Origin of the sequence: uncultured Corynebacterium sp. (assembly GCF_946998835.1) — a bacterium.
Lineage (GTDB): Bacteria > Actinomycetota > Actinomycetes > Mycobacteriales > Mycobacteriaceae > Corynebacterium.
Genome location: NZ_CAMQAZ010000018.1, coordinates 1 through 49,752, shown reverse-complemented (window position 1 = coordinate 49,752; position 49,752 = coordinate 1). Strand labels below are relative to the sequence as shown.

46 protein-coding genes and 1 pseudogene are annotated in these 49,752 nt (G+C 59.2%); 35 read left to right on the top strand and 12 right to left on the bottom strand.

Annotated features, from left to right (window positions below):
- Positions 1–501, top strand: a pseudogene (locus Q0U90_RS07530) (acetyl-CoA C-acyltransferase); the annotation flags it as partial.
- 148 nt (positions 502–649) lie between these two features.
- A complete protein-coding gene (locus tag Q0U90_RS07525) occupies positions 650–1,513 on the top strand; it encodes a CoA ester lyase (protein ID WP_297453128.1) in 864 nt (287 codons plus the stop codon).
- On the opposite strand, the gene hypD is transcribed toward Q0U90_RS07525, so the two are convergent.
- Both hypD and Q0U90_RS07515 read right to left on the bottom strand, forming a co-directional pair.
- Entirely contained in the window at positions 1,514–2,665 is a 1,152-nt protein-coding gene (gene hypD, locus Q0U90_RS07520; RefSeq protein ID WP_297453126.1) for a hydrogenase formation protein HypD, read from the bottom strand. It lies immediately after the preceding gene.
- A gap of 15 nt (positions 2,666–2,680) precedes the next feature.
- Positions 2,681–2,950, bottom strand: a complete 270-nt coding sequence (locus Q0U90_RS07515) for a HypC/HybG/HupF family hydrogenase formation chaperone (RefSeq protein WP_297453134.1) — start codon at positions 2,948–2,950, stop codon at positions 2,681–2,683.
- A 125-nt stretch (positions 2,951–3,075) separates the two neighbouring features.
- Here Q0U90_RS07515 and hypE point away from each other — a divergent pair, with 125 nt between their 5' ends.
- The gene (gene hypE, locus Q0U90_RS07510) at positions 3,076–4,218 is read left to right on the top strand and encodes a hydrogenase expression/formation protein HypE (protein ID WP_297453124.1); all 1,143 of its coding nucleotides are present in this window, start codon (positions 3,076–3,078) and stop codon (positions 4,216–4,218) included.
- Here the strand turns inward: hypE and hypF are convergent.
- Positions 4,215–6,605, bottom strand: a complete 2,391-nt coding sequence (gene hypF, locus Q0U90_RS07505) for a carbamoyltransferase HypF (protein WP_297453122.1) — start codon at positions 6,603–6,605, stop codon at positions 4,215–4,217. The two genes, hypE and hypF, sit on opposite strands and share 4 nt — an antisense overlap.
- Positions 6,606–6,707: 102 nt before the next feature.
- Here hypF and Q0U90_RS07500 point away from each other — a divergent pair, with 102 nt between their 5' ends.
- The 6 genes from Q0U90_RS07500 (at position 6,708) to Q0U90_RS07475 (ending at position 13,036) form a co-directional block, all read left to right on the top strand.
- Positions 6,708–7,025 (top strand): hydrogenase maturation nickel metallochaperone HypA, encoded by a 318-nt coding sequence (locus Q0U90_RS07500; protein WP_297453120.1) that lies wholly within the window; start codon positions 6,708–6,710, stop codon positions 7,023–7,025.
- Positions 7,026–7,041: 16 nt separating this feature from the next.
- Positions 7,042–7,866 (top strand): hydrogenase nickel incorporation protein HypB, encoded by an 825-nt coding sequence (hypB, locus tag Q0U90_RS07495; RefSeq protein ID WP_297453118.1) that lies wholly within the window; start codon positions 7,042–7,044, stop codon positions 7,864–7,866.
- Between the two features lie 271 nt (positions 7,867–8,137).
- Positions 8,138–9,376: a hydrogenase small subunit gene (locus Q0U90_RS07490; protein ID WP_297453117.1), complete on the top strand. Its 1,239-nt coding sequence runs from the start codon at positions 8,138–8,140 to the stop codon at positions 9,374–9,376.
- Between the two features lie 12 nt (positions 9,377–9,388).
- Complete coding sequence (locus Q0U90_RS07485) at positions 9,389–11,137, top strand: nickel-dependent hydrogenase large subunit (RefSeq protein WP_297453115.1); 1,749 nt, start codon at positions 9,389–9,391, stop codon at positions 11,135–11,137.
- On the top strand, positions 11,134–12,402 hold the full coding sequence (cybH, locus tag Q0U90_RS07480) for a Ni/Fe-hydrogenase, b-type cytochrome subunit (RefSeq protein ID WP_297453113.1): 1,269 nt from the start codon (positions 11,134–11,136) through the stop codon (positions 12,400–12,402). Before Q0U90_RS07485 ends, cybH begins: the two co-directional genes overlap by 4 nt.
- Positions 12,403–12,457: 55 nt before the next feature.
- A complete protein-coding gene (locus tag Q0U90_RS07475; protein WP_366516644.1) occupies positions 12,458–13,036 on the top strand; it encodes a hydrogenase maturation protease in 579 nt (192 codons plus the stop codon).
- Here Q0U90_RS07475 and Q0U90_RS07470 read toward each other — a convergent pair.
- Positions 13,033–13,401, bottom strand: a complete 369-nt coding sequence (locus Q0U90_RS07470; protein WP_297453109.1) for a hydrogenase maturation nickel metallochaperone HypA — start codon at positions 13,399–13,401, stop codon at positions 13,033–13,035. The two genes, Q0U90_RS07475 and Q0U90_RS07470, sit on opposite strands and share 4 nt — an antisense overlap.
- 41 nt (positions 13,402–13,442) lie before the next feature.
- Here Q0U90_RS07470 and Q0U90_RS07465 point away from each other — a divergent pair, with 41 nt between their 5' ends.
- Both Q0U90_RS07465 and Q0U90_RS07460 read left to right on the top strand, forming a co-directional pair.
- A complete protein-coding gene (locus Q0U90_RS07465; RefSeq protein WP_297453107.1) occupies positions 13,443–14,801 on the top strand; it encodes a nickel-dependent hydrogenase large subunit in 1,359 nt (452 codons plus the stop codon).
- A gap of 7 nt (positions 14,802–14,808) precedes the next feature.
- Positions 14,809–15,069 carry a HypC/HybG/HupF family hydrogenase formation chaperone gene (locus Q0U90_RS07460; RefSeq protein ID WP_297453105.1) on the top strand — a complete coding sequence of 87 codons (261 nt, stop codon included), beginning with the start codon at positions 14,809–14,811 and terminating at the stop codon, positions 15,067–15,069.
- On the opposite strand, the gene Q0U90_RS07455 is transcribed toward Q0U90_RS07460, so the two are convergent.
- Positions 15,066–16,562, bottom strand: a complete 1,497-nt coding sequence (locus Q0U90_RS07455; protein ID WP_297453103.1) for an LCP family protein — start codon at positions 16,560–16,562, stop codon at positions 15,066–15,068. The genes Q0U90_RS07460 and Q0U90_RS07455 overlap by 4 nt on opposite strands.
- A gap of 273 nt (positions 16,563–16,835) precedes the next feature.
- Between Q0U90_RS07455 and rfbD the strand changes: the two genes are divergently transcribed.
- From rfbD to Q0U90_RS07435, 4 genes are all read left to right on the top strand, one after another.
- The gene (gene rfbD / locus Q0U90_RS07450; RefSeq protein WP_297453101.1) at positions 16,836–17,810 is read left to right on the top strand and encodes a dTDP-4-dehydrorhamnose reductase; all 975 of its coding nucleotides are present in this window, start codon (positions 16,836–16,838) and stop codon (positions 17,808–17,810) included.
- Between the two features lie 11 nt (positions 17,811–17,821).
- Complete coding sequence (locus tag Q0U90_RS07445; protein ID WP_297453098.1) at positions 17,822–18,745, top strand: glycosyltransferase family 2 protein; 924 nt, start codon at positions 17,822–17,824, stop codon at positions 18,743–18,745.
- 41 nt (positions 18,746–18,786) lie between these two features.
- The gene (locus Q0U90_RS07440; RefSeq protein ID WP_297453096.1) at positions 18,787–19,944 is read left to right on the top strand and encodes an NDP-sugar synthase; all 1,158 of its coding nucleotides are present in this window, start codon (positions 18,787–18,789) and stop codon (positions 19,942–19,944) included.
- Positions 19,945–20,280: 336 nt separating this feature from the next.
- Positions 20,281–20,649, top strand: a complete 369-nt coding sequence (locus tag Q0U90_RS07435) for a WhiB family transcriptional regulator (RefSeq protein WP_297453095.1) — start codon at positions 20,281–20,283, stop codon at positions 20,647–20,649.
- A gap of 121 nt (positions 20,650–20,770) precedes the next feature.
- Here the strand turns inward: Q0U90_RS07435 and Q0U90_RS07430 are convergent, their stop codons facing one another.
- Positions 20,771–21,253, bottom strand: coding sequence for a metallopeptidase family protein (locus Q0U90_RS07430; protein ID WP_297453093.1), 483 nt, complete (start codon positions 21,251–21,253; stop codon positions 20,771–20,773).
- 167 nt (positions 21,254–21,420) lie between these two features.
- Here Q0U90_RS07430 and Q0U90_RS07425 point away from each other — a divergent pair, with 167 nt between their 5' ends.
- From Q0U90_RS07425 to manA, 4 genes are all read left to right on the top strand, one after another.
- Complete coding sequence (locus tag Q0U90_RS07425; protein WP_297453091.1) at positions 21,421–21,828, top strand: DUF3499 domain-containing protein; 408 nt, start codon at positions 21,421–21,423, stop codon at positions 21,826–21,828.
- A 127-nt stretch (positions 21,829–21,955) separates the two neighbouring features.
- On the top strand, positions 21,956–23,335 hold the full coding sequence (locus tag Q0U90_RS07420) for a phosphomannomutase/phosphoglucomutase (protein ID WP_297453089.1): 1,380 nt from the start codon (positions 21,956–21,958) through the stop codon (positions 23,333–23,335).
- Positions 23,336–23,397: 62 nt separating this feature from the next.
- Positions 23,398–24,414 carry a hypothetical protein gene (locus tag Q0U90_RS07415; protein ID WP_297453087.1) on the top strand — a complete coding sequence of 339 codons (1,017 nt, stop codon included), beginning with the start codon at positions 23,398–23,400 and terminating at the stop codon, positions 24,412–24,414.
- An 87-nt stretch (positions 24,415–24,501) separates the two neighbouring features.
- Positions 24,502–25,704: a mannose-6-phosphate isomerase, class I gene (manA, locus tag Q0U90_RS07410; RefSeq protein ID WP_297453085.1), complete on the top strand. Its 1,203-nt coding sequence runs from the start codon at positions 24,502–24,504 to the stop codon at positions 25,702–25,704.
- Here manA and Q0U90_RS07405 read toward each other — a convergent pair.
- Positions 25,701–26,420 (bottom strand): hypothetical protein, encoded by a 720-nt coding sequence (locus tag Q0U90_RS07405; protein ID WP_297453083.1) that lies wholly within the window; start codon positions 26,418–26,420, stop codon positions 25,701–25,703. The genes manA and Q0U90_RS07405 overlap by 4 nt on opposite strands.
- A 321-nt stretch (positions 26,421–26,741) precedes the next feature.
- Here Q0U90_RS07405 and Q0U90_RS07400 point away from each other — a divergent pair, with 321 nt between their 5' ends.
- From Q0U90_RS07400 to secA, 9 genes are all read left to right on the top strand, one after another.
- On the top strand, positions 26,742–27,116 hold the full coding sequence (locus Q0U90_RS07400; protein WP_297453082.1) for a DUF4259 domain-containing protein: 375 nt from the start codon (positions 26,742–26,744) through the stop codon (positions 27,114–27,116).
- Positions 27,117–27,184: 68 nt separating this feature from the next.
- On the top strand, positions 27,185–28,639 hold the full coding sequence (gene ahcY / locus Q0U90_RS07395; RefSeq protein WP_297453080.1) for an adenosylhomocysteinase: 1,455 nt from the start codon (positions 27,185–27,187) through the stop codon (positions 28,637–28,639).
- Between the two features lie 104 nt (positions 28,640–28,743).
- Positions 28,744–29,373, top strand: a complete 630-nt coding sequence (locus Q0U90_RS07390) for a dTMP kinase (RefSeq protein WP_297453078.1) — start codon at positions 28,744–28,746, stop codon at positions 29,371–29,373.
- A 66-nt stretch (positions 29,374–29,439) separates the two neighbouring features.
- A complete protein-coding gene (gene mtrA / locus Q0U90_RS07385) occupies positions 29,440–30,114 on the top strand; it encodes an MtrAB system response regulator MtrA (RefSeq protein WP_297453076.1) in 675 nt (224 codons plus the stop codon).
- 78 nt (positions 30,115–30,192) lie between these two features.
- Positions 30,193–31,887: an MtrAB system histidine kinase MtrB gene (mtrB, locus tag Q0U90_RS07380; RefSeq protein WP_297453132.1), complete on the top strand. Its 1,695-nt coding sequence runs from the start codon at positions 30,193–30,195 to the stop codon at positions 31,885–31,887.
- Between the two features lie 48 nt (positions 31,888–31,935).
- A complete protein-coding gene (locus tag Q0U90_RS07375; RefSeq protein ID WP_297453074.1) occupies positions 31,936–33,729 on the top strand; it encodes an LpqB family beta-propeller domain-containing protein in 1,794 nt (597 codons plus the stop codon).
- A gap of 436 nt (positions 33,730–34,165) precedes the next feature.
- Positions 34,166–34,483 carry a hypothetical protein gene (locus tag Q0U90_RS07370; RefSeq protein ID WP_297453072.1) on the top strand — a complete coding sequence of 106 codons (318 nt, stop codon included), beginning with the start codon at positions 34,166–34,168 and terminating at the stop codon, positions 34,481–34,483.
- 161 nt (positions 34,484–34,644) lie between these two features.
- The gene (gene raiA / locus Q0U90_RS07365; protein WP_297453070.1) at positions 34,645–35,301 is read left to right on the top strand and encodes a ribosome-associated translation inhibitor RaiA; all 657 of its coding nucleotides are present in this window, start codon (positions 34,645–34,647) and stop codon (positions 35,299–35,301) included.
- A gap of 163 nt (positions 35,302–35,464) precedes the next feature.
- On the top strand, positions 35,465–38,167 hold the full coding sequence (secA, locus tag Q0U90_RS07360) for a preprotein translocase subunit SecA (protein WP_297453068.1): 2,703 nt from the start codon (positions 35,465–35,467) through the stop codon (positions 38,165–38,167).
- Positions 38,168–38,170: 3 nt separating this feature from the next.
- Here secA and Q0U90_RS07355 read toward each other — a convergent pair whose 3' ends face one another.
- The gene (locus Q0U90_RS07355; RefSeq protein WP_297453067.1) at positions 38,171–38,890 is read right to left on the bottom strand and encodes a hypothetical protein; all 720 of its coding nucleotides are present in this window, start codon (positions 38,888–38,890) and stop codon (positions 38,171–38,173) included.
- A 360-nt stretch (positions 38,891–39,250) separates the two neighbouring features.
- Between Q0U90_RS07355 and Q0U90_RS07350 the strand changes: the two genes are divergently transcribed.
- The 4 genes from Q0U90_RS07350 (at position 39,251) to Q0U90_RS07335 (ending at position 43,319) form a co-directional block, all read left to right on the top strand.
- Positions 39,251–39,661: an HAD-IA family hydrolase gene (locus tag Q0U90_RS07350; protein ID WP_038627918.1), complete on the top strand. Its 411-nt coding sequence runs from the start codon at positions 39,251–39,253 to the stop codon at positions 39,659–39,661.
- Positions 39,661–40,152, top strand: a complete 492-nt coding sequence (locus Q0U90_RS07345) for a hypothetical protein (protein ID WP_297453062.1) — start codon at positions 39,661–39,663, stop codon at positions 40,150–40,152. The genes Q0U90_RS07350 and Q0U90_RS07345 overlap by 1 nt, the downstream gene beginning before the upstream one ends.
- 718 nt (positions 40,153–40,870) lie before the next feature.
- Positions 40,871–41,908 (top strand): iron-sulfur cluster-binding domain-containing protein, encoded by a 1,038-nt coding sequence (locus tag Q0U90_RS07340; protein WP_297453060.1) that lies wholly within the window; start codon positions 40,871–40,873, stop codon positions 41,906–41,908.
- Positions 41,909–41,978: 70 nt separating this feature from the next.
- Positions 41,979–43,319 (top strand): acyl-CoA desaturase, encoded by a 1,341-nt coding sequence (locus tag Q0U90_RS07335; protein ID WP_297453058.1) that lies wholly within the window; start codon positions 41,979–41,981, stop codon positions 43,317–43,319.
- Here the strand turns inward: Q0U90_RS07335 and Q0U90_RS07330 are convergent.
- The 3 genes from Q0U90_RS07330 to aroA are packed head-to-tail and all read right to left on the bottom strand — an operon-like array spanning position 43,316 to position 47,215.
- Positions 43,316–44,701 carry a chloride channel protein gene (locus tag Q0U90_RS07330; protein WP_297453056.1) on the bottom strand — a complete coding sequence of 462 codons (1,386 nt, stop codon included), beginning with the start codon at positions 44,699–44,701 and terminating at the stop codon, positions 43,316–43,318. The genes Q0U90_RS07335 and Q0U90_RS07330 overlap by 4 nt on opposite strands.
- Positions 44,688–45,734 (bottom strand): ribosome small subunit-dependent GTPase A, encoded by a 1,047-nt coding sequence (rsgA, locus tag Q0U90_RS07325; protein ID WP_297453054.1) that lies wholly within the window; start codon positions 45,732–45,734, stop codon positions 44,688–44,690. The genes Q0U90_RS07330 and rsgA overlap by 14 nt, the downstream gene beginning before the upstream one ends.
- A 2-nt stretch (positions 45,735–45,736) precedes the next feature.
- Positions 45,737–47,215: a 3-phosphoshikimate 1-carboxyvinyltransferase gene (gene aroA, locus Q0U90_RS07320; protein WP_297453052.1), complete on the bottom strand. Its 1,479-nt coding sequence runs from the start codon at positions 47,213–47,215 to the stop codon at positions 45,737–45,739.
- Positions 47,216–47,285: 70 nt separating this feature from the next.
- On the opposite strand from aroA, the gene Q0U90_RS07315 reads away from it, so the two are divergent.
- Positions 47,286–47,981, top strand: coding sequence for an SOS response-associated peptidase (locus Q0U90_RS07315; RefSeq protein ID WP_297453049.1), 696 nt, complete (start codon positions 47,286–47,288; stop codon positions 47,979–47,981).
- 72 nt (positions 47,982–48,053) lie between these two features.
- Here the strand turns inward: Q0U90_RS07315 and ybaK are convergent, their stop codons facing one another.
- Positions 48,054–48,566 (bottom strand): Cys-tRNA(Pro) deacylase, encoded by a 513-nt coding sequence (gene ybaK / locus Q0U90_RS07310; protein WP_297453047.1) that lies wholly within the window; start codon positions 48,564–48,566, stop codon positions 48,054–48,056.
- A gap of 98 nt (positions 48,567–48,664) precedes the next feature.
- Between ybaK and Q0U90_RS07305 the strand changes: the two genes are divergently transcribed.
- Together Q0U90_RS07305 and rsrA are read left to right on the top strand one after the other, a co-directional pair.
- Entirely contained in the window at positions 48,665–49,294 is a 630-nt protein-coding gene (locus tag Q0U90_RS07305; RefSeq protein ID WP_297453130.1) for a sigma-70 family RNA polymerase sigma factor, read from the top strand.
- On the top strand, positions 49,291–49,599 hold the full coding sequence (rsrA, locus tag Q0U90_RS07300; RefSeq protein WP_048760898.1) for a mycothiol system anti-sigma-R factor: 309 nt from the start codon (positions 49,291–49,293) through the stop codon (positions 49,597–49,599). Before Q0U90_RS07305 ends, rsrA begins: the two co-directional genes overlap by 4 nt.
- The last annotated feature ends 153 nt before the right edge of the window (positions 49,600–49,752 follow it).

The window sequence follows — 49,752 nt, the reverse complement described above, 5'->3', positions numbered from 1 at the left end:
CTGGCTAAGCTGCGCCCGGTCTTCCTGAAGGAAAACGGCACCATCACTGCCGGTAACTCCTCGCCAATCTCCGACGGTGCTGCAGCTGTGGTGCTGGCATCGCGTGCTTACGCAGAGAAGCACGGCTTGGACTACCTCGCAGTGGTGGGCAAGGCAGGTCAGACCGCAGGTCCGGATAACTCCCTGCACGCACAGCCATCGGACTCCCTGAAGGAGGCCCTGCGTCGCGCCGAGTGGGACGCGCAGGAGCTCGACTTCATTGAGATTAACGAGGCCTTTGGCGCAGTGGCTGTTAAGTCCCTGCGTGAGCTGGACTACCCGCTGGAGAAGACCAACATTCACGGTGGCGCGATTGCTCTGGGTCACCCGATTGGCTGCTCCGGTGCCCGCCTGACTCTGACCGCTGCGATGGAGCTGAACCGTCGTGGTTCGGGTCGCGCTGGAGTGTCCCTGTGTGGTGGCGGCGGTCAGGGTGACGCGCTGCTGCTCTACCGCGACTAATCGCATAAGTTAAAACTCAGCAAACCCGCGCTGTAGGGCTTTCCCATCTGGTTTAAGCCCACAGCGCGGGTTTGTTGTCTCCCCCGTGTTGTCTCCCGGGGAGCCCCTGCATCAAGGTTCTTCGGGGTTTTCAATTAGGTTAGGAACTATGACAGGCTTTAGCTCCCTCGATGGTGAACAGACCTTCCCTTGGCTTCCCGCTGGCCCGGCGCTACTCTTTGCCCCGGCTGACCGCCCCGAACGCTTCCAGAAAGCCGCCGAACGATCCGACATGGTCATCATTGACTTGGAGGACGGTGCAGCTGTTGATAATCACGAGCAGGCACGTGAAAACATCATCAACAATCCGCTTGACCCGGCGACGACTATCCTTCGCATCACCGGGCCGGGAACTCCGACTTTCGCAGAAGATGTCGCCTTTGCCCGCGCATGTGACTATGACCTCGTCATGGTGCCCAAAATTCGAGACTCGATTCCTGCAGAGCTCGAAGGGCTGAAGATTATCGCGATGATTGAAACCCCACAGGCCCTGATTAATATCCAGCAGATTGCCACGCACCCAGACGTTGTGGGTCTGTTCTGGGGTGCCGAAGACCTCACCGCCGAATTGGGTGGCGTGTCGTCTCGCCAGAGCGTGGATGAAAATCCGCGTCGCCACTACCGCGATCCGCAGCGCCTGGCCCGCGCGCTCGTTCAGGTACATGCGGCTGCGGCGGGTATTGCCGCCATCGATGCCGTTCATACCGACTTCCGCGATGAGCGTGGCCAGTACCTTGAGGCCCTCGATGCGGTGGGCTGTGGTTTCCTAGCTACCGCCTGCATTCACCCGGCGATGGTGCCGCCGGTGCGCAAGGCATACAAGCCGTCGGAAGCAACGCTCGCGCGTGCCCGGAAAATCGTTGATCTCGCAGGCACGCACACTGGCGCCTTTCAGCTCGATGGCGAGATGATTGACGCGCCCGTCGTCAAGCAGGCGGTGGCATCGCTCGCGCGTGCGGGAATTACGGAGTAATTACCGGCGGGATTTCGCCAGGTTCTCGGTGACTTTCCGGTCGATGCGGCCGAAGTTGTAGTACGCCGCGCAGGCGCCCTCGGGGGAGACCATGCAGGTGCCGATAGGAGTCGCCGGGGTGCAGGCGGTGCCGAAGACCGCGCATTGCCACGGCTTGATGTGGCCGGTGAGCACAGATCCGCATTCGCAGGTCACGGGGTCTGGGATACGGCGCCCCGGCACCTGGAAACGGCGCTCGGCGTCGAATGCTGCGTATTCCTCAGAGATGCCGAGGCCGGAGTTTTCAATCCAGCCGAGACCGCGCCACTCGAATGTGTCGCGGAGGGAAAAGACGCGGTCCATAAGTTTCTGCGCGGTGGTGTTGCCGGAGGATCGCACAACGCGCGCGTACTGGTTGTCCACGCGCGACTTGCCGGCGGCAACGTCGCCGCTGACGAATTGATCCAGCAGCATGACGACGGCCTGGAGCACATCCAATGGTTCAAAACCGGTGACCGCCACGGGCAGATTGAACTCGCGCGGCAGGAACTCGAAGGCGTCCGTGCCGGTGGTGGTGGCCACGTGACCGGGGCCGATAAACCCATCGACCTTGGTTTCGCCGCCGTTGACAATGGCGCGCAGCGGTGGCTCAATGAGCACGTGGTTGGAGAAGACGGAGAAGTTTTCCACTCTCTGCCGGCGCGCAGCCTCAATGGTCACGGCAGTCGACGGGGCGGTTGTCTCGAACCCGACGGCGAAGAAAACAACCTGCTTATCGGGGTTGTCGGTGGCAATCTTCAGGGCGTCGAGAGGCGAGTAGACAAAGCGTACATCGGCGCCGCGCGCACGCGCCTGCATCAGCGAGGTCTCGGAACCCGGCACACGCATCATGTCGCCAAAGGTGGTGAAAATGACATCGTCCTGCTGGGCCAGCCAAATGGCGTCGTCTACGCGGCCCATGGGGATGACACAGACGGGGCAGCCGGGGCCGTGAATGAGCTCGATGTTCTCCGGCAGGAGATTCTCCAGCCCGTAGCGGTAAATGGTGTGGGTGTGCCCGCCGCAGACCTCCATCAGTGCGATGGGCTTATCCAACTTGGTGGCCTCGTGCTCAATGCGTGCAAGCAGTTTCTTCGCAGCGGCGGGATCGCGGAATTCGTCAACGTATTTCATAGTGCTTCAAAGCCCTCAGTTGATTTGTGACGATGAGAAGGACTCCAGCTCGTCTTCGTAAGTATCGCCGCCCAGTTGTTTGATCTGCTGGAGCGAGAGTTTGGCCTCTTCCTCGTCGATTTTGCTCATGGCGAAGCCAACATGGACGAGGACCCAATCGCCTTGAGTGAGGTTTTCATCAACGAGCAGATCGGTGGAAATCATGCGTGCGACGCCACCGATTTCGACGGTTGCGCGGGCAGCATCGTGGACTTCTGTGATGACTGCAGGGACACCAAGACACATACGCTTCTCCTCGATTGCAATACTTTTCGAGACTACCATCAAGGGAAGTGCGACTCGTTTACGGAGTACGAGTAACGCGATGAGTATTTGCCCGCCTCGCAGCGGTGAAGTTAGGGAATGTGAGTATGCAGCCGAAGAATCGTCTGAACACCAATGAAGCCAAGGTCAACACCAATATCGGTCGTGTCCGAGCGCGTCCATTCAGGCTTCTCGACGATTACATCACCCTGCAACACGGCTCCGGCGGCAAGGCCTCCGCAGCATTGGTCGAGCAGGTATTTTTTGACGCCTACGGCAACGAGATTCTGGGGCAGGGCGGTGACTCCGGGCTTTTCGGCGCCGATGCCGTCGTCGAAGCTGCGACGGCTTCGGCACATGGTGGAGCGCGGCTGGCAATGTCCACCGACTCCTATGTGGTCAACCCTATTGAGTTCCCGGGCGGCAACATCGGCGATTTGGCCGTCAACGGGACGGTCAACGACCTGGCGGTAGCAGGTGCGAAGCCGCTGGCGCTGACCGCATCATTCATTCTGGAAGAGGGGCTGGAAATCGCGACTCTGCGTCGCATCGTGGCCAGCATGCGTGCCGCAGCTGATGCCGCAGGGGTCAGCATCGTCGCCGGGGATACGAAGGTGGTGCCGAAGGGCGCCGGTGACCAGGTCTACATCACCACGGCCGGTGTAGGCGTGGTGCGCGGCGACTACGCTGGGGCCGCCACGGAAGGTTCGGTCTACGCAAACATCAAGTCCGGCGACCGCATCCTTGTCTCCGGTCCGATCGCCGATCATGGCATGGCGGTTATGCTCGCCCGTGGCGACCTGGCTCTGGCGGCACCTATCGAGTCCGATACCCGCGCCGTCAATGGGCTGGTCGAAGCTCTGCTGGAAGCTGCGCCCGGCACCCGCTGGATGCGCGATGCCACCCGCGGCGGCCTCGGTACCGTCGCCAACGAGCTCGCTCGTGGCACAAATCTCGGCGTCGTGCTTGACGACGAATCCATTGCGGTCCGCGACATGACCCGCGGTGCCTGTGACATGCTCGGCATCGACCCTCTCTACGTCGCCAATGAAGGTACCTTTGTCGCAGTTGTGCCCGCTGAGCAGGCGGATGCGGCCCTTACCGCTCTACACGCAGCCGGAGCTCCCGAGGCATGTGGCATTGGTTCCATCGAGGACGAACCTGCCGCATCCGTGGTGCTGGTGACCGGATTCGGCGGCACCCGCATGGTGGACATGTTGGTCGGTGACCCGTTGCCGCGCATTTGCTAGCTGTTCTTGCCGGCTGCCACCAACAGGCGCCCGGCCACCGCCTGGCCGAGGCTCAAGCCGCCATCGCCCGGCGGCACAACCTGGTGCTGCAACAACGTCAAGCCTGCGGCTGCCACTTCGCGACGCAGCAGTTCCATCAACAGCGCATTATTCGCGCACCCGCCGCTGACGCCGACAATGTCAGTGCCAGCTTCCTCCGCCGCCTGCACCAATCGCTTGCCGACGACCCCCGCGACCCCACAATGAAACATGAAAGCGGCCTGCTCGGTATCCGGCAATGCAAGCGCTTCTCGGATGACATCTTGGAGGTGGTCCGCCGTTGCCGCTGATCGCGGCACATTGAGAGCTTCCGCATGTGACCTCACGTAGCGGTTGGCCGCTGCTTCCAGCTCCATAGCGGCCTGCGCCTCGTAGCTAATGGCCGCACCACCTCGCCAACGAGGAAGCAGCAGAGCTGCAGCGGCATCGAAGATACGGCCGAGAGAAGTAGTCGGCACTGTGCCGATTCCCGTGGACAATTGACTGGTCACTAGGGCTACCTCTTGCTCGTTGGGGAGATCGCGCAGGAGGCGACCGTCGTCAAGCGCCCACGCGTGAGTGAGGCCGAGGGCAAGCCGCCACGGATGAGTCACAGCACGGTCCCCGCCGACCAGCGGGAAAGAGGGGCAGTGCCAGGAGCGTTCCCAGTCTGCGGAACTACGGCTGAGTGTGAGGACCTCGCCGCCCCAGATGGTGCCGTCGGTGCCGTAGCCGGTGCCGTCGAGAGTGGCGACAACTGCACGACCCGCATTGGGGGAGAGGAGGCGGTGTTCGGCAAGCAGGGAGAGCGCGTGTGCGAAGTGGTGCTGAACTGCGAGGATCTCGATGTCGTGCTCGGCGGCAAAGCGCTCGGCGAAGGCGGTGGTGGCATAGCCCGGGTGAAGATCGCAGACGATAAGCTCCGGGATAGCGTCGCGCATGGAAAGGAGCTGGTCAACAGCCCTCTGGTAGGCCTTTTGGCTAGCCCACGAACTCATATCGCCAATGTGGGTGGAGACATGAACGAGGTCACCGTGCGTGAGCGCGAAAGTATTCTTCAGCTCACCACCGGTCGCGAAAACAGTGGTCTGGGGTGTGCTTTGAGTGTCGGTGTGGGCTGCGGCGGGGGAACTTTTGTGTGGGCCAGGGGACGTGATCGGGACTGGAATGGGAGCGAAGCCGCGGGACCTGCGGGATGGGGCGGTGCCGATGAAGACGGAATCCTCAACGGGGATATGGATGTCGCGGTCGTGGAGGATGAAAGCATCGGCGATATGACCGAGCTTCTTCAGCGCGTCGTCGTTGTCGGTACACACGGGTTCGCCGCTGAGGTTGCCGCTGGTGACCACGAGGGGACGGTCGCACAGCAGCAAGTGAATGCCTGAGTACGGAACCATGATGCCGAAGCTGTCGAGGCCGGGTGCGATGAGCTCGGACAGGGGCCCCGCTTGTTGCTTCGGCGCAATCACAATTGGTGCTTCCGGGGAGTCGAGGAAGCGCTTCTTCTGCTCAGTTAACTCAACCAGTTGGGCAGCGGTATCAACATCCGGGGCCATGACCGCCAACGGTTTATCGGGCCGGCGTTTACGCGCGCGCAGTTTCTCGCAGGCGGCATCATTGGTGGCATCACAGACCAGGTGAAAACCACCAATACCTTTGACGGCGAGCACGGCGCCGTCGTCAAGCAGTGCGTGGGCGCGGCCGAAGAGTGCGAAGACCTCTTCGCGAGTGCCAGCGGTGGTGGTGCCGCCTGCATCGTGCCAGCTCAGACGAGGGCCGCAATCGAAGCAACTGATGGGTTGGGCGTGATAGCGGCGGTCGGCGGGGTCGGTGTATTCGCGCTTGCACGGGGTACACATGGGGAATTCCGCCATGGTGGTGCGGGGGCGGTCGTAGGGCAGCTCGGTGATGATGGACAGACGCGGTCCGCAGTTAGTGCAGGAAATGAAGGGGTAGAGGTAGCGCGGGTTGGCAGGATCGAAGAACTCGCGACGGCAATCGGGACACAGTGCGGTGTCGGGAGGTAGCAGCGCGCGACCGGTGTCGTTGTGGCGAGAGGGCACGATGACGAACTCGCGCTCAGTGCCCCGCACTGCGATGGGTTCGGCGGAGTGAGTGATGATGCGAGCAAGTGCGGGCAGTTCAGTGAAAAGCTGATTGTGGAAATCAGTGAGAGCGTTTGGCCTGCCTTCTACCTCGATGAATACGCCCCGCTCATCATTGCCGCAGAAACCGACGAGCCCCGCGCGCCGGGCGATGGTGGCGACAAAAGGTCGGAATCCGACGCCCTGGACAATGCCCTCGATACGCCAGCGAATGCGCTGGATGCTCAAATCCAACCCCATCTCATTCGCGTCTTCCTTTCTCATGCGTTCAACTCTACGTAAGCGCCTCAGCCACAACCCCCAGCCTCGGCCCTAGCCCCAGTTCGCGCTGCTACGTTGGAGGATGTGCACGAAGTAGCGTTGAGCATGCAGTTGGCGAAGGTTGTCACTAGGGCGGCCGAGGGGCGAACTGTACGTACCGTGCACCTCCGGATAGGCGCCCTTCGACAGGTTGTTCCAGAGACCCTGTCATACGCGTGGGATTTTGTCAGTCGTGACACCGGTTTGGGGGACGCGAAGTTGGACATCGACTGGATCCCCGCCGTTGTCGAATGCGCGCAGGGGCATCGCGAACAAGTGGGGCCACTCGACGGCCTGTTATGTCCCACCTGCGGAAAGCCAGGGCGCGTAATCTCTGGGGAAGAGTTCACAATCGTCGACATCGACGTCGACGCGCACAAGTAGGAAAGACGGTTTTATCATGGGACGTTTCCACCGGCACGACGGCGATGACGCACACCACCACCATCACCACGACCATGACCACCATCACGGTCATGATCACGATCACCACCACGACCACGTTCACCTCGCCGACCCGAATGACACCAGCCACGGTGACCACTCGGGTTACGAAACCGGAGTGGAGCGCGTGACCATCCTCGAAGACATCTTCAGCGAAAATGATCACCGCGCCGAGCACAATCGCGAGCTGCTGGCTGAGCATGGCGTTGAGGCCATCAATCTGATGAGCTCCCCGGGTTCGGGCAAGACCGCGCTGCTGGAAAAGACGTTGGCGGCCGCGCAGGGCAAGCTACGCGTCGGCATCATTGAGGGCGACATCGAGACTGCCCTCGACGCCGACCGGCTGGAGGGCTATGGCGCTCAGATTTCGCTGCTCAATACCGGCAACGGTTTCGGTGGCGAGTGTCACCTGGATGCCCCGATGGTCTCCCGCGCGCTGGAAGGGCTGGATTTGTCCACGCTCGATCTGGTCATGATTGAAAATGTGGGCAATCTCGTCTGCCCGGCTGAATTCGAGGTCGGTGAGACTCGCAAGGCAATGGTCTACTCCATTACCGAGGGAGAGGATAAGCCGGTCAAGTATCCGGTGATGTTCCGCTCCGTGCAGGTAGTGGTCATCAACAAGATGGATCTCGCCCCGTACCTCGACTTCGACATGGAGCTCTTCCGCGCCAACCTGGAAAAGGTCAATCCAGGGGTGAAGGTGATTGAGGTCTCAGCGAAGACTGGCGAAGGCATTGACGAATGGCTCCGCTGGGTTAACTCGGCGCTGGTTGGTTAAGGGCGCTGGGGGGCCGTCGTCAAGCGAGGGGAGTTCGGCATGCCTAACGACGACCCCCGATACCCCCCTGCGTCACTCCAACCCAGTAGCGGGGAACAACATTTACGCAACATTTTTTATTGCATATTAAATAGTTATAACTGCACTGCAGCGCCGTTATTCAGGTTCTTATTAGGTCGCTATACTGGTTATGTATGCGGCATTGGGCCTTAGTACTTGAAAACCTTGAACCCAATAACCCTAATAACTAAGCAGAAGGCGCAGCGGAAAAATGATCAGTGGCGCGAATTGGCAAGAAGGGACCCTCGGCGACAACCTCGCACGAGCTGGTGTCTCACGGCGCAGTTTCATGAAGTTTTGTGGCACCATGGCGGCAATCTTCGCCGCCGGAACCCCCAATGTCGGTGAGGCTGCGGCACAGTCGCTGACCCCATCGGCGGAGGAGATTGCAGACAAGCTCTCGGCTGTTAAGAAGCCGAAGGTGGCATGGCTGCAGTTGCAGGAATGCACCGGATGTATGGAATCAGTCTTGCGTTCTGGTGGCACTACGGCGGAAGACGTGGTGCTGAACTTGGTCTCGATGGATTACAACGAGCTGCTCATGGCGCCGTCGGGCCATGCGGCTGAAAAAGCCCTGGACGACATGAATGCCGAAGACCATATTCTGGTGGTCAATGGCTCTATCCCGATGGGCGAACATGGTGCGTACTGCACCATTGGCGGCAAGTCCGCAGAACAGGTGCTGCTGGAGGCGGCTGAGAAGGCCACCGCAATTCTGGCCGTCGGTGCTTGCGCTGTCTGGGGTTCAGTACAGGCAGCAAAGCCGAATCCGACCGACGCTAAGGGCGTCGATGAGATTATCAAGGACAAGCCAGTGATTAACGTCTCTGGCTGCCCGCCAATCGGTGAAGTCATCACGGCAACCCTGACGTACGTGCTCACTTACGGCAAGGCGCCGGAAGTCGACGCTGAAGGGCGGCCAAAGTTTGCCTACGATCAGCGTATTCACGACTCCTGCCCACGCCGTGCACACTACGATGCCGGTCAGTTTGTGAAAACCTTCGACGACGAGGGCGCCCGTAACGGCTGGTGCCTTTACGAGGTCGGCTGTAAGGGGCCATCCACGTTTAGCCCCTGCCCAATCGTGCAGTGGAACTTGAAGTCCGGCTGGCCAATTGGTGCTGGTCACCCATGTATTGGCTGTACTGAGAAGGATTTCTTTGACCAGTTCACCCCGTTCTACGACAAGCTGCCGGGAATTCCGGGCATTGGTGTGGAGTCCAGCGTGAACAAGGTCGGTGTTGGCTTGCTGGCCGCCACCGCCGCAGGTGCCGCTGTTCACGGCGGTCTCACCGTGGTGAAGGAAATGAAGATTAAGCGCTCCAACGGCGAAGAAAAGGTGCTCGCCGCGTTTGGCGGGGTGGAGGGCAAGGAGCCTCCGATGGTCGACCTTCCTCCGAACTCGTCCGATGCGCAGGGCGAAACAGCAACCGATTCGAAGGACAGCTAAGGGCAAAAGGACATGGCTACGGAAAAAGTTGTAATTGACCCGATTACCCGCATTGAGGGGCATCTTCGTATTGAGCTGGAGCGCGAGGGCGACAAGATTAAGACCGCCTGGAGCGAGACCACTCAGTTCCGCGGTATCGAGACCATTGTGAAAAACCGAGATCCTCGCGATGTCTGGGCATTCGTGGGCCGTATCTGTGGTGTGTGCACTGGTACTCACTCAGTGGCATCCATCGCTGCAGTTGAGGATGCTATTGGTTCCACGCCGCCGCCGCAGGCACGTCGTATTCGTGACCTGGTGATTGGCTCGCAGGAGATTCACGATCACGTCGTGCACTTCTACCACCTGCATGGCTTGGACTGGATTGATGTCACGAAGGCACTTGAGGCGGACCCGAAGAAGACCGTTGAGTTCGCACAGTCGATTGGCTCGACGTGGAAGGGCAATAACGAAGAGACGTTCGCACGAGTCAAAGAGACTGTTCAGGGCATCGTCGATTCCGGTCAGCTGTCCATCTTCACCGGCGGTTATTGGGGTCACGAGGACTACCGCCTGCCACCTGAAGCCAACTTGATGGCAGTGTCGCACTATCTCGACGCGTTGGCGTTCCAGCGCTCTATCATCCGTATCAACACCGTGTTCGGCGGTAAGAACCCGCACCCGAACTTCCTCGTTGGCGGTATGGCATGCTCCATCGACCCAGATCGCTCAGAGACGGTCAACCAGGTTGGCATTGATCAGATTAAGTCCTGGATTGACGAGATTGTGGAGTTCGTCAATGACTGCTTCTACCCAGATGCAGTAGCCATCATGAGCGTCTACAAGGACTACTTCGACATTGGCCGCTCCTCTGACACTTTCCTGGCCGTGGGTATGGCTGGAGCCACCTATTCCGGCGACCCGGCTAAGTCCCGTGTGAAGACCGTGCATCCAAACATCAAGCCCGGTGTCATTCTCGACGGTGACTACACCAAGCTTCACCCATTCCAGCCGGAAAAAATTGAAGAGTTCATCAACTCTGCCTGGTACACACAGGAAGCCGGCGACGATGTCGGTCTCAAGCCGTACGACGGCGAGACCACCGTCAACTACACCGGCCCGAAGCCTCCGTACGAGTGGCTGTCGGACAATGAAAAGTACACCTGGTCGAAGGCGCCGCGTTACGACGGTCGCGCTGTCCAGGTCGGCCCTGTCGCCCGTGTGCTATTGGCATACCTGCAGAAAGAGCCGGAGACAGTGCGCCTTGTCGACGAGGTTATGAAGAAGCTCGACCTGCGCATTGAGCAGATGAACTCCACTGCCGGGCGCACTTACGCACGTGCTGTGGAATCTGTGACCACCGCTAACTACCTGGCGGATCACATTTTCCCGGAGTTCGTCGAGGCGCTGAAAAACGGTGACATCGATGTCTTCGATAACAGCCGTTGGGAGCCGTCTTCGTGGCCGGAGAAGTGCCAAGGAGTGGGCTTCATCGAGGTCGCCCGCGGCATGCTCAGCCACTGGGTAAAGATTGAAAACGGCAAGGTGACTAACTACCAGGCCGTGGTTCCTACCACGTGGCTGGCCGGTGGCCGTGACCCGAAGGGCCAGCTTGGCCCGTACGAGCACGCACTGGCTGGCGACGGCACGCATCCGCTAGTTGATCCTGAGCAGCCGCTCGAACCGCTTCGCACAATTCATTCCTTCGATCCATGTATGGCCTGCGCAGTCCACGTTTTGGATCCGTCGGGCCAAGAAATGTTTAAGGTGACGACGGCATGACACCCTCAGTGAGTGAAAATCCGGAACTGCAACTTAAAGACTCCAAGGGCAACCCCCTGGTAATCGCGGTCATTGATGCCCACACCAGCCACTGGCTGTCGCCCTCTGAGGTCATTCAGGCCGCAGCAATCGTTCCGGACGATTCTCGCGACCCCGTTGACCTCGCACTCAAAGTCAGCTTGCGTCGCCGCCGTGATGATCTTTTCCATCTCGACGGCCAGCCGATGATGAAACTGGTCCCGGATTCCTATGACCCGGCAACACCGGATCGCCGTTACTCCATCGCTAAGGTGCACGGTCTCAATATCGCCGATCAAACGGTCGATGTCGCAATCATGCGCGGTGAGCTGGATTCGGTGGTAGCGGCATCCACGATGTCCCGCGAGGAAGGCGTTCTGCTTCGTCGTAACGCGAACATGCACCATGGGCGTGGGCACCGCAATATGGGTGTGGCACTCGCCCCCATTGACAAAGACGGAAACATCACCGGAGATTTCATCTTCGAAGGTTTCGTGGCAATGGGGCTTCGGAAACTCGACGAGGCCATTGAAGAGAATAAAAAGGGCTCCGGTTCGTGGGTCGAGGTTCACCTATGGGGATGGGCGCTGCGCGTTCAACACTGGTTGAACCTGGCGCTGATGCTGGTGATGACCTTCACCGGCTGGTACATCATGCAGCCCTATCTGACAGAGCGCACCTACGACGGCTCGGCCGCGGGCTTTGCCATGGGATATGTCCGATTCGCGCACTTCTTAGCCGGGTTCCTCTGGATTGCAGTGGGGTTGTGGCGCTTCATCCTGTTGTTCATCACCCACGACCGACAAACACGATGGCGTGCACTGTGGCCGATTTATAACAAGCAGGATGTCAAAGACCTCTGGCACACGATGCAGTACTACCTATTCCTGCGCAAGGAAGGTCCCTTCTACTTCGCCCACAACCCGCTGCAGCAGCTGGCATACACCGGCATTTACGCGATGTGCTTTATCCAGATGCTCACGGGACTGTCTCTGTACGCGATGATGGATCAGTCCAACTGGTTCTTCCAGCTGCTGGCAATGCCAACGCACTGGATTGGAATCGGCTATTTCCGCCTGATTCACACAATCATCATGTACCTGATTTGGATCTTTGCCATCATTCACGTCTACTTGGTTATCCGCTCCGATGCGGTGCACAACCACGGTGGCCTGTCGTCGATGATTGGCGGCTCGGTCTGGCTACCGCGAGGTACCCAGCCGGTTGACTCTCCGCGCATTGGATAGGGGCGCATTGAGCAGCGACAAGACAACCTACGCGAGCGCCGATGCCGTCACCCCGTTGGTGACGGTGCTCGGCATCGGCAACCCCGTCATGGGCGACGATGGTATCGGTCTGGAACTGCTGCGCCGGCTCGCCCCAGAACTGGAATCCGCAGGGATGGGGAAGGCAACGCAGATTGGCGATTCCGCTCATCTGGTCTGGTCGCCTTCGAGCCTCGATAATCCCGCGAACACCGCTGGGCGCGGAGACGAATGGGCAAGCGCGGTTGCCTACATCGATGGCGGCACCTGCGGCATGGAGCTGCTGCCGATTGTGCAGGAAGCCAAGAATCTTTTGCTGCTCGACGCTCTCGCCGGGCCTGGGGATCCCGGGACCGTCGTCAAGCTCGTTGGTGACCAGATTCCTCGGTTGCTGGCGGCAAAGCTGTCCGCGCACCAGGTCGGTCTGCTGGATTTGCTCACTGCGGCGCGCCTGCTGGGGCAGGAACCCGAGCGCGTCGGGGTGGTGGGAGTGGTCTATGAGTCCGCGGACATGGTGGTAGGGCTCAGCGACACGGCACTTGGCGGCATTGAGGAGGCGACCGACGTCGCGCGCGAACTCATCGACAGCTGGCTTGCCGAGGAACGTGACGCTTAACTCCCAGCTTCCGCATCCCCAGCCTCGACCTCGATGCTGGAGATTTCAAACTCGCGGCCATGCCGTAAATCCGCGGTCGGTGTGCCGCAGACCGGACAGGTTAGAGCGTAGAACTCATCGATTTCATGCTCGGCTGCGCAGGCGGGGCAGTAGACCGTTGAGACAATGAGCGCGGCGTCGAACTCGGCGCCTTCACATTGCGTTGCAGCACTGGCTACGGGCCACGCGGCGATGAGGGAATCGTAGACAACCCCGGAGCGGTCACCGACACGCATCGATACCTTCGTTACCGTGCGTCCCGGGCAGACTTCGGCAATCTTTTCCACCACACTGGTCAACAATCCAAGCTCATGCACAGATACCATTATGGCGAAGCACTCAGCGCGAAGGAGGCGTAAGGCGGACCATGTCATCCGAATCCGTCCCGGTTACTCAGCACATCCAGCTCGATGAGCTCGTCGACCCATTCGAGGCTCGGCTGGATGTCTACCGCGATGACAATGGCGCTATCACGCAGGTGTCCTTCGATTTGTCCGGGCTGCCGCGTATCGACGGGATGCTCGTGGGCAAACGGGCGTTGGATGTCCCCGATATCACCAAGCGGTTGTGTGGTCTGTGCCCGGTTGTGCATCATCTTGCGGGGGTACGGGCGGTAGAGAATCTTTATGGAATCTCTAACATTCCCCGTACCGCACAGCTGATCCGAGAACTGCTCGCCGCGGGATCAACTCTGGATAATCTGGCGACCAAGTTTGTGGCCGTCGACCGTGAGGGAGCGCGTGAGCTGAAGCGTGCGGGTAAGGCACTTATGCGTGCGTCCGGGGCGCCGTCGCATTTCCCGGATGTTGCTGTGCCTGGAGGCGTGCGCTCGGCGGCAGATAGGACGCTGGTCGCGGAGGCAGAAAGTGCGCTAGAGGCGCTGGCAGAGACCGCGGTAATCAACGGTGCCGAGCTTTCGGCGTCGCACGGAGCATCTGATTCCTGGTTGGATACTTTCGATGGACTGGATGTGACGGTCGTTGATGCCAATGGTGAACTTGCGCCGCTGGGAAGTTACCTGGCGGTCGCACGGCACAACACCGATGCGCCGGCGAGAACCTTTCCCGCCGCCGACTGGCCGACGCGCGTCCGCGAAACTCGGCCCGGGGATGCCGCTCCACGGCCGGTGTTTGATATCGCTGAGAAGCCCGGCGAGGATGGCCGGATTGACCAACAGGCGGACTTCTACCGAGTGGGCCCGGTATCCAGGCAGGTTGTCGTCGATAAGCGCGGCATGAGTCCACGCGACGCACAACGCCAGCTTCTCGTTGACACGGTTGAGTGGGCGAGACGGGTGCTTGCCGACGAGGCGCTGCTCGGTGACCACGTGTGCGACCCCAATGCCGCGGCGGCGATTGAGAATGCCGACTTTGAAGGGCAACGCAGCGGAGTCGGGATTATTGATGGACCGCGCGGACTGCTGGTGCATCGCTATACCGCAGCGGCAGATGGCATCATCACAGATTGTCAGATCATGACACCGACTGCACAGAATGAGCTCTGGCTAACACGAATGCTCACCGAGCAATTATGCGGCGGTGACGGCGAGGCTGCAGGGGTCGAGGAGTCCATTTGGGCAGCCGATCCGTGTCTGCCGTGTAGCTCGGCCCCGGCGGGAGTCATGACTTTCACGATGCAAGAACAGCCCGGTGCGGCTGCGGACAAAAAGGTAACCACTAGCCGAGGTTCAGCGGAGACCCCAACGGTGGCAGAGAGGACGAAGTGACCCCACGATGTGTCTTGGAATTCCTGCTCGAGTAGTAGAAATCGCCGATGGTCCACTGCCGATGGCGACGGTGGACATGGCGGGGCAGAAGCGATCGTGCTCAGCAATGTATGTGCCCGAAGTGGCCGTGGATGATTGGGTGTTCGTCCAGAATGGTTTCATTATGAATGTTCTGGACGAACAGGAGGCCAAGGAATCCCTGGCCGCCATCGAGGAACACAACCTCATTGAGCATGTCGCTGAGGTGTCCCCGAAGGGGCATCGCTAGTTCACGCAGGTTACGCCAGCGGCATCGATGACGGGGTGCTCCTCTTCCGGAATAGCTTCGCCTTCCTCGCCGATCACATCCCCGTTAGCGCCATCTGCAAATTCATCTTCGGGGTCTCCGCTGGCGCCCGGATCAGTTGCAGTACCGTCCGGGGACAGGCCAGGACCTTCGTAGTCGCCAGCAATCGTTACCGAAATGTGGTGCGGGTCGAGGTACGGATCATGAACAATCGGCACGCCACCAAGGGCTTCCGAGATGGCTCGTGCGGCCGGGTCCTCGGGGTCAGCGGCATTGATCTGGCTGGTGGCGACACCAGCGAACTCCGCGTTACCAACCTCTCCCTGCGTGTAGCCTTTCTCTGTCAGGACACTCGCGACGCTGTTGGCCAAGCCTTCAATTCCAGTGGCGTTGTAGACGCTGACTGTGGTTTCAGCTGCGTCTTTATCAATCTTTTCCCCGGCGTCGTTCTTCTTTGGAGCCTCTTCTTCCGGGGGACCCAGCAGGGTGTCGAAGTACTTGTGAACCTGACCCTTGTCGATAGTGACCACCGACTCCCCGTAGTCGCCGACACCGTCAATCGAGGTCACTGGGATAGTTTCAAACTTCACATTGCCGCCGGTGAGTCCCTGCATCTGGGTGGCAAAGCCAGTGACATCCCAGTTGTCGTCGAGCACCACGGAGCGCTGGACGGCATTGCCCAGCTCCGAAAGCTTCGCAGGGTTTGACAGCGTGCCCGCGCGGAGAAGCTTGTTGGCGAACGAGGCCATGAAGACCTGCTGGCGAGTAATGCGGTCGAGGTCGCCACGGGGCAGGCCGTGGCGTTGGCGGACGAATGACAGCGCATCGGCGCCCATCAACGTCTGCGAGCCAGCCGGGAAATCGGCGCCGGAGAATTCGTCATAGACGGGTGCATTGAGACAGACATCAACACCGCCGATGGCATCGGTGAGCAGCACGAAACCGAGTAGCCCAACTTCTGCGTAGTGGTCGACAGTAATGCCGCTGAGGTCGCTGATAGTTTCAATCAGGGCCCTGCGTCCGGCCTCAGTGGAGCGACGCTCAATCTCCTCCGGTGATTCACCGCTGCGGGTGAGCTCATCCGCCACCATCTGCTTCGTGTTGCCGTAGACACCATTGATTTTGGTGTTGCCCAGACGGTTGGTGTGCACGTATGTATCGCGCGGAATAGAAATAGCTGTCGCTGACGAACCATCCGACGGCACGCGAATCACAATAATCGTGTCCGTGTTCGTCGCCTGCTCGTCGCCGGCGCGGAGCAGCTCGATTTCTTCTGGAGTTAGTGGATTGCCCTGGGCATCTGTGCGAGAGTCAGAGCCGACGAGCAAAATATCAGTCGCTCCGTCCTTTTCCTCGCCCAGGCCAAAGTCACCGCCGGAGCCCAAATTGTCAGTCGTGCGACCGACTGTCCACCAACCAACAGCCGAAATAACCAAAACAATGGCCGAGAGCAGCGCAAGGGTATTGCGCAGCATCGGGGGCCAAGCCTGGGTGGTACTTTCTGCAGAGGAGGGTGGCGCTTGAATATCACGTGCGTGACGCGCGCGGGGCGTGTGGCTGCTCAAACCGGGGGCTCCTCTTAACAGTCTGTAGAAATAAATTCGTGCTGCATGTCTACCGTGGCATCCCACACGTCGTGACGGGGTAGTCAGCAGCTGCGGAAACTACATAAACTTTAACCGTCCAACGGCGTGCGAAGGCACCTCAACACGGTGTCAATCGTATCTACGATAGTGATAAAGAAGGATATGCCTGAAATCTCAGCTTCACATTTGGCCACTGGCGGTCAATCTTGCAGCACCTCACCCCGCCCCATCGTCGCCATTGTCGGCGCGGCGGGGCAGCTGGGAACCGCACTTCAGCGTGCCTCCTTCGCCGCTGAGGTCGAGGTGCGTGCGCTCAGTCGGGGGCAGCTAGACATCGCCGATGCGGATGCAGTGGCATCAACGCCTTTGCTTGACGACGTCGACATCATCATCAATGCGGCAGCGGTGACCGATGTCGATGGGGCGGAATCAGCCCCTGAATCGGCGCACTTGGTCAATGCACTTGGGCCGAAGTACTTAGCGGCCCGTGCGCGCGAAGAAGATGCCTATCTTATTCACATCTCTACCGACTATGTCTTCGGTGATGTGGCGGTCACCGAGATGGCGCAGCAGCCTCGGGCTCTTCGCGTTGATGATTTCACTGCGCCTAAGACCATGTACGGCCGCACTAAGTTGGTCGGAGAGAACAATGTGCGCGATTCGGGTGCGCGGTTCGCCATTCTGCGCACGGCATGGGTCTGGTCAGGGCCTACACAGCCGGAGGCCAAGGACTTCGTATCTACCATGATGCGGCTGGCGGAGACAGCAACCGACGACGATGGGGATCCGGCAGTGGTTAAAGTTGTCGATGATCAGCATGGTAACCCCACCTTCGTCGGCGATCTCGCCACAGCGATCTGGGAGTTGGCGAAACGCGTGTTGTCCAATCCGAACAGCGCACCGGCCGGAACCTTTCATGTCACTGGCAGTGGGGAAGCGACGTGGTTCGAGGTCGCGCGCGAAGTGTTCCGGCTCACCGGTCATGACCCGCAGCGAGTAGTGGCCTGCACCAGTAGTGAGTTTCCACGCCCAGCTCCACGTCCCGCCTGGTCCGTGTTGGATGGCTCCGCGTGGAGTGAGGCAGGTCTAAAGCTACTTCCGGAGTGGCAGGACACTTTAGGTTCAGTCCTGTCCTAGGGTCTAGGTTTGTGAATGTAACCTCGAATTCTCCGCAACCCTCGAAGCTTCCACTCGGCGTGGTCACCGTGACTTTTTCGCCGGGTGAGCACCTGAGCAAGCTGGTGGATTCGCTAGGCCCCGCAGCCAGCGCCTCCACGCGTCTGATTATGGCCGACAATGGCTCGACGGACGGCTCTGTGGAAAAGGAAGAAGCGAGGGCGAAGGAAACCGGAGCGGATGTTCAGCTCCTGCGCACCGGTGGCAACATTGGCTATGGCGCTGCTGCCAATCGCGGCATCGCAGAGCTGGGTCGAGCCCGACGTGCCGGTGAAATTAATCCGGACTACGTCATGCTGGTCAACCCCGACGTGGTCTTCACCCCTGGCGCAATCGATGCACTGTTGGAGTGCGCGCAGCGCAATCCCAAGGCCGGGGCGATTGGCCCGTTTTTTCGCGAAGTGGATGGCAGCGTATATCCGTCGGCACGCGCGGTCCCCGAGCTAGTCAGTGGCATTGGACATGCACTGCTCGCTGACATCTGGCCGAATAATCCGTTCTCGCGTCGCTACCGAGATGATGCGGATATGAATCGTGAACGTCCGGCGGGGTGGCTGTCGGGTGCGTGCTTGCTGCTGAGGTGGGAGGCTTTCGATCAGATTGATGGCTTCGACACCCGCTACTTCATGTATATGGAGGACGTTGACTTAGGCGACCGCCTAGGTAAAGCCGGGTGGAACAACATCTTCTGCCCGAGTGCGGAGATTCGCCATGCCCAAGGGCATTCCGCCAGCAAGCACCCGGAAATCACAGTAAAGGCCCACCATGAGTCGGCATATCGTTTCATGTCAGACCGTCTGCCGGGGCCAGCACTGGCACCCGTGCGGCTGGCGCTGCGGTTGGGGCTGTTCCTGCGTGGCAAAGCCATAATTGCTGTCAAGAAGCGTAGGAATTAATTAACTGTTGGAATAATCCTTCGAAGAAAGTTACCGATTTCATGACTACCGAAGTTCGTCCGAGCGCTGGGTTTGGCTCCGCTTTCCAGTCGGGAACGGATTCTGCCCACGAGGCAGGAGCCAACTTGGCTGAACAGACTGACGCTGTCATTCTGGTCGGCGGCCAGGGCACGCGTCTGCGTCCCCTCACCGTGAATACCCCCAAGCCGATGCTGCCCACCGCAGGACATCCATTCCTGGAGCACCTGCTCGGCCGCATTCGTGCTGCCGGTATGAAGCATGTGGTGCTGGGCACGTCCTACCGAGCTGAAGTCTTTGAAGAGCACTTTGGCGATGGCTCCGATCTTGGTCTGGAAATTGAGTACGTCTTTGAGTCGGAGCCGCTCGGTACTGGTGGTGGTATCCGCAACGTTTTCGACAAGTTGCGCTACGACACCGCAATGATTTTCAACGGCGATGTTCTCGGTGGCACTGATTTGCGCGCAGTGTTGGGCACGCATGCGGAAAAGGACGCCGACGTGACGATGCATCTCGTCCGGGTGCCGGATCCACGTGCATTTGGGTGTGTGCCGACCGATAAGGACGGTCGTGTCCTGGAATTCCTGGAGAAGACTCAGGATCCGCCGACAGATCAGATTAACGCTGGCATCTACGTGTTCCGCCGCGAAATCATCGAGTCGATTCCGGCTGGTCGCCCAATCAGCGTTGAGCGGGAGATCTTCCCGGCGCTGCTGGATCGAGGTATGAACGTCTACGGTCACGTCGATTACGCCTACTGGCGCGACATGGGTACCCCGGGGGACTTTGTCCGCGGTTCTTCCGATTTGGTCCGCGGTATTGCGCCGTCGCCGCTGTTGGAAGGCAAGCACGGCGAGGCGCTTGTCGACGAATCCGCGTCGATTGGCGGCGGTGCTCTTCTCTACGGTGGTTCGGTTGTGGGCCGTGGCGCGGAGATTGGTGCGGGAGCGCGTATTGATCAGTCGGTGATCTTCGACGGTGCGCGCATCGGCGCCGGCGCTGTGATTGAGCGCTCTGTGATTGCCGACGGTGCCGATATCGGCCCGCGGACCGTCATTAGTGATGCCATTATCGGCGAAGGTGCGGTCGTTGGTGCCCGCTGTGAATTGGTCAACGGTATTCGCGTCTGGCCGGGTGTCCAGATTCCTGATCGGGGAGTGCGTTTTTCGACGGATGTCTAGTCTGCAGCCCTCGGCGTGTCAGACTTTTGTCGCCAATATTTGATGAAAGCTACCGAAATGACATCAAAGTTGCTGGTGAGGGGTATGTGGCGGATGTGATTAAGTTTGGGCGACAGGTTTAGGGGTGAGAGTTCATCCTTCAACCTGAACTTAATCCCCAACGCGGGGGGAGGGGCTTCTGCGGCAATGAAAAGTATTGGGCCAAATTCTCTGTTCGGCTTGACCGATGGCGGGTTACACGTGTGTAATCACAAATGTGTGTTTCGCACACTAAGCCCAATTTAAAGACCCACAGTTTTTAAAAACCGCAGCAACAACCGTCAGGAGGCCCTCGGCATGGAAAAGTCCAGCATGTTTGATGGCGGCACTGCTGTGGATAGTGAGACGAATGCGGGTGACATCGCCGTGAACGATAGCTCCTCTGAAAACCAGCCTCGGCCGTTGGCAGAGTGGGCGGATGACCTTTCGGGGTTGTTTGAAGCAGTCGATCAGGACTGGCAGGAGCAGGCTCTGTGCGCTCAGACTGATCCTGAAGCTTTCTTCCCTGAGAAGGGCGGATCCACTCGTGAAGCAAAGCGAATTTGCCGTGCGTGTGGTGTGCGGGATGAGTGCCTTGAGTTTGCTCTCGAGCACGATGAGCGCTTCGGCATTTGGGGTGGTCTTTCCGAGCGTGAGCGTCGCCGTCTAAAGCAGCAGATTGGCTAGAAAGGCCGGCCGGCTTTTCCTTCCTCTCCCGATGTTGCAGTCTCCCCTTGGGTAAAGCCCTGGGGGATTTTTCGTGGAATGAGTTTGTGGCTTTGCAGCATGCTCGCTGTGGAGCCCCTCTTTATAAGAAGTTCTCGTCGAAACTCGGATCGACCTGTACCGGGTCGATGCTCAGGTAGACAGCGACCAGACGGGTCAGAACATAGCGAAGCATCTGATCGAGCTCCAGGCGGCCGGCAACGCGGCGTTCAATAGGGCGACGGAACACCACGACGCAGGGCCGGGTGGGGTTGCCTGCGCGGTCAATGCCTGCGGGGATGAGTCGGCCCAATGGCACAGGGCCATCGGCGACAATCTCCTCCGGGAAATACGTGTCTGGCCGTAGCTGCATGCGCGGAATCGTGTCAATGGCGATGTCCAGGTGTGACAGCTGCCGTGACCAACGCTGGTCCAGCGGGGCATAGGCATCGATAACTGCCTGGTCAAATGCTTCTGAACGGCTCTTCCAGCGAGGCACCTCCGGTGGCAGCAGAGGTCCCCGAGGTCCACGACCGCGTCGCAGTGAGCGTCGCAAAGAGCGTGGAGTGTAAGCCGATGAATTCATATTTGTTGAGCTTAATCGGTTGGCCCGACAACGTGGGTGAGGTGAGTCTCGGCCATGTCGCAGGCCTTCCCGGAGGCGGCGGGCGCGGGGGTCGTCGACAAGCGAAAACGCCCGGGGTGGGGAGAAAAACTATCGAAAGTTAAAGTTAGGGTCTAGACTTTGATGCCGTGAGTGTTTTTAGACGTTGTTGCCGGCCCGGATGTGGCAAACCTGCTGTAGCTACGTTGACGTATGCCTACGCGGAGTCGACAGCTGTGGTGGGGCCGCTCGCCGCCGCGTCCGAACCGCATAGCTGGGATCTCTGTGAAAAGCATGCGCGTTCCATCACCGCACCGCTGGGGTGGGAGCTCGTGCGTTACGACGTACCCACGCCGGCCCAGGACGATGACGATTTAACCGCACTGGCTGAAGCCGTTCGGGAAGCTGGCCGTAATGCGACCGGTCTGGTGCTGCGAGACGAGGCCGATACCCGTCCGCAGACATACACGATTGACTCCAGTCGCCATCCGTCGACGCGGAAATCTGCCCGCGGTCACCTGCATGTAGTTCGAGATCCGGAGGACTCGGACGCTTAGCCAGTTGAGCCTTGCGTCCCTGTTGCACCCTTCCCCAATGCCGTCGTGCCACGGCATTTCTTTGTGAGAGCCTCTCTGCGGCTAGTATCATTTCTCCAAAACTGATACTTACCCAGAGAGGTTTTTCGTGGGCACTTACAATCGTTCCGATTTGGATTCTGTCATCAAGGCCTATGACGTGCGCGGTGTTGTCGGTGAGGGCATCGACGCGGACCTCGTCGGAGCCATCGGCGCAGCCTTCGGTAACATCATGCGTGCAGAGGGCGCAACGCGCGCCGTCGTTGGCCACGATATGCGTGAGTCCTCGCCGGAGCTGGCGGCTCGTTTCGCCGATGGTGCGGCGGCACAGGGACTAAGCGTCACCCTTCTCGGCCTGACCTCTACGGATGAGCTGTACTTCGCCTCCGGAGTCAAGGAATGCCCGGGCGCGATGTTCACCGCCAGCCACAATCCAGCCAAGTACAACGGCATCAAGATGTGCCGTGCGCTGGCTCGCCCAATCGGCCAGGAGACGGGTCTTGCTCAGATCAAGGATCTGCTTGTCGACGGAATCCCGGAGTACACCGGCACCCCGGGCGAGATTGACCACGAAGATGTCCTGGAGGATTATGCGAAGTTCCTCCACCGGCTGGTAGACATCCGCTCCGGCCGTCGTCTGAAGGTTGCGGTCGACGCTGGTAACGGCATGGGCGGCCTGACCGTGCCGGCTGTTCTCGGCGACGATATGGATGTCGCAGACCTCTACTTTGAGCTCGACGGCAACTTCCCGAACCATGAAGCCAACCCGCTGGAGCCCGCCAACCTTGTCGATCTGCAGAAGTTCACGGTGGAACAGGGCGCCGACATCGGTATCGCCTTCGACGGCGACGCGGACCGCTGCTTTGTTGTCGACGAGAAGGGTAGCCCGGTCAGCCCGTCGGCTATCTGTGCGCTGGTGGCTACCCGCTACCTGAAGCAGAACCCGGGCGCGACTATTATCCACAACCTGATTACCTCCCATGTCGTGCCGGAGATGATTGTGGAAAACGGCGGCACCCCGGTGCGCACTCGTGTGGGTCACTCCTTCATCAAGGCGCAGATGGCCGAGCACGGTGCTGTCTTCGGCGGTGAGCACTCGGCACACTACTACTTCAAGGAGTTCTTCAATGCCGACTCCGGCATGCTGGCCGCCATGCACGTCCTGGCCGCACTGGCAGAGCAGGATAAGCCGCTGAGCGAGTTCATGGCTGAGTACAACCGTTATGAGGCGTCCGGCGAGATTAACTCCCGCCTGGGCAGCGCGGAGGAGCAGCAGGCCAAGCAGAAGGAAATCGAGGCTGCCTTTGCCGACCGCACGGAGTCCTCGGACTGGATGGACGGTCTGACTATTGAACTTGCCGACTCGAAGGCCTGGTTCAACGTCCGCGCCTCCAACACCGAGCCGCTGCTGCGTCTGAACGTAGAGGCTCCAACCCGCGCTGAAGTGGACGCGCTAGTCGAGGAAGTTCTCGGCATCATTCGCGGTTAACAAAAGTCCGCGTCGGCGTTATTGCACCTCGTCTGATTTCGTTTTCAGGCATGCTGGGGAGTATGACCTCGTCATTCGACTCCTCTCACTACCCGCGCCAGGAGGCGCTGTTCTACCGCATGGCCACGGAGGGCGCTGCCCTTCGCGCGGCTGCCTCCGCAACTCGTGCGGGGGCATTCGGGCAACTCCCGCTGCCGCGCAGCGCGGTCATTCTGGTGGGAAATCGCAGGGCACAGCTGGCAGCAGAGGCTGTCCGTGCGCTTGCCGACGACATCCGCTGCCCGGTCGTAATTGCGCAACAGCTGCCCAATTACGTTGGAGCCCTGGATTTGGTCGTTGTCTTAGATGACAACCCTGGCAGCCCGCTCGGCTCAGCTTTGGCTGAAGCTGATAGGCGAGGGGCCGCTACCGTCTTGGTGGATCCCGGTGAAGGGCCTCTACATGCTGCCTGTGGACACGACACGGTCGTGGTTTCGCGCCCAGCAATGGCAGAGTCCGCGTCATTTACGGGTTATATCGGTGTAATTGCCAGCGTGCTCACGGAATGTGGTGCAACCGCGTTGGCGCCGGCTGGGGTGGTCGAAGAAGTCGCTGATGCCGTGGACACCGATATTGCGGCCTGCGGCCCGCAACGGGACGAAACAGTCAACCCCGCCCGACAGACTGCGCTGTGGTGTGAGGGGCGCCGTACTCTCGTGGTTTCGACGGCCTCGGCGCTGGCGCCGGTTGCAGAACTGGCATCGCTACAGCTGCTGGAGGCAGGAGTGGTCTCGGCCGCGTCGTCGGTAAGCGAATTATCGCTCAGCGTTGGCGCGTTACTCGCAGCGGAACCGCAGACGAGTCGAGATATTTTCTACGATCCGTTTATCGATGGTGAGGATGAGGGGCCGACAATGCTACCGTTAGGGGCGATTGTTTTAGCTACGCCGGACAATGTGAACCGCTATCGGGATCACTACGGCGAGGCTAGATGGGCCCGCGTGGAGTGCCCTGCGCTCGATGCAGAGACTCATCATCCACTGGTTGAGGTATGCGTTACTGCAGCCAGAGTTGGCGCGATTGCGGCATTTTCCGCATAGGTGCCGTATGTGTCGCCGAAGCCTTTCGAGCTTTCGGCGCGATTGGCGTGCTTGCGCCAGAGTGATTAGTAGAGGAGTGATACGGGCATGGATCTGATGGACCCCGTGCTGCAGTCGTACCCCTGGGGTTCTCGTACCCATTTGGCGAGAATCACCGGTGCGGACGCTCCGACATCGAAGCCCTGGGCGGAGCTGTGGTTTGGTGCCCATGCGTTGGCATCTGCCACAGTGGCCGGTGAGCCGCTGGATGTACTTATTGCGCAGGATCCGGAAGCTGCTCTCGGCCATGCTATTGATACGGACAATGGCAAACTGCCTTTTCTGCTGAAGCTGCTCGCTGCCGATGAACCGCTGTCGCTGCAGGCGCACCCTACCTTGGCGGAAGCCCAGGAGGGGTTCGCGCGCGAGAATGCAGAAGGGATTCCGGCTACCGCACACTTCCGCAACTACCGGGATAGTAACCACAAGCCGGAACTCATTGTCGCTCTCACGACATTTGATGCTTTGGCTGGATTCCGTCCGGTAGAGCGCACGAGGGAGCTGCTCGCAGCACTGGCTGTGCCGGAGCTGGATCACTACATGGGCCTGCTGGATGCCGCGGATGATGAGAGCGCTCTGCGCGGTCTGTTTACGACGTGGCTGACGTTGCCCCAGGATGTCCTCGATGAGTTAGTTGCCGCCGTAGCTGCCAAATGTGCGGACTACAGCGGCGATGATGAGGAGTTCTCCTGGGTGGCCGAGACGACTTGTGAGTTGGCTCGAAAGTACCCAGGAGATCCAGGCGTGTTGGGCTCGATGCTGCTCAACCGTCTGCGTCTGCAGCCGGGCGAGGCCATCTACCTTGGCGCCGGACAACTGCACGCCTACCTCAATGGCATGGGTGTGGAAATTATGGCCAACTCTGACAACGTGCTGCGCGGAGGGTTGACCTCTAAGCACGTCGATGTTGTGGAGCTGCTGCGCGTGCTGTCGTTCCGTCCGCTGCCAGAGCCAGTCCTGCAGTCGCATCTGGCTGATGACGGTTGGAATGACTATGACGCGCCCGTGCGCGAGTTCCGTCTTCGCTCGCGCAAGTTGAAGCCTGGTGAAAACGTCCGGCTCAACGAAGAATCCGCTATGATTGTGCTCTCGACTGAAGGGTCGGTGACGCTGCGTCACGACGACTCCGCCATTGACCTTGCCAGCGGGCACGCGGCCTGGATTCCGGCTGTCGATGCCGTGGATATTGAGATGACCTCGGGGGAGGACGGGGCGAGCGTGTTTGTCGCAACCGTCCCGCGAGTGAGCTAGTCCTCGCTGCCGTTATCAATTGTGCCCAGGAGCCCGGAGGCGCCCGAAGCGGCACCCGAATTCTCTATGTGCGGGGAGGTATTCTGGCTGGCGCTTGGGGAGCTGGTGCCACGGGATGGCCTCTGCTCGCTGGAGGGCGCCTTCTGAGAGGGCTCAGATGGACTAAGAGGTGCCGTACCCGGTTGGGGTTGCACTTCCGCTGACGGCGGTTTCGGCGCAGCTGTCGCGTTACCGCCTTCCTGTGGAAGGCCACTCTTCGAATCCTCGGAGTCATCCTCTGGCAGCAGGGGAATCGGCTTGCTGGGCTTAGGGGAGGATACCCGATCAGAAGCCGTATCTACGGCCTCCGTGGTTGGCGAAGGCGTAGTTGTCTTCGACGGTGCCGTCGAGGACGAGCTCGGAGATGACGGTGGGATGTACGCCTGTGGTGGCAGGTATGGGTCCTCAGCGGCCCTAGGGTTCGACGGAATACTCGAATGAGGTGGCGTACTTCCCGTCGGCTCAGTCAGAGAGGGATCCGTATCGGGGTCTGTGCTCTGCTGTAACTCGGCATCACTAGGAACGGGTGGCAGTGGCGCAGAACTTTCCATCTTCGACTGCGTGCCGGCGTTTTCCGGCATTGAGTCCTCGGCAGCGCTGCTATCGGAGCAACCAACTAGCACGGCGCTCAAAGGAAGAACAGTGAGCAACAAAGCGCCACAGGCCTTCTTCACCATGCCTGGTACCCCTCTCGTACTCTGTGTCAGAATGCCACGTAACGACAAAGATAACGGTTACATCACGAGGCTTGGCAACTAACTTAACATGCTCGTTATCTTCTATCTAGGGTAAAAACCGGGTTGACGGGCGTGAATATATTCTGTGCACTGTAAAAGCGACAGGATTTCGGGTAGAACTTCGGTGAGACCACAAGCGGTTTTCCGGCTATAAGTGCCTTAGGGCGACAGCTATCGAAATGGCGGTCACGGGCCGAGAATTCGTCGGAAAGCGATACGTGGCAATTGGTTCAAAGCGCGAAAGGAGCGTGGCCACCCGACATGTCCGTCTGGGATACAGAGATTTTCGGCAACGATTCGGTCATTGAACTCTTTGATGAGGTTCAGGACCTGGATTCGCTAGATCGAGTTGGTGCACTTATTGATGCCGGCCGCATTGGGTTGGACTCCGAGAACAGTGATGAGACGGCATGTGCGCTAGCGGCGGCGGTCATCATCGCAATTTGGAATGGCGCCCCCTTCAGCGGCGGTGACATTGTGGAGGACTACGGCTTTATCCGCGAGGGAATCTCGGAGACGCACGGTCGCGAGGAAGATGCATTGGCAATCGCATCCGAGGTATTCGATAGTCTTTTGGGAGGTCTCAGTGAGTCCGACCAAGCGGCGCTGGAAGACTTTGTCGAAGCGGTAGAGTAATTTTCGTGGCCCCGGTAGTGATTCTTTAAGAAGAATCTCACCTCAAAGAGTTTTAAAGAAAGCGTTTCATGTCTTCGAAGAACATTGATTTCAAGGTTGCAGATCTCTCTCTGGCAGAGGCTGGCCGTCACCAGATCCGTTTGGCTGAGCACGAGATGCCGGGCTTGATGGCGCTGCGCGAAGAGTACGCAGAGCAGCAGCCACTGGCCGGTGCCCGGATTGCCGGCTCCATTCACATGACGGTTCAAACCGCAGTGCTCATTGAGACCCTGACGTCTCTGGGCGCACAGGTCCGCTGGGCTTCCTGCAACATCTTCTCCACTCAGGACGAGGCTGCTGCGGCTATCGTCGTAGGCCCGAACGGCACTCCGGAAGATCCGCAGGGTGTCCCAGTTTTCGCCTGGAAGGGCGAGACTCTTGAGGAATACTGGTGGTGCCTCGATCGCATCTTCGACTGGGGCGAGGAAGATGCCAACATGATTCTGGACGACGGCGGTGACGCCACCATGGCCGTCATCAAGGGTATGGAGTTCGAAGACGCTGGCCTCGTTCCGCCTGCCGACGAGTCGGACTCGGACGAATTCATTGCTTTCAAGGACATGCTCCGTGCCAGCCTGGAAAAGGATTCCGGGCGTTGGCACCGAATTGCAAAGTCGGTCAAGGGCGTGACGGAGGAGACCACGACTGGTGTCCACCGCCTCTACCACTTCGCGGAGCAGGGCGTACTGCCGTTCCCGGCCATGAACGTCAACGACGCGGTCACCAAGTCCAAGTTCGATAACAAGTACGGCACCCGCCATAGCCTGCTCGACGGCATCAACCGCGGTACGGATATGCTGGTCGGCGGCAAGAACGTGCTGGTCTGCGGTTACGGTGACGTGGGCAAGGGCTGCGCAGAGGCTTTGGCTGGCCAGGGCGCTCGCGTTCAGGTCACCGAGGCCGACCCAATTAACGCACTGCAGGCCCTGATGGACGGTTTCGATGTAGTCACTACTGAGAGCGTCATCGCTGATGTCGACATCGTCATCACTGCTACCGGCAACAAGGACGTCATCACTTTCGAGCACATGCAGCAGATGAAGAATCACGCACTGCTGGGCAACATCGGCCACTTCGACAACGAGATTGACATGCACAGCTTGCACCACCGCGATGATGTCCGTCGTGTGGAGATCAAGCCGCAGGTCGCCGAGTACATTTTCCCGCATGCCGACGGCGAGGAGCGCTCCCTCATCGTGCTGTCTGAGGGCCGCCTGCTCAATCTGGGCAACGCCACCGGACACCCGTCGTTCGTAATGTCGACCTCCTTTGCCGACCAGACAATTGCTCAGATTGAGCTCTACTGCAACGGTGACAAGTACGACAACTCCGTCCACCGCCTGCCGAAGATTCTGGACGAGAAGGTTGCTCGCATTCACGTCGAGGCACTCGGCGGCGAACTCACGCGACTGTCCAAGGAGCAGGCTGAGTACATCGGCGTTGACGTCGAGGGGCCGTACAAGCCAGAGCACTACCGCTACTAGTTTTTAGCCACGGCTATGTCGTGGCTTACTACTGTGCTGCTGGGCGGAAACTCGCTCAGCAGCATTTTCCATATCTGCCCGGATTCGTGCGCGAGGAGAAAAATGTGATTATCGCAGTTGAAGGAATTGACGGTGCTGGCAAGAACACGCTCGTAACAGCTGTTACGAAGCAGCTCCACGACCAGGGGTACTCGGTCGGTTCCATGACTTTTCCGGCGTATCGGCAGACCATTTTCGCCGACTTCGCCGACCAGGCCCTGCACGGTCAGCTTGGCGATACCGCGGACTCCGCCTGGGCAATGGCACTCCTGTTTGCTTTGGACCGCAGAGACCGTCGTCAAGCGATTGTCGACGCCGCGTGCGAATACGACGTGCTAATCATTGACCGCTACGTTGCGTCCAATGCGGCCTACTCCCTGGCGCGCACACAGGACCCGATGATCGTGGAGTGGATAGAGAAGACCGAATTCGGAGATTTTCAACTTCCGCTTCCCGACGTTCAGGTCTGCCTGGCCACATCGGTGGGGGTGGCGGCCGACCGCGCGCGTAAGCGGGAGGCGGCGGATGTGCGGCGGACTCGAGATGCCTACGAAAGGGATTCGAGTCTGCAGGAGCGAACGCTAGCGGCATACCAGGAATTTGCGTCCACCTCGTGGCAGTCGCCGTGGTTGATGCTTACCGGCGACGATGGGGCGGCGCGCCTCGTTGAGTGGATCAGCGCACGTCTGGGCTAGCTATCCTGATTGCTATCCCACTGGAAAAATACAGAACCAGGTAGTTTTACGTTTAGAATGAGACACATGAGCGCAAAAATCCTGGTTGTTGATGATGATCCGGCCATCGCCGAGATGCTCACGATGGTGATGGAGCGTGAGGGCTTCGACACCGTAGTAGTGGACGATGGACTCGAAGCCGTCAAGGCCGCAGAGCGGGAGAATCCAGATTTGATTCTGCTGGATCTCATGCTGCCGGGCATGGGTGGTGTTGATGTCTGTCGCACCGTGCGAGAGACCTCGGCTGTGCCAATCATCATGCTGACTGCCAAGACCGACACTGTCGATGTTGTCCTCGGTCTGGAATCCGGCGCGGATGACTATGTCACGAAGCCCTTTAAGCCTAAGGAGCTGGTGGCACGTGTGCGCGCTCGGCTGCGTCGTCAGGATGACAGCCCGAGCGAGACCTTGGAAGTCGGTGACTTGACCATTGACGTGCCGGGCCATGCCGTGTTCCGCGATGGTAAGGAAATTTCTCTGACCCCGTTGGAGTTCGATTTACTGCACGCTCTTGCCTCTCGCCCAAAGCAGGTCTTTTCCCGCGATGAGTTGCTGGAAAAGGTGTGGGGTTATCAGCACACCTCCGATACTCGTCTGGTCAATGTTCATGTTCAGCGTCTGCGCTCGAAGATCGAACTGGATCCGGAAAACCCTCAGATTGTGCTGACCGTTCGTGGCGTCGGTTATAAGACGGGCGACTAATTAAGAGCAGTTAGCTTTAGTGGGAGCCAATTCTTGCGTCGATTAATAGCGAAGGTTCGAAACTTCACCAATAGGGCAGTGACCTGGGCGATTACGCTCTGGCGCACGTCTATTCAAGCTCGCATTCTCACGTCTGTGGTGGTGCTGAGCGCAATGGTGATTGCGGTACTGGGTTTCGCGCTGGCGACTATTGTCACCCAGCGGCTTATCGACGCAAAGGTCACCGCCGCAGACGAGGAGATTGACCGTGCTCGAGTAGTGGTGGAGCAGGCAATTGAGAATTCTTCGGCCAATGAGTTGCAGGCGTTGCTCAATGTGGGCAGAGACGCCCTTGTTGACCGAGCGGCAGGTTCCGGAGCTGCACCCCTGTCAAGTTATGAACCATTGCTGGTGGCACCGGTGCCACGTGGCACGGTGCTGGCATCATCACCGATCAATGCTGATGTTCCACAGCGATTGCATAAAGTCGTAAAGCAGGGCCAGATTGCGTATCAGGTGCGCCAATTCTCTGATGATAACGGCAGTACGTACTCGGCGCTGATTATTGGTACTCCAACCTCAACGTCGGTCGATGGGCTCGAACTCTATTTGGTCACCTCCATGGCCGCGGAGGAATCCACCATTAAGTTGGTCCGCGGTCTGCTCGCCGGTGCGACCGTGGTTATCCTCGCGCTCCTCGGCGGTATTACGTGGTTCTTCTCTAACCAGGTGACGACACCAGTGCGTTCTGCCGCTCAGATTGCTCAGCGCTTTGCCGACGGTCACTTGCGCGAACGCATGGTCGTCCAAGGCGAGGATGACATGGCTCGACTGGCCATGAGTTTTAACAAGATGGCTGAGTCTTTGTCGACGCAGATTAGGCAGCTGGAAGAATACGGAAGTCTGCAACGGCAGTTCACCTCCGATGTGTCGCATGAGCTGAGAACACCTCTGACTACGGTGCGCATGGCCGCGGATCTCATCGCGGACGGTGCTGAGGACCTCGACCCGGCAACCCGCCGTGCCGCTGAGCTCATGAACGAAGAACTCGGGCGTTTTGAGATGCTTCTCAATGACCTGCTAGAGATTTCCCGCCACGATGCCGGTGTTGCCGACTTGTCTGCGGAGAAGGTGGACGTACGCCGTTGCGTCAATGCCGCCTATCAGCAGGTGGTAGTCGTGGCAAAGGATTCCGGTACGCCGATTCGCTTCCATCTGCCCGACGAACCTGTAATGGCCACAGTCGATTCGCGCCGTATTGAACGCGTGCTGCGCAATTTGATGGCCAATGCTGTCGACCACAGTGAGGGCAATCCCGTGGATGTCACAGTTCGCGCTAGCGACTCCGCCGTTTCCTTCACCGTCATTGATCACGGCGTGGGTCTGAAACCAGAGCAACAGGATTTGGTGTTCAACCGTTTCTGGCGGGCTGATCCCTCGCGTGTCCGCCGCACCGGTGGTACCGGACTGGGCTTGGCTATCGCGCGCGAGGACGCGCAATTGCACGGCGGCGAGCTGGAGGCCTTTGGCGTGCCGACGGTCGGTAGCTGTTTCCGCCTGACCGTACCGCTGGAGCCGAATGAGAATTTCGGTGAGCACCCACTTGGTCTGGAAGTGCCGTCACTTCCGGATCAAATTCCACACCAGCAGGAGCTAGGTTCCCTGGAATTGGAACAAGGGGCGAGCGCAGTGCAGGGTAATCGACCAGACCAGCGCGCGCGGAGCGATCACGGCACTAGCGAAGATGACCAGCAGTTAGGGCCAGAGCAATCAGGCGGAGAGGAGGAGAAGTAGATGATGCCGCATCAGCGAATACAGTCACGTCGGGCCGTACGTAAGGCAGTGGCTTTGTGCTCAGTGGTCATGCTGGGCACTTCTGCAGGGTGTACGACTATTCCGCGTGACACGAACCCACAGGTGCTACGCCCGTTCGAGCCTCCTCAGGTTCGTATTGAGATTCCTCAGCCACGTCCGAATGTCAATGCGGACATCATCCTGCGTGATTTCTTCGCCGCAGCTGCGCACCCGATTGATGATTTCCAAGCGATGCGCGCTTTCATGACACCGGAGTTGGCGGCTAGCTGGAAACCTCATGAGGCAGCGCGCGTTCTCGACGGGGTCAACCTCATCGCGCAGCGGGAAGAAGGAGAATCGAATCAGACCTTCATCGCCCGCGGCAATGTAGTTGGCCAAATCGGAACTGACGGAGCTTACGAGTCACAGTCCGAGGGCTATGAGGAAACCGTCGAGATGAAGCTAGGGGCTGACCGGCAGTGGCGCATCTCCGCACTGCCCGATGGCGTGGTCATGGAGCGCCAGGCGTTCCTGGAAAACCATGTTCCACGTAACATTTACTTCTTGGATCCGGCAGGAAATCATCTGGTGACGGATCGCCGTTGGCTCTACCGCGGTGTCAATGATGGTGCGACTAATTTGCTGACCAAGCTGAAGAATGGTCCGTCGGCTCCGTTGCGTCCGGGGGTTACTACCGTGCTCGACCCCAATGCGTCTATCTCAGTGGAAGCGGGCCCGGTAGCCGACTCCGACGGCCGTAGGGTCGAGATTACGGGGCTGGGAGATGTCTCCCAGGAGCTGCGCGTCATGTTAGCCGCCCAAATCGTCTGGACACTCGACTCCGCGGATTTCCGCGGCCCATGGATTCTCATGGCCGATGACAAACCACTGGTTGCCAGCCATGATGAGCCGTGGACCAAGGACACCGATTCCATTCAGCTATACGATCCACATCACCTCCCTGCTGATAATGCGCCCTTGCGTACGGTTGACCGCAGTGGCGTGTACGAGATTGCCGACGGTCACGCCACCCCCGTGGGTCGCGGTTGGACTGCCAGCGGAAGTACTGCGGTGATTTCCGCGGCCGTGGGTGTCAACCCGAACGGCAGCGAGCTGCTCGCAGCTGTGTTCCGTTCTAACCGGGAGGGGCGTGCAGGTTCGCCGGACAATGGCGAATCCACGTTGATGCTCGCTGGAATTCACGACCAGCCAGTGAAGGTTCTGACTGGCAATAGTCTGAGTCGCCCGACGTGGTCACCGGATGCGGAGGCAGTGTGGACCGTAAAAGACGGCACAACCGTTGTGCGTTTGGTCCGGCCGTCGGCATCCTCCCAGATTCAGCAGGAGGAAGTTGATACCTCAGAGCTCGCGGGTCTTATCACCGACAGCGGAACCACCGATCGCCCCAACGCCCGAATCTCTGAGTTCCGTATCGATCCTTCGGGTACTCAGGCTGCCATGATCATCGCCGATGAGGTCTACATCGCCACTATCGAACGTCATGAAGACCGTCCCTGGAGATTGACGCGACCGCGCTTGCTGCCAATGCCAGAGGCCATTTCGCCAGTATCACTGACATGGTCGTCGAATCAGACGGTCACTGTGGGTGGCTACAGCGGCGAGACACCGATGTGGAGTGCCTTCCCGGACGGTGCTACCAGCTCTGTACTGCCGAAACTCAACCTGACTCCACCGATTGCCGTGGTCACCGCGACCTCCTCTAAGCGCTACGCGCTCGATGCCACGGGCGTCATGGAGCTTATCTCCAGTGAGGGACAGCAGCAGTTCTGGCGTCAGGTTCCAGGCGCGCGCGGTCGAATGGCCCCAGTTTCTGTGGAATAGGCTCAGGTCTGGGGAGGGGGAAACGTTGGTATGGGGGAAAGCATCGCAAGGTGTGCTTCGGGGGCTTTACGACGTCGCCCGCGACGCAATCGGCCTGGTCATACCTGAGACTTGTCCGGTATGTGGCCGGTCGGGTCCTCTGTGTCATGGGTGCAAGGAGGATTTACAGCAGCCGCCGGTGCGGTTTTCGCCGCGGGCAGCTCTACGAGCGGCAGCGTGGGCCTGTGGCCCGTACTCCGGCGCGAGAAGACATCTCATTTTGTCGGCTAAAGAACGCGGGAGCGGTGAAGCCAGACGAATTATGGGGGCGGTGATTGCCGCAGCTGTGAGAAAGTTGGCTTCAGACGGCCACATAATTCCCCCGGAAATTACCCCCATACTTTTGATTCCCGCGCCCACGAGACTGTCCTCTAGCCGTCGACGGGGTGGGGACCCGGTGGCGATTGCCAGCGGTTTTGCCAGCAGCCAGCTCGTTAACTGTTCGGTATTGCCCCTGGTGTGCATTGACGAGCGCGCGCAGGATTCGGCTGAGCTTGGGGCCGTACAACGTCGCCGGAATTTGTCTGGACACATCGTGCCGCTAGCTCGCTTTGCGGAAGGAATTAGTGACACCCTGCGTAAACAGTGTGCTCGGGCGACAGTAATTCTGGTTGATGATGTGGCCACCACCGGTGCCACCGCAGCGGAAACTGAGTTGGTGGTGGCGTCGTTGGGCATACGCATCGACATGGTGTTGGTGCTCGCGCGGGCGTAGGCGCGCAGGTGCCGTCGGCAAGCAAAAAATTAACGTGGGGTACGTGGCATTGGTTACCCCCGGAACTGTATCCTGGGGGTGCAGAAAGACCCGTCACCGTAGACGCCGTGAGTAATCCCGCTCGCGGAAGGGCGGTGGCCATACCGGGAGGTAGGTAGCAAGTGTCCACACCTGCTGACAACAACGAGGTACTCAGCCCGAACGCTCAGGTGACCATCACCGGGCGCAACGTGGAGGTTCCAGAGCACTTCGCAGATCGCGTTAAGGCGAAGCTGGCGAAGATTGAGCGCCTTGACCCGACTTTGACCTTCTTCCACGTGGAGCTTCAGCACGAGCCGAATCCGCGTCGTGCAGATCGCTCTGACCGTATTCAGATCACCGCTACCGGCAAGGGCCACCTGGCTCGTGCGGAAGCGAAGGAAGACAGCTTCTACGCAGCGCTGGAGTCCGCTCTGGGCAAGATGGAGCGTTCCCTGCGCAAGGTGAAGGCTCGTCGCAAGATTAGCCGTTCCGGTCATCGTGCGCCGATGTCCGTCGGTGAGGCAACCGCTTCGCTGGTGGCAGAGGCGCAGGCATCGGCTCCAGAAAAGGCTGATCCGTACGAGGATTTGGTTGAGGACGTACGTCCGGGCCAGGTCGTACGTACCAAGCAGCACTCCGCAACTCCGATGACGGTGGAAGACGCTCTGTCTGAGATGGAGCTCGTCGGTCATGACTTCTACCTCTTCGTCAATGAAGAAACTTCTCGTCCGTCCGTGGTTTACCGCCGTCACGCATACGACTACGGCTTGATTGAGCTGGCAGACGAGGACAAGTAAGTCTCTATCGGAAAAAGAGCTCTCAATACCGTGTAGATTTCTGCGTTGGTAGTTAATTGCTCTTACGGCCCCGTCTTCTCTTAGAAGGGAAGGCGGGTTCGTCGTATAATTAACCGTTGCACATTAAAGTTCGACGTGAATCGGCCGGAAAGGTCCCAATTTAGTGTTTTCGCTCAGCAAGTTGCTCCGCATTGGTGAAGGCCGCGCTGTCAAGAGGCTTGGCAATATTGCAGATCAAGTCATCGCCAAGGAAGACGAGTACGCAGCTCTTTCAGATGATGAACTTCGCGCCAAGACCGATGAGTTTAAAAAGCAGCTAGCTGATGGCGCAGATGTAGACGATCTGTTGTTGGATGCTTTTGCGACGGCGCGTGAGGCCTCGTGGCGTGTGCTGGGACAGAAGCACTACCGTGTCCAGGTTATGGGTGGTGCCGCCCTGCACTTTGGCAACGTTGCTGAGATGGGTACCGGTGAAGGTAAGACTTTGACCTGTGTGCTGCCTGCTTACCTCAACGCGCTGGCGGGCAAGGGCGTACATGTCGTTACGGTCAATGACTATCTGGCTAAGCGTGACGCCGAGTGGATGGGCCGTGTTCACCGCTTCCTTGGGCTTGAGACTTCTGTGATTCTCTCCGAACTCAGCCCGGACCAGCGTCGCAAGGCCTACGCTGCTGACATCACCTACGGCACGAACAACGAGTTCGGCTTTGACTACCTGCGCGACAATATGGCGCATTCTCTCGACGATTTGGTGCAGCGTGACCACCACTACGCCATCGTCGATGAGGTCGACTCGATTCTGATTGACGAAGCTCGTACGCCGTTGATTATTTCTGGTCCGGCGGACGGTGATCCGCACTGGTACCTGGCATTTTCCAAGATTGTTCCGCGTATGAAGCGCGACATCCACTATGAAGTCGACGAGCGCAAGCGCACCATTGGTATTCGCGAGGAAGGCGTTGAGTTCGTCGAAGATCAGCTCGGTATTGCCAACCTGTACGCACCGGAGAACTCCTCGCTGGTCAGCTACTTGAACAATGCCTTGAAGGCCAAGGAGCTGTTCACCCGCGATAAGGACTACATCATCCGTAACGGTGAGATTCTCATTGTCGATGAATTCACCGGTCGTGTGCTGGCAGGCCGCCGCTACAACGAGGGCATGCACCAGGCAATTGAGGCCAAGGAAGGGGTGGAGATTAAAAACGAGAACCAGACACTGGCAACCGTTACTCTCCAGAACTACTTCCGCCTCTACGACAAGCTGGCTGGTATGACCGGTACGGCCGAGACCGAGGCAGCCGAGCTGCACCAGATTTACAAGCTCAACGTCATGCCGATTCCTCCGAACCGCCCGAAGCAGCGCGAGGATCTGCCCGACTTGATTTACAAGACGCAGGAGGCGAAGTTCGCCGCTGTCGTCGAGGACATTCGCGAATGCCACGAGAAGGGGCAGCCGGTTCTGGTCGGCACGACCTCCGTGGAGAAGTCTGAGTACCTTTCCAAGCTCCTGCAGCGCGAAGGTATTCCGCACTCTGTGCTGAACGCTAAGCACCACGAAAAGGAAGCCGAGATTGTCGCTGTGGCAGGCCGCCTCGGTGGCGTTACTGTGGCGACGAACATGGCCGGTCGCGGTACTGACATCGTTTTGGGCGGTAACCCGGACATCATCGCCGACCTGAATTTGCGTGCCCGCGGATTGGATCCGGTGGAAACTCCGGAAGAGTACGAAGAGGCGTGGGACGCTGAGATTGAGCGTGCTCGCCAGCAGTCGAAGGAAGAGGCTGACAAGGTACGTGAGGCCGGCGGTCTCTATGTGCTGGGCACCGAGCGACATGAGTCGCGTCGTATTGACAACCAGCTGCGTGGCCGTACTGGTCGTCAGGGTGACCCGGGCGTCACTCGTTTCTACCTGTCCATGCGCGATGACCTAATGGTTCGCTTCAACGGTCAGCGCATGGAAGCACTGATGAACACGTTGAACGTTCCGGATGACGTGCCGATTGACTCCAAGGTTGTCTCCAACTCCATTAAGAGTGTTCAGGCGCAGGTGGAGAGCCAGAACTTTGAGATTCGTAAGAACGTTCTGAAGTACGACGAGGTTATGAACCAGCAGCGTAAGGTAATTTACGTTGAGCGCCGTCGCATCCTCGAAGGCGAGGATTTGAAGGCTCAGGTTCGTGACATGCAGGACGATGTCGTCGATGCCTACGTCAACGGTGCTACAGCTGACGGCTATGTGGAGGACTGGGACCTCGACGAGTTGTGGAATGCTCTCGAGCAGCTCTACGGTCCGACGTTTACCGCACAGGAGCTCATCGATGGCTCTGACTTCGGTACTCCGGGTGATCTCTCGGCCGATGAGCTGTCCAAGGCGTTGCACATGGACGTCTCGGCCAGCTATGACCAGCTTGAGGACGCGGTTGCCGCAATCGGCGGCGACGAGCAGATGCGCAATATTGAGCGCTTCACCATCTTGAATGTCATGGACCAAAAGTGGCGTGAGCACCTCTACGAGATGGACTACCTCAAGGAGGGCATCGGCCTGCGCGCCATGGCCCAGGCTGATCCGCTAGTGGAGTACCAGCGCGAGGGCTATGACATGTTCACCGCGATGATGGACGGCATCAAGGAAGAGTCGGTTCGCCAGCTGTTCCTGATTCGTAAGCAGGTCATGCCAGCTTTGGAGAATTCCGAGGAGCAGGAAGCTCAGGCGCCATCGCTGCCGACGGAATCCACTGAACAGAATCAGCAGATGACGTACTCCGGCCCAAGTGAGGACGGCAGTGCAGAACAGCAGCGTGTGAATCAGGAAGCTGAGGGCAACCGAGCTCAGCGTCGAAAGGCGGCTCGCAAGCGCCGTCGCTAAGCACTAAAGCACACGAAACGCGGTCATGACCCATGGCCGCGTTTTTGCTGTTCCGCGGCGAAATGTGCCGGTGAAGGCGCGAACGCGCTGGCCAACGCGGCAGCTACCTAGGAACTCCACTTTCTTGCCGTCGGCTGAAGCGCTGGCGTGGAAGGATTGCAACGCAACGCCTTTGAGGCCAGAATTCTTCGACAACGTAAGAATTGCTGCGTGAATAACAGGGTCAATGTTGATACGACGAAGGTCATTGACGCGTCTTCTGCCCGCAATGATGTCGAAGACCCGGCGAGTGGTCGTGCCGAGCTCGTGGCGAAGCTGGTTCTCGCAGTGCTGGACGACGTGCGGTGCCTGTGGCGACTTATCCGAACTTGGCCGGGCCGTCGATTGATTAGAGCTGGAAGCCGCAGGCGGGCAAACTTGCGCGGCAGGTGCCTGGGGTGTGGTGGTGGCTGTTGGGGCCGTCAGAGCGGTGGTATCAGAGCTGGTGGCGTTCCCGACCAAAGGGGTTGGCACCGTCGAGGCTTGAGAGACTGCGTCATTAGCCGACTTGCCAATGTGCATTGTATGCAGGAGCGAAAAACCCGAAGCTGGTTCGATGAATTCCTTACCGTGGTATCGGTCCTCAGCGACTTTCGGCAGTGCGAAGGGCATTGACTTTTGAGCTACTGCTTGAGCTGTTGCTACTGCCTGAGCCGTTGCTGCCGTCTGAGATGTTGCTGCCATGGATTAATCCCCCTAAAAACTTCCCATTGGCCACATGTGCAAGTTCCCCCTTGCTTGAGGGTTATTTTCCTACAAGTGCTGTAGGCGTGCAGCCTGGGGAAGAGGATTTGTGGCTAGCAGGGGGGGGAATTGGGGAAAGACAAGGTGACCGAAGGCGCTTGGTGCCTGTTGATGCACTGGCAGGTAGCCTGCCGACAGGCGCTGTCGCCGCAGGCATCCCGTAGGCATCCCGCAAGCGTCCCGCATAAGGCTGCGAGACATAGTAAGCGGCGGTGTTCTTCGGTATCTTCGGAAACCATCGTAAGCATCTGTGACCAGCTAAAACAGCACACTCGCAGGGCATGCGATAAACTACTGGCCATGCGCGGAATGATTATCGATTACTGTGGTGTCCTTGACGGCACGGATGAAGACCAGGCACGTTGGCGTAATTTGCTGGTAGAAGCGCGTGCAAATGGCGTCGGCCTGGCAGTCCTGTCGAATGACCCGGGTGGACCGTCGGCGGATCCGATTCGCAAGCTCGAAGACGAGGGCTTGGTAGACGCCGTTGTGCTCTCTGGTGAAATTGGCCACGAGAAGCCTTCTGCAGAAGCTTTTAACGCAGCGGCTGCGGCAATTGAGCTGCCGGCACGTGACTGTGTGCTGGTGGATGACTCGATTGAGAACATTCATGCTGCAGTCTCTAACGGTATGGTGGGAGTCTTCTACCAGCAGTTTGACCGCGCAGTGGTTGAGATTGCCGGCTTGCTGGGACTCGAGGGCGAGTTTTAATGCGCGTCTATATTCCAGCGACTTTCTCTATGCTTGAGGCGCTGAAGGAGGATGAGCTCTTCCACGCCCGCGGTGGTTGGGGCTTTGCCGTTACCGAGGAGCTCCGAGATTTCTTTACTGAGGGCGATGATGAGGAACTGGCGGACATTGCCTTCGATGAGGCAGCGCGTGCATCGCTCCGCCTGCTCGACGCTGCAGAGGGGAAGTTCCCGCATCGTCGTGTAGTCATTTCTGTTGATATTGAGGCCGAGCCGCAGTCGGATATGGGGGATGCCGTGGTCAAGGTCGGCGGCCCGATTTCGCTTGCCGACGTCGCAGCGCTCCACATTGATGTGGAAGAGGCGGAAGACAAGGTTGAGGCCGCAATTGATGCCGTCGATAAGGCGGATCTCGGCGACGAAGACGCGGAGCTGACCGTTGGTGATGCATTGGAGATTCCGCTGGCCTGGTACGACGTGGCCGAACTTGGCATGGTGGTGGATCTGCTGTAAGAAATCCGGGTAACCGGGTGCGTAGCATCGTAGAAAAGGATGCTTTGCGGGGTTAAGTAGGGACTACCTAGCAAGAAGTGTGTCCGCTCGGCGTGTCGCCGGCTGGGCACCTTTTGTTTTTTACCTCTCATGCAAGTTAGTGACCGCGGTTATGGCTGGCGGCGGCGGGCCATGCGAGTTACTGACTGCGTTTATAGCCAAAATTGTCCGAAAAATGGCTTGAAAGTGCTATAAACTCCCACAGTTTCACATTTGCAGCCCGAATTTTGTTATTTCATGGTTCCTTTCCTGATTGCTATGGGGTCTTTCTGGGTTCTTGGGCTGTGTTGGTAATCAGTTGGGACAGCGTTGGTGTTCTCTGGGTCTGCCTAAACACCTTGAATCAGACACTCTTTTTGTCTAGAAAACCCTATTTTTGGCCCAAAAGTGATTTTGCTGCGGGGGTATGTGGAGAGAAATTATTTTGTTCGGCTAATTTCCACGTCAAAGGGGTGTTACACGAGCGGGCGGGGGTGATGACAATTCTGCTATTTGTGTCAAAATCATTTGCTTCTCTTGACCAATAACTTACCGCTCCGTAGTCTACGTCTAAGTAACTTACGGGTGGGTAACATTATATCGCTCCAAGGTATACCTACAGATAAACGGTGTTATCTCTCGCTTGTCTCCGGCTGTCAAAAGGGGTTAGGAAATGGGAATTAAGACTAGGGTTACCCAAGTGTTTAAGCATTTATCCACGCCACTTTTGCCCGATGACTACACGCACTTGCTTAATCCGCTGTGGTCGAGCCGCGAGCTGCGCGGGCAGATCCAGGCAATTAATCCCACATCCCCCACTTCGGCAGAGTTGGTAATCCGGCCGGGATGGGGGATGCCCACGGATTTCAAACCCGGCCAGTTCATTGGACTCGGTGTTGAGGTCAGCGGAAAATTCCTGTGGCGCTCCTACTCGCTGACGAATGCGCCACAGCCTCACGACGGGCTGTTGACTATCAACATTCGTGCTCTCAATGACGGTTACGTGTCACAGCACCTTGTCGCCAATGTTAAGCCGGGCACGGTTGTCCGACTGGCCGCCCCAGCAGGAGATTTCTACCTCACGGAACCACTTCCAACGCGCATTGCGTTTGTTACCGCGGGCTCTGGCGTAACCCCGGTGATGTCCATGCTGCGCGATCTTGTCGCCCGTAACGCCGCAGTGGAAGTTGAGCACATTCATTCCTACCGCGGTGAGGAAGAAGCTGTGTTTGTCAACGAACTGCGCGAGCTAGAGCAGAGCAGTGCCCGCAATCCGCTGAAGTATCGCCTGCATACACGCAATACGGAGACGCAACCGCGGATTGACGCTGCTGCAGTCACCGACATCATTGCGGATTTTGGGGCGCTGGCGTCGTCGTCAAGCGCCTATGCATGTGGCCCGGTTGAGCTGTTGAAAACCCTCGAGCGGGACTTCCCAGGACTGCGAACGGAACGTTTCACCGTCGACCGAACCGCGGCGGGAGAAGTCGGCGGCACGGTGAGTTTCGGCAGCCGCGGTGATACCGACGTGGATGGGGCAACCACCATTCTGGAAGCAGCCGAGAGCATCGGGGTTGACCTGCCGTACGGCTGCCGGATGGGAATTTGCGCGACGTGCGTGCAGCAACTTTCCGACGGCGCGGCGCGGGACATCCGCACGGGCGCGACGTTTGCGGCAGGAGAGCGCGTCCGAACGTGTGTCTGCGCGCCAGCAGGGCACGCGAGCATAGAGCTGTAAATTCACCCCGCACCTACTTTAAACCTGCCTTAACCAGGAGAAACTACCTCAAGGAGTCTGGACTCTTCCTATGGCCATTTCCGATATCGCATCCTACGCCCACTTAAGTGAAGAAGACGTCGCGGAGATTGGGCGTCGGTTTGCGGAGATTGAAAAGCAACACCGCGATTCGCTGGGGCAGAAGGATGCGCGCTACATCCGTACGCTTATCCGCATTCAGCGCACTCTTGAAGTGACCGGCCGAGGTCTGCTGATGGTGCCAACCGCAGGTATGGCATTGAACAAGTTGGGGCTATTGCCCAAGTCGTGGAAGAACACTGCGCACTGGGGCTTCAAGTGGGCCGGTGCTTCTGCGCTGGGGTTGGCGAAGATTCTAGAGAACCTCGAAATCGGTCATAACACCATGCACGGTCAGTGGGACTGGATGAACGACCCCGAAATTCACTCTTCTACCTGGGAATGGGATAACTCCTGTCCGTCCAGCGGGTGGAAGCACTCCCATAACTTCGTCCACCACAAGTACACCAATGTCCTCGGCATGGACAACGATGTAGGATACGGCATTTTGCGCGTGACTCGAGATCGCCATTGGAAGCCCTCGACGCTGCTGCAGCCAGTGTCGAATGTGGTCTTGGCCAGCCTCTTCCAATGGGCGGTGGCCTTCTACGACGTTGAGCTCGGCCGCGTGTTCGCAGGCAAGAAAACCTGGGAAGAGGCTCGACCACAGCTTATGGAGGTCGTGAATAAGTCAGGGCGCCAGGTGCTCAAGGACTATGTTCTGTTCCCTGCGATGGCGGGTCCGCGCTACCGAGAGGTGGCATTTGCGAACATGATGGCCAACCTCGCCCGCAATCTGTGGGCCTACGCAGTCATCTTCTGCGGTCACTTCCCGGATGATGCAGAGACTTTCACTAAGGAGCAGTACAACACCGAAGACAAGAATGAGTGGTACTTGCGCCAAATGCTGGGCTCGGCGAATTTCCACGGTGGGCTGGCGCTGTCGGTGCTCTCTGGAAACCTGAATTACCAAATCGAGCATCACCTCTACCCGGATATGCCATCCAACCGCCTTGCGCAGATTTCAAAGCAGGTTCAGCAGATTTGCCGGGAGTACGATTTGCCGTACAACACAGGCTCGTTCCCGAAGCAGTTCTTCCAGGTGCAGCGCACGCTGCTGAAGTTGTCCTTGCCGGACCGTTTCTTGATGGCTGATCCGGACAACGCTCCGGAGGTGCGGTCCGAGGCGGCATTTGCGAAGAACCCGCAGGTGGAAGCGGTGCTTCAGTCAGGTTCCACGCCGCGTAAGGGCTTAGCGACGGGGCTGCGAATGCTCCGCCGTCTTCGTCCCGGTGTCCGCGATATTGTTCGGGCCTACACCGGTCGCTCGACGCACTCTGCCGCGCGTGGTTAGCCGTCGACCCGCTTGCGAATAGCCGTCGCGACCGCAGGCTTACGGTTCCATGGCATCGACTGCTTGTGCGGTAGCTGCAACCACGCACGGATCACGGTCACGGTCAGTGTCGCCGTGGCCGCAGCGAGGAAGAGCGCCAGGTAAGCCGAGGAGTTTTGGCCTGTGAATTCCACAGTGACAATCAATGCGAACAGCGGAGCTGCCATGGAGGCCGACAGGAATGCCGCGGCACCGAGAATCGCGAAGTCACTGAGTGGAATTGAGGGCATCAACGGTTGCACGAAGCAGCCGATGATGAAGCCACTGAGTGCGCCGAGGGCAAAGCCGGGAGTTAGCAGGCCACCGACGGCGCCGGAGCGGAAGGTCACCAGCACTGCGACGGTTTTGGCAATCAGCAGCATGACCGCGAACCCTAGCAGTGGACGGTCCATAAGAACTGTGGTTGCAGCGATGCGGCCGTTGCCCAACACTTCTGGAATCCACAGCGAGATCACGCCAACTAGCGTGAACGCGAGGGGGATAGCCCAGGCGGAATGCCAGCCGGTTGGTGCCTTGTCCATCACTCGCGAGGAGACAATGCGAAACGCGTAGCCAATGGCACCACAGACAACGCCGAGGAGCAGTGCCGCGCCGAGGTTGCCCCAGCCGTCTGAGAGATTAATCGGGCTGTAGAGCGGGCTACTCCCGACCACAATGCCCGAGGTCACTGTGGCAATCGCCGAACACGCCAGCACCACCATCACCGCAGTAATACTCAGCGATCCCAGCAGAATTTCCAAGGAGAAAATCGCCCCAGCCAGCGGGATGTGATAAATCGCGCCGAGGCCAGCACCGGCCGCCGCTGCCACCAAAATACGGCGGTGCAGCGGATCGATGTGCAGCCGATGTGACATCTGCGAGGCCACCATCGCACCGAGCTCGCGTGGGGCATTCTCGCGTCCCATCGATGCGCCTGCGGCCACAGTTCCCATCTGCAAAAACACATTGATAAGGGTTGACCACACCGGCATGGGACGACCGTTCATGCCCGCCTCAACGCTCTCAATGGGCTTGGCCTTTGTGCGCAGCGCCGCCCACATCGGTCCCGCAATCAGTCCCGCCAACACAATTCCAACAAAGCGCTGGAGGCCAGTGGTGCCATCGGTTACGACGGCAACGTCACCCTCGTGCTGCCCGTACACCGCGTACTCGATGCCGTGCATAATCAGCGCGAGGCCGGCGGCTCCGAGTCCCGTAGCAAGTCCGACAATCAGCGTGTAGATGCACAGTCGAATCCAGCTGCCGGGAGGCGGGTAGAGGCCGGTGGTATCCTTCACCGGTTCAGAGTTTGCTGAGGTTTCAGAGGATGTCTCCGCCGAATCGGTGTGGCTAGTCTCTTTCAATGTCCAGCTCCCAGTCCTCGTTGTCGCCGATGGCATTCAACAGGCGACGCACAGCCATCGCTCGACGCTGCTGAACTCCCTCCAGCTTGTCGAGGGCACACTCCGGATCCGCAGGCGGCCCCAAATGCGTGCAGCCACGCGGGCACTCGTCCGTCGCCGCCTGGATATCTGGAAATGCCGCCAGCAGCGTCTCTGGCGTCACATGAGCCAGCCCAAAGGAACGAATGCCTGGAGTGTCAATAATCCACGATGCCGCATCGTCAGCGCTTTGCGACGGCAACACCAGCGCCACCGACTGCGTGGAGGTATGGCGGCCCTTACCCACGCCACTGACTTCTCCGGTCTCCCGGTTGGCTTCGGGAACAATCCGGTTGACGAGGGTGGATTTACCCACACCGGAATGCCCAACCAAAGCGGTGACGCGTCCTGGAACATCGATGAGCTCTAGCAGGGGAGCCAGGTCATCATTGATACCGCAGACAACGACATCCACTCCCAGCGCGGAGAACTCCCCGGCAAACTCCTGCGGATCGGCAAGATCCGACTTAGTCAGGCAGAGCACCGGGCGGACACCGCCGGCATAGGCAGCCACCAGCGCGCGTTCCACAAAACCGGTGCGGGGCTCAGGATCGGCGACAGCACACACAATGAGCAGCAGGCTGGCATTGGCGACGACAATGCGCTCATACGGGTCGTTGTCATCGGCAGTGCGACGCAAAACTGTGCTGCGCTCCGCTAGCTTAACGATGCGAGCCAGCGTCCCCTTGCGGCCACTGACATCACCTACGACACCAACGCGGTCGCCGACAACAATATTGGTGCGGCCCAGCTCGCGGGCGCGCATGCAGGTCACAACAACATCCGGATTCTCATCGAGGACTACACCCCAACGGCCACGGTCCTTGGTCACCACCATGCCCCAGCGGGCATCGGCGTGGCTGGGGCGATCCTTCGTCCGCGGCCGCGACCCTCTACCGGGGCGGATACGTACATCGGACTCGTCCCATTGCCGTCCACGCCTGCGTGCTGCCACTGCTATTTACCTGCCTCGGTTTCTTCCTCCATGCCGTCGAGTCGAGCCTCGACCGACTTCTCCAACGAGCTTGGGGTGGGGGAGGCCAGACTGAGCATCTCCAGCCAGCGCAGGTCGAAGCCGGGCATGGTCTTGGCGGTGGTAGCGATATTCTCGACTTCCACGCCCTCCGTGCGCAGGCCAATGATGGCACCGGCAGTGGCCATGCGGTGGTCAGCGTAGCTGTGCCAGAGGCCACCGTGGAGTGGGACGGGGTCAATCGCAATGCCGTCGTCAAGCTCGGTGGCGCGCCCGCCGAGGCGGTTGATTTCCGTGGTGAGCGCGGCGAGACGGTTGGTTTCGTGACCGCGTAGGTGTGCGATGCCCGTCAGCTCGGTGCGCGTGGTGGCGAGCGCTGCAATGGCGGCGACTGTTGGGGTCAGCTCGCCAATCTCGGACATGTCCATCGTGATTCCACGCAGCTCCGACGGCTTCGGGCCCACGACGGTGAGGCTGGTACGGCCACCCTCGTGACGGTTGAACGTCACGGTAGCGCCCATGGCGGTGAGGATGTCGCGGATGCGGTCGCCAGGCTGCGTGGTGTGCTCCGGCCAGTCGGGCACAGTGACGCTGCCACCAGTGACAGCCGCAGCGGCCAGGAAGGCGGCGGCGTTGGACAGGTCGGGCTCGACCTGCCAGGTGAGCCCCATCATTTCGGTGGGGTGAATGGTGAACGTTGTGCGCGAACCCTCGGGAGTCTCCTCCGTAGTCTCGTCGACCTGCACACCGGCCTCACGGAGCATATCCAGCGTCATGTCGATGTGTGGGCGCGACGGAATCTCACCGGTCGGGCGCAGCACCAGGCCACGGCCATAGCGCGGAGCCGACAGCAGCAGACCTGAGACGAACTGGCTCGACGCCGAAGCATCAATCTCCACCTCGCCGCCGATATCCGGCAGGTCCTGCTCCTGGACCGAGTCGCCCAGGCGATTGCCCTGGTTCGGCCCCTGCGGATTGACCGTGAAAGGAAGGCCGTTGCCAGAGATACTCACACCGAGGCTGCGCAGCGCATCCAGCACAGCTGACATCGGGCGAGCCTTGGCCTCTGTATCGCCTTCGAAGAACACCGAGCCCTGCGCCAGAGCAGCAATCGGAGGCACGAAGCGCATGACCGTACCTGCCAGACCACATTCCACGACACCACCGCGGAGCATGCGCGGGGTGACGCGCAGCGTGTGGTTCGGGGCACCCGAGTATGTCGAGTCGGAAATAATGTCAGTTCCCAGGGCCTGCAGTGCGCGAATCATAAGATCGGTATCGCGAGAGCGCAGCGCACCATGGATAACCGATGGTGTCGAGGACAGCGCCGCAATGACAAGTGCACGGTTCGTAATCGACTTCGAGCCGGCAATCTGCACCGTGGCGCTAAAGGGCCGTCGACCGGATTCGGCACCGTCGACACTTACAGTAGGGGCGGACCAATTCTGATTTTGGGAACACACATAACCAATTATGGAACACTTCCGCTTCAGACCTCGACTAGAGGGGGAGCTACCGGCACAATCAGTTGGTATGTGTGGTCGTTTCGTCAATTTCACAGTCGCTGAGGAACTGCTCAGCACCGTCGCTGATATCCCCGGTTTGGCACCCGTGCGTGCCGACGGTCCGTTGCCCACCGCCCGCTATAACATCGGCCCGACCATGCCGATTGTGGCACTTGCCCGCGAACATCCCGGCCGCACAGGTACCATTGCAGCCACCGTGCGCTGGGGTTTGATTCCTCAGTGGGCCCGTGAAACTCCAACGACACCATTCTTCAACGCTCGCGCGGAAACGTGGCAGTCCAAGCCGACTTTCCGGGACGGCCTGCCCTGCGCAATCCCCATGAATGGTTGGTACGAGTGGAAAGACCGCCAACCCTACTTCGTCAGCTTCGGTGAGGACGCGCCGCATTTCACCGTCGCAGGCCTGTGGGCGCGATGGGGAGACATCGTCTCGGCCACGATTCTCACCACCGATGCCGTGGGAAAGCTCGGGGACCTGCATCACCGCATGCCGCGCGTGCTTGCCGACGACGAAGTCAGCGACTGGCTGGATTTCTCGGCCTGGGCAGCTAATGGAGACGTTGGCATGACTAGCGCGGAGGTAGTGGACAATCTGACAATCCGCCCGGTCAACCGCGCTGTTGGCAATGTCGCGATTGAGGGACCGCAGCTGCTGGATGCGCCCGATGGTGCAGTGCCCGGCCAAAACGAGGAGCTGTTTTAGTGCTGGGTTTAGGGCTGGTGGGGACTAGTTTTTAGTAGGAGCAGGTTGCAGGTTACCGGAGTAGCCGCGGGGTTAGCGGGCGATGTCGGCGACCGTGGCGTCGCAAAGCGAAATCAGATCGGTGGGGGACAGTTCGATGTCCCATCCGCGGCGACCACCGGAAACAAACACAGTGTCGGCGAGGGTGGCTGTTTCATCGATGACTGTGGGGAGTTTGCGGCGACCTCCGAGCGGTGAGATCCCTCCGGGGATGTAGCCGGTGGCGAGTGACGCATCATGGGGGTCGGCCATGGCGGCTTTGGAAGCGCCGAGAGCTGCCGCGGCGGCCTTGAGATTGAGCATTCCGGTGGCGGGGACGACGGCGATGCCCAGCCCAGTGCGTTTGCCGGATAGCTCAATGATGAGTGTTTTGAAGATGCGTTCGGGTTCTACTCCGAGGTGCTCGAGCAGCCAGGAGGCGGCCTCTTCGCCGAAGTTGTCGCTGCCGTGGGGGAATTGGTGGACGTGGAAGTCGATTCCCGCGTTCTGGCAGAAGGCAATGGCCGGGGTGGCGGCAGCGGATTTCTTGGCAGACTTCTTCGACATGGTTTCTATCGTTGCACACGGGTTTAGCGTCGCAGCGAATCGCCTGGTTATGTGGGGTGTGGCCGAGTCCGAAGTGAGGATGTTTTAGGATGAGTAGCATGTCAGGTGATCAGACAGGAACATCGGCCGTCCGGACTGATGAGTCGGATGAAGAGCTTGCGCAGCGCTTTGAGCGTGATGCCATGCCGCTTTTGGACCAGCTCTATGGGGCGGCACTGCGGATGACTCGCAACCCCGCCGATGCCGAGGACCTGGTGCAGGAGACTTACATCAAGGCTTTTCAGGGTTTCCGCTCTTATAAGCCGGGCACGAATCTGAAGGCGTGGATGTACCGCATCTTGACGAATGCGTACATCAATAACTATCGCAAGGCGCAGCGCCGTCCCGCCGAGTACGCCACCGATGACATCACGGATTCGCAGATTGCGGAAACCGCGTCGCACACTTCGATGGGGCTGCGCTCTGCTGAGGTAGAGGCTCTGGAAAAGCTTCCTGACGAGGAAATTCGCGACGCCTTGATGAGCCTTAAAGAGGACTATCGGATGGTGGTCTACTACGCCGATGTCGAGGGATTGCCCTACAAGGAAATCGCCGAAATCATGGATACTCCCATCGGAACTGTGATGAGCCGGTTGCACCGTGGAAGAAAACAGCTCCGAGACGCGTTGCACAACGTAGCTGTGGAACGTGGATTCTTGAAAGAAGAGAAGGGAGATTCTCCGCGATGAGCCGAGAGTCGAGCCAAGATATGGAGCAGATGCCAGAGCGCGGACACGCCTGTGAAGATGCTTTCTGTCAGGACGTCCACTCGCGCCTGCACGCATTTTTAGATGGCGAATGCGATCCGGAGGAGCGCCGCTTTCTCGAGGAACACATTCACAAGTGTCCGCAGTGCTTGGAAGAATTTGGCTCCGAGCAGGCTATACGACGGTTGCTGCGCCGGTGCTGTCAGCAACCCGCTCCTGAGGATCTCCGTCAGCGCATCACTACTCGGATTCGCGTGTCCTATACGCGGGTGGAATACCGCAGGTAATTGCTGGCGGCTAGCTTTTGGCGCGTATTCTTTCGATGCCCCCAGTGCGATAATGGGCGGATGCGTAACGCGATGATGGGCTGATGCGAAAATCCCAGGTCACGGCGATGTGACCTGGGATATTTTTGTGGAGCTAAGGGGAATCGAACCCCT

What these genes read in the sequence shown, in the direction of transcription:
- Q0U90_RS07525 (WP_297453128.1), top strand. Translation starts at nt 650, where the DNA reads ATGACAGGCTTTAGCTCCCTCGATGGTGAACAGACCTTCCCTTGGCTT.
- hypD (WP_297453126.1), bottom strand. Translation starts at nt 2,665, where the DNA reads ATGAAATACGTTGACGAATTCCGCGATCCCGCCGCTGCGAAGAAACTG.
- Q0U90_RS07515 (WP_297453134.1), bottom strand. Translation starts at nt 2,950, where the DNA reads ATGTGTCTTGGTGTCCCTGCAGTCATCACAGAAGTCCACGATGCTGCC.
- hypE (WP_297453124.1), top strand. Translation starts at nt 3,076, where the DNA reads ATGCAGCCGAAGAATCGTCTGAACACCAATGAAGCCAAGGTCAACACC.
- hypF (WP_297453122.1), bottom strand. Translation starts at nt 6,605, where the DNA reads ATGAGAAAGGAAGACGCGAATGAGATGGGGTTGGATTTGAGCATCCAG.
- Q0U90_RS07500 (WP_297453120.1), top strand. Translation starts at nt 6,708, where the DNA reads ATGCAGTTGGCGAAGGTTGTCACTAGGGCGGCCGAGGGGCGAACTGTA.
- hypB (WP_297453118.1), top strand. Translation starts at nt 7,042, where the DNA reads ATGGGACGTTTCCACCGGCACGACGGCGATGACGCACACCACCACCAT.
- Q0U90_RS07490 (WP_297453117.1), top strand. Translation starts at nt 8,138, where the DNA reads ATGATCAGTGGCGCGAATTGGCAAGAAGGGACCCTCGGCGACAACCTC.
- Q0U90_RS07485 (WP_297453115.1), top strand. Translation starts at nt 9,389, where the DNA reads ATGGCTACGGAAAAAGTTGTAATTGACCCGATTACCCGCATTGAGGGG.
- cybH (WP_297453113.1), top strand. Translation starts at nt 11,134, where the DNA reads ATGACACCCTCAGTGAGTGAAAATCCGGAACTGCAACTTAAAGACTCC.
- Q0U90_RS07470 (WP_297453109.1), bottom strand. Translation starts at nt 13,401, where the DNA reads ATGGTATCTGTGCATGAGCTTGGATTGTTGACCAGTGTGGTGGAAAAG.
- Q0U90_RS07465 (WP_297453107.1), top strand. Translation starts at nt 13,443, where the DNA reads ATGTCATCCGAATCCGTCCCGGTTACTCAGCACATCCAGCTCGATGAG.
- Q0U90_RS07460 (WP_297453105.1), top strand. Translation starts at nt 14,809, where the DNA reads ATGTGTCTTGGAATTCCTGCTCGAGTAGTAGAAATCGCCGATGGTCCA.
- Q0U90_RS07455 (WP_297453103.1), bottom strand. Translation starts at nt 16,562, where the DNA reads ATGCTGCGCAATACCCTTGCGCTGCTCTCGGCCATTGTTTTGGTTATT.
- rfbD (WP_297453101.1), top strand. Translation starts at nt 16,836, where the DNA reads ATGCCTGAAATCTCAGCTTCACATTTGGCCACTGGCGGTCAATCTTGC.
- Q0U90_RS07440 (WP_297453096.1), top strand. Translation starts at nt 18,787, where the DNA reads ATGACTACCGAAGTTCGTCCGAGCGCTGGGTTTGGCTCCGCTTTCCAG.
- Q0U90_RS07435 (WP_297453095.1), top strand. Translation starts at nt 20,281, where the DNA reads ATGGAAAAGTCCAGCATGTTTGATGGCGGCACTGCTGTGGATAGTGAG.
- Q0U90_RS07430 (WP_297453093.1), bottom strand. Translation starts at nt 21,253, where the DNA reads ATGAATTCATCGGCTTACACTCCACGCTCTTTGCGACGCTCACTGCGA.
- Q0U90_RS07415 (WP_297453087.1), top strand. Translation starts at nt 23,398, where the DNA reads ATGACCTCGTCATTCGACTCCTCTCACTACCCGCGCCAGGAGGCGCTG.
- manA (WP_297453085.1), top strand. Translation starts at nt 24,502, where the DNA reads ATGGATCTGATGGACCCCGTGCTGCAGTCGTACCCCTGGGGTTCTCGT.
- Q0U90_RS07405 (WP_297453083.1), bottom strand. Translation starts at nt 26,420, where the DNA reads ATGGTGAAGAAGGCCTGTGGCGCTTTGTTGCTCACTGTTCTTCCTTTG.
- Q0U90_RS07400 (WP_297453082.1), top strand. Translation starts at nt 26,742, where the DNA reads ATGTCCGTCTGGGATACAGAGATTTTCGGCAACGATTCGGTCATTGAA.
- ahcY (WP_297453080.1), top strand. Translation starts at nt 27,185, where the DNA reads ATGTCTTCGAAGAACATTGATTTCAAGGTTGCAGATCTCTCTCTGGCA.
- mtrA (WP_297453076.1), top strand. Translation starts at nt 29,440, where the DNA reads ATGAGCGCAAAAATCCTGGTTGTTGATGATGATCCGGCCATCGCCGAG.
- Q0U90_RS07355 (WP_297453067.1), bottom strand. Translation starts at nt 38,890, where the DNA reads ATGGCAGCAACATCTCAGACGGCAGCAACGGCTCAGGCAGTAGCAACA.
- Q0U90_RS07350 (WP_038627918.1), top strand. Translation starts at nt 39,251, where the DNA reads ATGCGCGGAATGATTATCGATTACTGTGGTGTCCTTGACGGCACGGAT.
- Q0U90_RS07345 (WP_297453062.1), top strand. Translation starts at nt 39,661, where the DNA reads ATGCGCGTCTATATTCCAGCGACTTTCTCTATGCTTGAGGCGCTGAAG.
- Q0U90_RS07335 (WP_297453058.1), top strand. Translation starts at nt 41,979, where the DNA reads ATGGCCATTTCCGATATCGCATCCTACGCCCACTTAAGTGAAGAAGAC.
- Q0U90_RS07315 (WP_297453049.1), top strand. Translation starts at nt 47,286, where the DNA reads ATGTGTGGTCGTTTCGTCAATTTCACAGTCGCTGAGGAACTGCTCAGC.
- ybaK (WP_297453047.1), bottom strand. Translation starts at nt 48,566, where the DNA reads ATGTCGAAGAAGTCTGCCAAGAAATCCGCTGCCGCCACCCCGGCCATT.
- Q0U90_RS07305 (WP_297453130.1), top strand. Translation starts at nt 48,665, where the DNA reads ATGTCAGGTGATCAGACAGGAACATCGGCCGTCCGGACTGATGAGTCG.
- rsrA (WP_048760898.1), top strand. Translation starts at nt 49,291, where the DNA reads ATGAGCCGAGAGTCGAGCCAAGATATGGAGCAGATGCCAGAGCGCGGA.